General features: G+C 62.3%; 60 protein-coding genes, 2 tRNA genes and 1 pseudogene (1 of these 63 cut by a window edge). 43 read left to right on the top strand and 20 right to left on the bottom strand.

The annotated features are described in order from the left end of the window. Positions 1-289 precede the first annotated feature (289 nt). Together V4T21_RS16365 and V4T21_RS16360 are read left to right on the top strand one after the other, a co-directional pair. Complete coding sequence (locus tag V4T21_RS16365) at positions 290-1,825, top strand: methyl-accepting chemotaxis protein (protein WP_332718801.1); 1,536 nt, start codon at positions 290-292, stop codon at positions 1,823-1,825. Between the two features lie 90 nt (positions 1,826-1,915). Beyond that, entirely contained in the window at positions 1,916-2,584 is a 669-nt protein-coding gene (locus V4T21_RS16360) for a YiaD family glycine zipper/OmpA-like lipoprotein (RefSeq protein ID WP_332718951.1), read from the top strand. Positions 2,585-2,661: 77 nt separating this feature from the next. Here V4T21_RS16360 and V4T21_RS16355 read toward each other — a convergent pair whose 3' ends face one another. Next, a complete protein-coding gene (locus tag V4T21_RS16355) occupies positions 2,662-3,372 on the bottom strand; it encodes a L,D-transpeptidase (protein ID WP_332718799.1) in 711 nt (236 codons plus the stop codon). 73 nt (positions 3,373-3,445) lie between these two features. Next, positions 3,446-3,790 carry a hypothetical protein gene (locus V4T21_RS16350; RefSeq protein WP_332718797.1) on the bottom strand — a complete coding sequence of 115 codons (345 nt, stop codon included), beginning with the start codon at positions 3,788-3,790 and terminating at the stop codon, positions 3,446-3,448. 201 nt (positions 3,791-3,991) lie between these two features. On the opposite strand from V4T21_RS16350, the gene V4T21_RS16345 reads away from it, so the two are divergent. Continuing rightward, complete coding sequence (locus tag V4T21_RS16345) at positions 3,992-6,289, top strand: Tex family protein (RefSeq protein WP_332718795.1); 2,298 nt, start codon at positions 3,992-3,994, stop codon at positions 6,287-6,289. A gap of 71 nt (positions 6,290-6,360) precedes the next feature. Here the strand turns inward: V4T21_RS16345 and V4T21_RS16340 are convergent, their stop codons facing one another. The 5 genes from V4T21_RS16340 to V4T21_RS16320 all read right to left on the bottom strand — a co-directional run bounded on the left by V4T21_RS16340 (position 6,361) and on the right by V4T21_RS16320 (position 10,638). Then, positions 6,361-6,678 (bottom strand): hypothetical protein, encoded by a 318-nt coding sequence (locus tag V4T21_RS16340; protein WP_332718792.1) that lies wholly within the window; start codon positions 6,676-6,678, stop codon positions 6,361-6,363. Positions 6,679-6,738: 60 nt separating this feature from the next. Then, the gene (locus tag V4T21_RS16335; protein ID WP_332718790.1) at positions 6,739-7,062 is read right to left on the bottom strand and encodes a hypothetical protein; all 324 of its coding nucleotides are present in this window, start codon (positions 7,060-7,062) and stop codon (positions 6,739-6,741) included. Positions 7,063-7,173: 111 nt separating this feature from the next. Continuing rightward, positions 7,174-7,935 (bottom strand): sulfite exporter TauE/SafE family protein, encoded by a 762-nt coding sequence (locus V4T21_RS16330; protein WP_332718788.1) that lies wholly within the window; start codon positions 7,933-7,935, stop codon positions 7,174-7,176. A gap of 74 nt (positions 7,936-8,009) precedes the next feature. Continuing rightward, positions 8,010-9,899, bottom strand: a complete 1,890-nt coding sequence (locus V4T21_RS16325) for a bifunctional sugar phosphate isomerase/epimerase/4-hydroxyphenylpyruvate dioxygenase family protein (RefSeq protein WP_332718786.1) — start codon at positions 9,897-9,899, stop codon at positions 8,010-8,012. A gap of 70 nt (positions 9,900-9,969) precedes the next feature. Beyond that, complete coding sequence (locus V4T21_RS16320) at positions 9,970-10,638, bottom strand: TetR/AcrR family transcriptional regulator (protein WP_332718784.1); 669 nt, start codon at positions 10,636-10,638, stop codon at positions 9,970-9,972. Positions 10,639-10,796: 158 nt separating this feature from the next. Here V4T21_RS16320 and V4T21_RS16315 point away from each other — a divergent pair, with 158 nt between their 5' ends. Next, entirely contained in the window at positions 10,797-11,681 is an 885-nt protein-coding gene (locus tag V4T21_RS16315; protein WP_332718782.1) for a shikimate dehydrogenase, read from the top strand. A gap of 3 nt (positions 11,682-11,684) precedes the next feature. Here V4T21_RS16315 and V4T21_RS16310 read toward each other — a convergent pair whose 3' ends face one another. Further along, positions 11,685-12,371, bottom strand: a complete 687-nt coding sequence (locus V4T21_RS16310) for a GntR family transcriptional regulator (protein ID WP_332718780.1) — start codon at positions 12,369-12,371, stop codon at positions 11,685-11,687. A 283-nt stretch (positions 12,372-12,654) separates the two neighbouring features. Here V4T21_RS16310 and dctP point away from each other — a divergent pair, with 283 nt between their 5' ends. The 8 genes from dctP to V4T21_RS16270 all read left to right on the top strand — a co-directional run bounded on the left by dctP (position 12,655) and on the right by V4T21_RS16270 (position 20,231). Beyond that, a complete protein-coding gene (gene dctP / locus V4T21_RS16305; RefSeq protein WP_332718949.1) occupies positions 12,655-13,635 on the top strand; it encodes a TRAP transporter substrate-binding protein DctP in 981 nt (326 codons plus the stop codon). A gap of 71 nt (positions 13,636-13,706) precedes the next feature. Further along, positions 13,707-14,222, top strand: a complete 516-nt coding sequence (locus V4T21_RS16300) for a TRAP transporter small permease (protein WP_332718779.1) — start codon at positions 13,707-13,709, stop codon at positions 14,220-14,222. Then, positions 14,219-15,520, top strand: a complete 1,302-nt coding sequence (locus V4T21_RS16295) for a TRAP transporter large permease (RefSeq protein ID WP_332718778.1) — start codon at positions 14,219-14,221, stop codon at positions 15,518-15,520. Before V4T21_RS16300 ends, V4T21_RS16295 begins: the two co-directional genes overlap by 4 nt. A gap of 15 nt (positions 15,521-15,535) precedes the next feature. Next, positions 15,536-15,976, top strand: a complete 441-nt coding sequence (locus tag V4T21_RS16290; protein ID WP_332718777.1) for a type II 3-dehydroquinate dehydratase — start codon at positions 15,536-15,538, stop codon at positions 15,974-15,976. Next, positions 15,973-16,392, top strand: coding sequence for a GlcG/HbpS family heme-binding protein (locus tag V4T21_RS16285; protein WP_332718776.1), 420 nt, complete (start codon positions 15,973-15,975; stop codon positions 16,390-16,392). Before V4T21_RS16290 ends, V4T21_RS16285 begins: the two co-directional genes overlap by 4 nt. 297 nt (positions 16,393-16,689) lie before the next feature. Further along, on the top strand, positions 16,690-17,577 hold the full coding sequence (locus V4T21_RS16280) for a ThuA domain-containing protein (protein WP_332718775.1): 888 nt from the start codon (positions 16,690-16,692) through the stop codon (positions 17,575-17,577). Between the two features lie 106 nt (positions 17,578-17,683). After that, positions 17,684-19,387, top strand: coding sequence for a pyrroloquinoline quinone-dependent dehydrogenase (locus V4T21_RS16275; protein ID WP_332718774.1), 1,704 nt, complete (start codon positions 17,684-17,686; stop codon positions 19,385-19,387). Between the two features lie 55 nt (positions 19,388-19,442). Further along, the gene (locus V4T21_RS16270) at positions 19,443-20,231 is read left to right on the top strand and encodes a transporter substrate-binding domain-containing protein (protein ID WP_332718773.1); all 789 of its coding nucleotides are present in this window, start codon (positions 19,443-19,445) and stop codon (positions 20,229-20,231) included. A 5-nt stretch (positions 20,232-20,236) separates the two neighbouring features. Here the strand turns inward: V4T21_RS16270 and V4T21_RS16265 are convergent, their stop codons facing one another. The 3 genes from V4T21_RS16265 to V4T21_RS16255 all read right to left on the bottom strand — a co-directional run bounded on the left by V4T21_RS16265 (position 20,237) and on the right by V4T21_RS16255 (position 22,224). After that, the gene (locus V4T21_RS16265) at positions 20,237-20,815 is read right to left on the bottom strand and encodes a hypothetical protein (RefSeq protein WP_332718772.1); all 579 of its coding nucleotides are present in this window, start codon (positions 20,813-20,815) and stop codon (positions 20,237-20,239) included. 160 nt (positions 20,816-20,975) lie between these two features. Then, entirely contained in the window at positions 20,976-21,875 is a 900-nt protein-coding gene (locus tag V4T21_RS16260; protein ID WP_332718770.1) for a sugar phosphate isomerase/epimerase family protein, read from the bottom strand. Positions 21,876-21,978: 103 nt separating this feature from the next. Beyond that, positions 21,979-22,224, bottom strand: coding sequence for a hypothetical protein (locus tag V4T21_RS16255; protein WP_332718768.1), 246 nt, complete (start codon positions 22,222-22,224; stop codon positions 21,979-21,981). 93 nt (positions 22,225-22,317) lie between these two features. Between V4T21_RS16255 and V4T21_RS16250 the strand changes: the two genes are divergently transcribed. The 3 genes from V4T21_RS16250 to V4T21_RS16240 are packed head-to-tail and all read left to right on the top strand — an operon-like array spanning position 22,318 to position 24,052. After that, complete coding sequence (locus tag V4T21_RS16250) at positions 22,318-22,842, top strand: hypothetical protein (RefSeq protein ID WP_332718767.1); 525 nt, start codon at positions 22,318-22,320, stop codon at positions 22,840-22,842. Continuing rightward, on the top strand, positions 22,827-23,399 hold the full coding sequence (locus V4T21_RS16245) for a hypothetical protein (protein WP_332718765.1): 573 nt from the start codon (positions 22,827-22,829) through the stop codon (positions 23,397-23,399). Before V4T21_RS16250 ends, V4T21_RS16245 begins: the two co-directional genes overlap by 16 nt. A gap of 41 nt (positions 23,400-23,440) precedes the next feature. Continuing rightward, entirely contained in the window at positions 23,441-24,052 is a 612-nt protein-coding gene (locus tag V4T21_RS16240) for a hypothetical protein (RefSeq protein WP_332718764.1), read from the top strand. 59 nt (positions 24,053-24,111) lie between these two features. On the opposite strand, the gene V4T21_RS16235 is transcribed toward V4T21_RS16240, so the two are convergent. Then, a tRNA-Thr gene (locus V4T21_RS16235) sits at positions 24,112-24,186 on the bottom strand. A 415-nt stretch (positions 24,187-24,601) separates the two neighbouring features. On the opposite strand from V4T21_RS16235, the gene murA reads away from it, so the two are divergent. The 9 genes and pseudogenes from murA to V4T21_RS16190 all read left to right on the top strand — a co-directional run bounded on the left by murA (position 24,602) and on the right by V4T21_RS16190 (position 30,264). After that, positions 24,602-25,894 (top strand): UDP-N-acetylglucosamine 1-carboxyvinyltransferase, encoded by a 1,293-nt coding sequence (gene murA, locus V4T21_RS16230; RefSeq protein ID WP_332718762.1) that lies wholly within the window; start codon positions 24,602-24,604, stop codon positions 25,892-25,894. A gap of 102 nt (positions 25,895-25,996) precedes the next feature. Then, positions 25,997-26,458, top strand: a complete 462-nt coding sequence (locus V4T21_RS16225) for a DUF2948 family protein (RefSeq protein WP_332718759.1) — start codon at positions 25,997-25,999, stop codon at positions 26,456-26,458. A gap of 19 nt (positions 26,459-26,477) precedes the next feature. Continuing rightward, entirely contained in the window at positions 26,478-27,770 is a 1,293-nt protein-coding gene (gene hisD, locus V4T21_RS16220; protein ID WP_332718757.1) for a histidinol dehydrogenase, read from the top strand. Beyond that, a pseudogene (locus V4T21_RS16215) lies at positions 27,770-28,243 on the top strand (UPF0262 family protein); the annotation flags it as partial. The gene hisD and the pseudogene V4T21_RS16215, both read left to right, overlap by 1 nt. Next, entirely contained in the window at positions 28,229-28,729 is a 501-nt protein-coding gene (locus V4T21_RS16210) for an arsenate-mycothiol transferase ArsC (protein WP_332718947.1), read from the top strand. The pseudogene V4T21_RS16215 and the gene V4T21_RS16210, both read left to right, overlap by 15 nt. A 133-nt stretch (positions 28,730-28,862) precedes the next feature. Beyond that, on the top strand, positions 28,863-29,081 hold the full coding sequence (gene infA, locus V4T21_RS16205) for a translation initiation factor IF-1 (protein WP_332718754.1): 219 nt from the start codon (positions 28,863-28,865) through the stop codon (positions 29,079-29,081). A gap of 39 nt (positions 29,082-29,120) precedes the next feature. Next, positions 29,121-29,762, top strand: a complete 642-nt coding sequence (locus V4T21_RS16200; RefSeq protein WP_332718752.1) for a Maf family nucleotide pyrophosphatase — start codon at positions 29,121-29,123, stop codon at positions 29,760-29,762. Positions 29,763-29,818: 56 nt separating this feature from the next. Beyond that, on the top strand, positions 29,819-30,031 hold the full coding sequence (gene yacG, locus V4T21_RS16195; protein WP_332718750.1) for a DNA gyrase inhibitor YacG: 213 nt from the start codon (positions 29,819-29,821) through the stop codon (positions 30,029-30,031). Positions 30,032-30,188: 157 nt separating this feature from the next. Further along, positions 30,189-30,264, top strand: a tRNA-Phe gene (locus V4T21_RS16190). A 48-nt stretch (positions 30,265-30,312) separates the two neighbouring features. Here V4T21_RS16190 and sorT read toward each other — a convergent pair. Continuing rightward, positions 30,313-31,503 (bottom strand): SorT family sulfite dehydrogenase catalytic subunit, encoded by a 1,191-nt coding sequence (gene sorT, locus V4T21_RS16185; protein WP_332718748.1) that lies wholly within the window; start codon positions 31,501-31,503, stop codon positions 30,313-30,315. 71 nt (positions 31,504-31,574) lie between these two features. Then, positions 31,575-32,690, bottom strand: coding sequence for an FUSC family protein (locus V4T21_RS16180; RefSeq protein WP_332718746.1), 1,116 nt, complete (start codon positions 32,688-32,690; stop codon positions 31,575-31,577). A gap of 162 nt (positions 32,691-32,852) precedes the next feature. Here V4T21_RS16180 and V4T21_RS16175 point away from each other — a divergent pair, with 162 nt between their 5' ends. The 9 genes from V4T21_RS16175 to V4T21_RS16135 all read left to right on the top strand — a co-directional run bounded on the left by V4T21_RS16175 (position 32,853) and on the right by V4T21_RS16135 (position 40,721). Then, positions 32,853-33,857, top strand: coding sequence for a LysR family transcriptional regulator (locus tag V4T21_RS16175; protein ID WP_332718743.1), 1,005 nt, complete (start codon positions 32,853-32,855; stop codon positions 33,855-33,857). Positions 33,858-34,020: 163 nt separating this feature from the next. Further along, entirely contained in the window at positions 34,021-34,101 is an 81-nt protein-coding gene (gene pqqA / locus V4T21_RS19260) for a pyrroloquinoline quinone precursor peptide PqqA (RefSeq protein ID WP_041528725.1), read from the top strand. A 27-nt stretch (positions 34,102-34,128) separates the two neighbouring features. Continuing rightward, entirely contained in the window at positions 34,129-35,037 is a 909-nt protein-coding gene (pqqB, locus tag V4T21_RS16165) for a pyrroloquinoline quinone biosynthesis protein PqqB (protein ID WP_332718739.1), read from the top strand. Next, a complete protein-coding gene (pqqC, locus tag V4T21_RS16160; RefSeq protein WP_332718736.1) occupies positions 35,034-35,798 on the top strand; it encodes a pyrroloquinoline-quinone synthase PqqC in 765 nt (254 codons plus the stop codon). Before pqqB ends, pqqC begins: the two co-directional genes overlap by 4 nt. After that, positions 35,798-36,112, top strand: a complete 315-nt coding sequence (gene pqqD, locus V4T21_RS16155) for a pyrroloquinoline quinone biosynthesis peptide chaperone PqqD (protein WP_332718733.1) — start codon at positions 35,798-35,800, stop codon at positions 36,110-36,112. The genes pqqC and pqqD overlap by 1 nt, the downstream gene beginning before the upstream one ends. A gap of 3 nt (positions 36,113-36,115) precedes the next feature. After that, a complete protein-coding gene (gene pqqE / locus V4T21_RS16150) occupies positions 36,116-37,330 on the top strand; it encodes a pyrroloquinoline quinone biosynthesis protein PqqE (RefSeq protein WP_332718731.1) in 1,215 nt (404 codons plus the stop codon). Then, positions 37,320-38,279, top strand: a complete 960-nt coding sequence (gene pip, locus V4T21_RS16145; RefSeq protein WP_332718729.1) for a prolyl aminopeptidase — start codon at positions 37,320-37,322, stop codon at positions 38,277-38,279. The genes pqqE and pip overlap by 11 nt, the downstream gene beginning before the upstream one ends. A gap of 98 nt (positions 38,280-38,377) precedes the next feature. Next, on the top strand, positions 38,378-40,165 hold the full coding sequence (locus V4T21_RS16140) for a sodium:proton antiporter (protein WP_332718727.1): 1,788 nt from the start codon (positions 38,378-38,380) through the stop codon (positions 40,163-40,165). Positions 40,166-40,226: 61 nt separating this feature from the next. Further along, positions 40,227-40,721 (top strand): MgtC/SapB family protein, encoded by a 495-nt coding sequence (locus V4T21_RS16135; protein ID WP_332718725.1) that lies wholly within the window; start codon positions 40,227-40,229, stop codon positions 40,719-40,721. Here the strand turns inward: V4T21_RS16135 and V4T21_RS16130 are convergent, their stop codons facing one another. Continuing rightward, positions 40,722-41,099: a response regulator gene (locus V4T21_RS16130; RefSeq protein ID WP_332718723.1), complete on the bottom strand. Its 378-nt coding sequence runs from the start codon at positions 41,097-41,099 to the stop codon at positions 40,722-40,724. Positions 41,100-41,330: 231 nt separating this feature from the next. Between V4T21_RS16130 and V4T21_RS16125 the strand changes: the two genes are divergently transcribed. Then, entirely contained in the window at positions 41,331-41,552 is a 222-nt protein-coding gene (locus V4T21_RS16125) for a hypothetical protein (protein ID WP_332718721.1), read from the top strand. Positions 41,553-41,639: 87 nt separating this feature from the next. Beyond that, complete coding sequence (locus V4T21_RS16120) at positions 41,640-42,509, top strand: aminoglycoside phosphotransferase family protein (protein WP_332718945.1); 870 nt, start codon at positions 41,640-41,642, stop codon at positions 42,507-42,509. 2 nt (positions 42,510-42,511) lie between these two features. On the opposite strand, the gene glpK is transcribed toward V4T21_RS16120, so the two are convergent. Beyond that, positions 42,512-44,005: a glycerol kinase GlpK gene (gene glpK, locus V4T21_RS16115; RefSeq protein WP_332718719.1), complete on the bottom strand. Its 1,494-nt coding sequence runs from the start codon at positions 44,003-44,005 to the stop codon at positions 42,512-42,514. A gap of 122 nt (positions 44,006-44,127) precedes the next feature. Here glpK and V4T21_RS16110 point away from each other — a divergent pair, with 122 nt between their 5' ends. Further along, positions 44,128-45,063 (top strand): AEC family transporter, encoded by a 936-nt coding sequence (locus tag V4T21_RS16110; protein WP_332718718.1) that lies wholly within the window; start codon positions 44,128-44,130, stop codon positions 45,061-45,063. An 83-nt stretch (positions 45,064-45,146) separates the two neighbouring features. Further along, on the top strand, positions 45,147-45,329 hold the full coding sequence (locus V4T21_RS16105; RefSeq protein WP_332718716.1) for a YegP family protein: 183 nt from the start codon (positions 45,147-45,149) through the stop codon (positions 45,327-45,329). A 65-nt stretch (positions 45,330-45,394) separates the two neighbouring features. On the opposite strand, the gene V4T21_RS16100 is transcribed toward V4T21_RS16105, so the two are convergent. Further along, positions 45,395-45,748 carry a cupin domain-containing protein gene (locus V4T21_RS16100; protein ID WP_332718714.1) on the bottom strand — a complete coding sequence of 118 codons (354 nt, stop codon included), beginning with the start codon at positions 45,746-45,748 and terminating at the stop codon, positions 45,395-45,397. A gap of 67 nt (positions 45,749-45,815) precedes the next feature. Further along, positions 45,816-46,622: an undecaprenyl-diphosphate phosphatase gene (locus V4T21_RS16095; protein WP_332718712.1), complete on the bottom strand. Its 807-nt coding sequence runs from the start codon at positions 46,620-46,622 to the stop codon at positions 45,816-45,818. 153 nt (positions 46,623-46,775) lie between these two features. Between V4T21_RS16095 and V4T21_RS16090 the strand changes: the two genes are divergently transcribed. Further along, positions 46,776-48,428 carry an alpha-glucosidase gene (locus V4T21_RS16090; protein WP_332718710.1) on the top strand — a complete coding sequence of 551 codons (1,653 nt, stop codon included), beginning with the start codon at positions 46,776-46,778 and terminating at the stop codon, positions 48,426-48,428. A gap of 56 nt (positions 48,429-48,484) precedes the next feature. On the opposite strand, the gene V4T21_RS16085 is transcribed toward V4T21_RS16090, so the two are convergent. Then, positions 48,485-49,534: an AbrB family transcriptional regulator gene (locus V4T21_RS16085; protein WP_332718708.1), complete on the bottom strand. Its 1,050-nt coding sequence runs from the start codon at positions 49,532-49,534 to the stop codon at positions 48,485-48,487. 7 nt (positions 49,535-49,541) lie between these two features. Then, positions 49,542-50,708 carry a M20 aminoacylase family protein gene (locus tag V4T21_RS16080; RefSeq protein WP_332718706.1) on the bottom strand — a complete coding sequence of 389 codons (1,167 nt, stop codon included), beginning with the start codon at positions 50,706-50,708 and terminating at the stop codon, positions 49,542-49,544. A 121-nt stretch (positions 50,709-50,829) separates the two neighbouring features. On the opposite strand from V4T21_RS16080, the gene V4T21_RS16075 reads away from it, so the two are divergent. From V4T21_RS16075 to V4T21_RS16055, 5 genes are all read left to right on the top strand, one after another. Then, entirely contained in the window at positions 50,830-51,441 is a 612-nt protein-coding gene (locus V4T21_RS16075; RefSeq protein WP_332718704.1) for a class I SAM-dependent methyltransferase, read from the top strand. A 104-nt stretch (positions 51,442-51,545) separates the two neighbouring features. Next, positions 51,546-51,992 (top strand): DoxX family protein, encoded by a 447-nt coding sequence (locus V4T21_RS16070; RefSeq protein WP_332718943.1) that lies wholly within the window; start codon positions 51,546-51,548, stop codon positions 51,990-51,992. A gap of 261 nt (positions 51,993-52,253) precedes the next feature. Next, the gene (locus V4T21_RS16065; protein WP_332718702.1) at positions 52,254-53,438 is read left to right on the top strand and encodes an amino acid aminotransferase; all 1,185 of its coding nucleotides are present in this window, start codon (positions 52,254-52,256) and stop codon (positions 53,436-53,438) included. Positions 53,439-53,520: 82 nt separating this feature from the next. Beyond that, a complete protein-coding gene (gene fsa / locus V4T21_RS16060) occupies positions 53,521-54,177 on the top strand; it encodes a fructose-6-phosphate aldolase (RefSeq protein ID WP_332718699.1) in 657 nt (218 codons plus the stop codon). Then, a protein-coding gene (locus V4T21_RS16055; RefSeq protein ID WP_332718697.1) for an Mrp/NBP35 family ATP-binding protein crosses the window boundary here: on the top strand, positions 54,178-54,597 show its beginning. The gene runs 654 nt beyond the window's last position; 420 of the gene's 1,074 nt are visible here — the first part of the coding sequence; it begins with the start codon at positions 54,178-54,180; the stop codon falls past the right edge of the window.

Genomic DNA, 54,597 nt, shown 5'->3' with positions numbered 1-54,597 from the left:
GACGCGCTTCGCTTTTTTGGCGCGCCTTGTTCTAGACGCCCCTCTCCCTGGAGCGCGACATGATCTGTACCAACCGCTGGGCGCGCTGTCATTGCAAAATCGCACAATCGGACACCGCGCGGAGCACCTTGGTGGCTCGCGGCTAGATATAGCTCCAAAATCCAATCCCTGTCAGATGCCCCTTGCGCGACCCAATGCCGCGACGAACGGCGGCGCGGAAAAGCAAACGTTAACCATGGGTTGGATAGGGTCAGCCCTGTTTTTCCGTTTCTGCGATCGCAGGATATCCATGAGCGCACCCTCAACGCCCCAGCCCGACGGCCCGATGACCGAACGGCTCGATTTTATCGGTTTCGACGCCGCCGCCATGCAGAGACTGGCGCGCGTCAGCCCCTCGATCATGCGCCATATCGGGCCGGCGATGACGCGGTTTTACGACCGGGTGGAAGAGACGCCGCAGGTTTCGCGCTTCTTTGCCGGACGCAGTCAGATGGATGTGGCGCAGGACAAGCAGGTGCGCCACTGGTCGGCCATAGCGCAGGGCAAGCTCGACGCGGACTATTACGAATCGAGCCTGCGGATCGGCAACCGGCACGCCAGGATCGGGCTCGCGCCCCAATGGTATATCGGCGGCTACGCCCTGGTGCTCGATGGCCTGATCAAGGGCATGATGGCCGATTGGATGGCCGAGCAGGCGCCGCGTCTGCGCAAGAGCAAGCCAGCCCAGGCGATGGCCATCGCCGACGAGATGGCCCAGACGATGGCCGACATGATCAAGGCGGTGATGGTCGATGTCGACCTCGCCGTTTCGACCTATTTCGCGGCGCTGGAAGAAAAGATCGAAGACAGCCGCCGAACCGTCGAGGAGCGCGCAAGGGTTCAGCAGGACGTTCTGGGGCAAACCGGCGAAGCGCTCGGAGCGCTGGCGGCGGGCCATCTCGACACCCGGATCGAAGGCGATCTGCCCGAGGGCTTCGAGCAATTGGGCGTCGATTTCAACGCTGCCGCCGCGAGCCTTGAAGAAACCATCGTCGGGATTAGAGCTTCGGTGGACGCGATAGCCCATAACGCGGGCGCGGTGGCCGGCTCGGCCCAGGATCTGGCCGACCGCATGACGCGTCAGGCGGCCGCGATCGAACAATCCTCGGCGGCATTGGACGAAGTGACGGCCAACGTCACCGAGACGGCGGCGGGAACCAGCGCCGCCGCTCAACTGGCTGGAAGCGCAAATACGTCGGCCCAGGGCGGTGGTGCAGTGGTCGAAGACGCGATCAACGCCATGCACCGGATCGAGCAATCGTCCACCAAGATTTCAACGATCATCTCGGTGATCGACGAAATCGCCTTCCAGACGAACCTTCTGGCGCTCAACGCCGCCGTGGAAGCCGCACGCGCCGGAGAAGCGGGACGCGGGTTCGCGGTGGTGGCGACCGAAGTGCGGTCGCTGGCCCAACGCAGCGCTCAGGCGGCGCGTGACGTCGGTTCTCTCATTTCGACTTCGGGCAAGGAGGTCGAAAACGGCGTGGGCATGGTGCGGCGCACCGGCGAGGCGCTTTCGGGCATTGTCGAGCAGGTCGGCAGCATTTCCGAGCATATGCGGAATTTCTCCACCGCCTCGGGCCATCAGGCCGCTTCGCTCAACGAGATCAATGCCGCCATCGTGCAACTCGACGGGCTGACGCGTGAGAATGCGGGTTTCGTGGAGCGGGCCGGCGAGGCGGGCCGGGACCTCGAACAAGAGGTGGCCGAGCTTTACGAGCGTTTGTCAGCGTTCCGGACGAGAATGGTTCGGCAAGAGCCTGACGGAAAACGCAAAGCGGGTTAAAAGCGGAGGCAAGATGGCAGCCTCGTTCACTTTCCTGCCGCAATTGGCCATCTATGATCGCGGCACTTTCTTTCACGAATCGGTGAGCTCATCATGAAAAAACAGGCAATCGCCCTCACGGCCGTCGCGGCAATGCTGCTCGCCGGCTGCTCAACCAACCCGTACACTGGCGAGTCCCAGCTTTCCAACACGGCGGGCGGCGCGCTGCTCGGCGCCGGCGGCGGTGCTTTGGGCGGTGCATTGATCGGGTCGGCAATGGGCGATGCGCGTGTGGGCGCGCTGATCGGCGCTGGCGTCGGCGCTCTGGCCGGCGGCGCGGTCGGCAACTACATGGACCAGCAGGAAGCCCAGCTTCGCGCCCAGTTGCAGGGCACCGGCGTGTCGGTTACCCGCGTTGGCGACAACATCGTGCTCAACATGCCCTCCAACATCACCTTCGGGGTGAACCAGTCCGATATCCAGCCGGCTTTCCAGAACACGCTGCGCTCGGTCGCACTGGTGCTGCAGGAATTCGACCAGACGCTGGTGGATATCCTGGGCTACACCGACTCGACTGGCTCGGCGAGCTACAACCTCACCCTTTCCCAGCAGCGCGCGACCTCGGTTTCCCGCACTCTGGCCCAGTTCGGCGTCGATCCGCGCCGCTTCTTTGTCGAAGGCCGTGGCACGGCGAACCCCATCGCCGACAATTCGACCGAAGCGGGCCGGGCACAGAACCGCCGCGTGGAAATCCGGATCGTGCCGATCCGCTCCAACTAAGCGGTCTTCTAATGCAACGAAAAAGGGCGCTCCCTGCGGAGCGCCCTTTTTTCTTTTCGGTAAGTCGGCAGAACGACTTAAACCAATTGAGGCGTCTGGGGAAAAGCGGGAGCGCTTTCGAGCACGACGAGCGGGGAGCCGAACCTGATGTTGCTGGCCAGGTGGATCACGTCATGATGGAGAAGCCGCACGCAGCCCGATGAGACGGCCTGACCGATCGTCCAGGTCTCGCCGGTGCCGTGGATGCGATAGATCGTGTCGCGATTGCCTTCGTGGATATAGAGCGCACGGGCACCGAGCGGATTGTCCAGCCCCGGCGGCTGGCCGCGGCGCCATTTTTCCAGCTCGGGCTGGCGATCGATCATGTCCGAAGGCGGCGTCCAGACGGGCCATTCGCGCGCATAGGCAATGTGCCCACGCCCCGACCATTCGAAGCCGGCACGGCCAAGCCCGCAGCCATAGCGCATAGCCATGCCATTCTCCTCGACGTGGTAGAGGTAGAAATTGGGCGTATCGACCACGACAGTTCCCGGCTTTTCGGTGGTCGGGTAGGGAACGCGCTTGCGATAATATTGGGGATCGAGATAGCGCAGATCGACGGCGGGAACCGGGAACTGCTCATAGGGGATCGCGGCATACATCATCACCACGTCGGCCGGGATCGGGGGCGGCAGGTTTGCCGTCTGGCTGGTGGGTTGCGAGGTGGTGGTGCAGCCGGCGGCGGTCAAGGCCAGAAGGCTGGAGGCGCCGGCCAAAAAGCCGCGCCGGCTCATCAAAAGATCGGTCATGTCAACGTCTCGTCATTGGGGCGGCGCAGAGCGTGCCCGGGCATTGAAAAGGAATAGGGAAGACAGGGGGCGGCTAGGCCCTTGGAGGCCGCAGGTCGAGAGGCGGCGATGGCCCTTCATAGGAAACCGGGTCGGTCTGGAAAAGCCAGACCGGGGCGGGCCGCTCTCCGATGGAAACCGCCGTATCGGGCAGGGCAACATGCGTCTTGCAGCCGTTGACCAGAATGCCCAGGCCCAATTGTTTCCAGCACCGATGGATATTTTGGCCCTCGGCCTGGGGCGCAAAAGTCGTCGACGCGTCGAGGCAGACCTGTTCATGGTTCGCCTCGATCTTCGCGCCGGTCTGTGCGGCGGCGAAGGAGGTCGAGACCAGGAGCAGGCCCAAAGCCACCAACAATATGGGTAGGTAACGGTTCATGTCCTATCGGTACTGCAATAATCATGGCGCGATAAAGGCGGCACGCGGTCACGGAGCGGTGAGCGGGCGCTGCTTGATGCGCGGTGTTGCCGAGCGAGCACAGAAAATAGCGGTCAGCGCCTGTGGACGGAGCCGCCGAAGACTTTGCCAGTGCCACAATCGCCGCCTAATGTCCCGTTCTCTCATTTGTACCGGATACCCATGACCGACACAGCCCAAGCCATTGCCCGCCTCATTGCCAGCGAGATTTCCGCCCGTCCCGATCAGGTCGCCGCAGCCGTGGGCCTGCTCGACGGCGGCGCGACGGTTCCGTTCGTCGCGCGCTATCGCAAGGAGGCGACCGGCGGTCTGGACGATGCGCAATTGCGTACGCTCGAAACCCGGCTCGGCTATCTGCGCGAGCTCGAGGCGCGGCGCACGGCCATCGTGCAGTCTATCGAGTCGCAGGGGAAATTGACCGACGATCTGGCCGCCCAGATCGCGCGGGTCATGACCAAGGCCGAACTGGAAGACATCTATCTTCCCTATAAGCCCAAGCGCCGCACCAAGGCCGAGATCGCCCGCGAGCGCGGGCTGGAGCCGCTGGCCGATGCGCTGTTTGGCGACCGCAGCCTGGTTCCCTCGGTCGAAGCGGAAAAGTTCATCTCCGAGGAAGTGTCCGACGCCAAGGCGGCGCTCGACGGCGCGCGCGATATTCTCGCCGAACGGTTTGCCGAGGATGCCGACCTGATCGGCAAGCTCCGGGATTATATGGAACGCAACGCGGTATTGCGCGCCAGGGTCGTGGCGGGCAAGGAGGAGCAGGGCGCCAAGTTCTCGGATTATTTCGACCATGCCGAACCCTGGGCCAAGGCGCCCAGCCACAGGGCGCTTGCCATGCTGCGCGGGCGCAACGAAGAGGTGCTAACGGTCGATCTGGAACTCGATGCCGACGCGGAAGGGAAATACAAGCCCGCCGAAGCGATGGTTGCCGCCCATTTCGGCATCAGGGCAGATGGCGGACCGGCCGATCAATGGCTGATGGAGGTGGCGCGCTGGAGCTGGCGCGTCAAGCTTTGGCTGCACCTGTCGGTGGATTTGATGGGCCGGCTGCGCGAGCGCGCCGAGGATGAGGCGATCACCGTGTTCGCGCGCAACCTCAAGGACCTTCTGCTGGCCGCGCCGGCGGGCAACCGGGCGACCATGGGGCTCGACCCCGGCATCCGGACGGGCGTCAAGGTTGCCGTGGTCGACGCGACGGGCAAGGTGCTTGATACGGCGACCATCTATCCCTTTGCGCCGCGCAACGATGTGCGGGGCAGCCAGTCTGTGCTCTCGGCGTTGATCGCGCGGCACAAGGTGGATCTGATCGCCATCGGCAACGGAACGGCGAGCCGGGAAACCGAACGGCTGGTGACCGATCTGCTTTCGATGATCCCCGCGCCCAAGCCGCTCAAGGTGGTGGTGAGCGAGGCGGGAGCGTCGGTCTATTCCGCCTCGGAAACCGCCTCCAACGAATTGCCCGATCTCGACGTTTCGCTGCGCGGCGCGGTGTCGATCGCGCGGCGGTTGCAGGACCCGCTGGCCGAACTGGTCAAGATCGAGCCCAAATCGATCGGGGTGGGACAGTATCAGCACGATGTTGACCAATACCGGCTCGCCAAGGCGCTCGACGCGGTGGTCGAGGATGCCGTGAACGCGGTGGGGGTCGACCTCAACACTGCTTCGGCTCCCCTTCTGGCGCGGGTTTCGGGCCTGGGCACGTCATTGGCCGAAGCCATTGTCGCCCATCGCAATGCCAATGGCGCTTTCGCTTCGCGGAAAGACCTTCTCAAGGTGGCGCGGCTGGGCCCCAAGGCGTTCGAACAGGCAGCGGGATTCCTGCGCATCCGCGACGGCGCCGAACCGCTCGATGCCTCATCGGTCCATCCGGAAGCCTATGGCGTGGCGCGCAAGATCGTTTCCGCCTGCGGCCGCGATATCCGCGCGCTCATGGGCGACAGCGCCGCGCTTAAAAAGCTCGATCCGAGGATTTTCGTCGATGACAAATTCGGCCTGCCGACGGTGCGCGACATTCTCGCCGAACTCGAAAAGCCCGGCCGCGATCCCCGACCCGAGTTCAAGACGGCGACATTTGCCGAAGGGGTCGAGGAAATATCGGATCTAAAGCCCGGCATGATGCTGGAGGGGACGGTGACCAACGTCGCCGCATTCGGCGCCTTCGTCGATATCGGGGTGCATCAGGATGGGTTGGTGCACGTCTCCCAGCTCGCCGACCGGTTCGTCAAGGATGCCCATGAGGTGGTCAAGGCGGGGGACGTGGTGAAGGTCAAGGTGCTGGAGGTGGACGCCAGGCGCAAGCGCATTAGCCTGTCCATGCGCCGTGACGCTACGCCCGAGCGCGGCGGTGGGGAGACCCGTCCCACCCACGACCGCGCCCGGCCGAAATCAAAACCCGAAGCGCCGAGCCAGGGAGCGTTTGGCGCGGCGCTGTCCCAGGCCATGCGCAACAAGCGCTAAAGCGCTTCCAGCAAAAGTGGACACCACTTTTGCGGTTCGGGAGCGCGATGAGCAAAGGCTCGGCTCCGGGGTCAGTCCCGCTGGGCGAGGTGATACAGAAAGCCCAGGCCAAAACCGACGGCGGCGGCAACGACGAGCACAGTGCCCGTTGCGGCCGGCGCCTTTTGGGCGGCGTGGGCGATCACATCGGCATCGCGACGAACCTGGCGCACGGCGCGGCGCGCGTTCTTTCGCGCTCCGTGCATGAAATCCTCGGCCTCTCCCGCAAGGTCATCGAAATCGATGCCATTGTCGGCAAGGGTCTTGGAAATATGGGCGAGCTGGCTCCGCAAATCGCGCATCTGGCTGTGAAGCGATGAATTGAGTCCATTGGCAATGCCACCGGCCATGGCGTTTCTCCTATGTTTGACGACGGGAGAAACGGATTTGAACCCTTGCGGTTCCGGCGGCTATCGATCCGTAGCGTTTATATGCGCCTCATAGGCGCCCGTGCACATGAATTCGGCGATCTGGCGATGGGCATCGCCGAGCGAGGACGAAACGCGGATGCAGACGTCGCGGTGGTCCTGATGGATTTCGGAATCGATCAGTCCGAAATAGCAGACGACCTTGTAGGGATTTTTGAAATCGGCGCTGAATTCGGGGCGGATGGCGCCTTCGACGAAGCTCTCGCAACTGTTGATCGCATCGATTGGATCAAGGCCCTGCGCCATTGCCTGTCCGGCATGCAGGCAACCCATGAAACTCACAACCAAGGCAATCAGAACACGCATCGCCGAACCCAATACCGATCGCCTCGCACTCAACTGCAAAATCGGGCCGCTCTCAACACCCCCGATCCGCTTGACTGTCGGCAACGCGCGGGCTGTTGCCCAACTGCCGCATCACCGGGCCCATAAATCATGAAGCCCGGACCAGATCAGCCTTATCGCCAGTAGTCCGAGGACGATGTCGAGGGCGATGCGGAAGCGGTGGTCGGTCATCCTGTCGAGGACGAGACGTCCCAAAAGCGTACCGATGGCGCCGGCCACGATCATCGCGCCGATAAAGCCGATCCAGGGGCCGAAGGCGAAGCCGAGAAAGCCGAACATCAGCGTTTTGAGCAGATGCTGCACGGTCATGAACGCGGCATGGGTCGCCACATGCCGATGCCGGTCGAGCGCCAAGGATTTGGTGAAGGTCGCAACGAACGGGCCGGTGGCACCGAAAAGCATGGTGAGAAAGCTCGATATCGCGCCGGAAACCACGGGCAAGCCGCTCATCCAGCGCGGAGGCTTTCGAAAGATCGACCACAGCACGAAAAATCCAACGCCCGCCTGTACGAGTGCGGGGGAAAGATTGAACGAAATGGCCCCGCCCACCAGGACGCCGACAACCGAACCTGCCCCAAAGGCGAGCATGGGCTGCCAGTTGACGTAGCGGAACATCAGGGCGAGCCGCCCGAAATTGGAGCCCATCTGCACGACGCCATGCACCGGGATGAGGGCGGCGGGCGGGATCAGGCTCGCTATGACCGCCAGCAGAAGAACGCCCCCGCCGATGCCGAAGGCGATGGTGATGAACGAGGCGATGACGCTGGTCAAAAGCAGCGCGATCGTTATCCCGGCGTCGAGGCCGGGCGGGATGAGTAAATCGAAGAAAGGCATTCGGGCGGGGCTGGCGGAGAATCGGGACGGCGTCAGTCTTCCACGATTGCCCTGCCTCCCGCCAGTGCCACGATCTATCGCGCCGGGATGGATTTCCCCCTCAGCGCACGCTTTTGCGCGGCGATGCGGAACTGGGCGTTGGGGGCGCCATATCCATTATAGCCGCCGCGCCGCTCGACGATCTCGAAGAAGAAGCCGTCGCCATAAAGGGTGGAATAGAGCTGGAAATACTCCCCGCCCGTTTCGTCGCGGTCGTAGAGGATGTTGCCAGCCCTGAGTTGACCGAGGAAATCGTCATCAAGCCCGAAGCGGGCCTGAATGTCGGCGAAATAGTTCGGGGAGATGGAAAGCGGATCAAAGCCGGTGGTTTTGAGCGCGGCGGCGGTCTTGAAGATGTCGGATGAGGCGAAGGCCACGTGCTGGACCGAGGAGCCGAAGCTTTCCGAGATGAAATGGCCGGCCAGCGTCGAGGAACGATCAGCGCCGTTCAGGGTGAAACGAATGGTGCCCGCCGCGTTCTCGATCACCTGGCTGCGCACCAGCCCAGCCGGGTCCACGACGTCGAGCATCGGGGTTTTGGTGGTGTCGAACAGGGTCGTATAGAACAACAGCCAGGTGAGCAGTTCTTCATAGTTCATGGTCTGGCCGATATGGTCGAAATGGGTGATGCCCATATCGGTGGCCGGAGCATGAACCGGGCTGAACTCGGTTTCCCAAACGGTAGCCAGTTCGGTCTTGGTGTCGATGAAGTGCATGAGCCCGCCCCCCACGCCACGGATCGCGGGGATCTTGAGCTCGCCCGGTCCCACCGGCTGCTCGAAGGGCTCGGCGCCCAGGGCACGGGCGCGCTCGACGGTGGCGCGGGCATCGCCGACCTTGAGTCCGATGTCGCACACGCTGGTGCCGTGCATCAGATAGGCCGAATGGGCGAAGCCCTCGCGCTCGGTGTTGACCACGACGTTGACGCCACCATTGCGGTAGAGATTGACGTCTTTTGCGATGTGTCGGCCGGCATGGGCAAAGCCCATCGAGGCGAGCATGGCGGTGAGATCGGCCGCCTCGGCTTCATTGGCGGCGAACTCGATGAATTCTACACCTTCGACGGCGATCGGGGCGGGCATGGGATCGAGGTCGACGGCGATCTCGGGTTCCGTGCGGCGCACGGTATCCATGAGCGCCACAAGCGAGCGGTGACCGTCGGCAGCGATGGTGCCGGGCGAGCCGCCCCGGAACTGGTCGTTGAAGATTTCCAGCGACCAGACGCCTTTGTAGCCTGTCGCCGCGACGGCCCGGGCAAAGGCCGCGACGTCGAGATCGCCCTGGCCGGGCATTGTACGGAAATGCCGGCTCCAATAGAGCAAATCCATATCGATCAACGGCGCGTCGGCGAGCTGGACAAAGAAAATCTTGTCGCCGGGGATCGCGCGGATGGTTTCGGGGTCCACCTTGCGCGCGAAGGTGTGGAAGCTGTCGACGATCAGCCCGACATTGGCGTGGTCGGCGCGGCGCACGATTTCCCAGGCGTCGCGGTGATCGTTGACGTGCCGGCCCCAGGCCAGGGCCTCGTAGCCGATGCGCAGATTGCGCTTGGCCGCGCGCGCGCCCAACTCCCGCAGATCGTCCGCCGCCCTGTCGATGCCGCCGAGCGCGGCGGGGGAGACGTTGGAGCAGACCAGCACCAGATCGGTGCCCAGCTCTTCCATCACGTCGAATTTGCGTTCGGCGCGGTCGAAGGCGCGCGAGCGCTGAGGCTCGGGCAGGCCCTCGAAATCGCGGAAGGGCTGGAAAAGGGAAATCTCCAGCCCATGGTCGCGCACCATGCGGCCCACTTCGCGCGGGCCGCCATCGAAGGCCAGGAAATCGTTCTCGAAAATCTCGATGCCGTCGAACCCCGCCGCCGCGATGGCCGCCAGCTTCTCACGCAGATCGCCACTGATCGAAACGGTCGCAATCGAGGTCTTCATTAAAGGCTCCGGGCTAAACGAACTGGTTCATATAGTGGCGGCGATGGCCGGGCGACGACATATGCGGACGCTATGCCAGCCCGAAGAATTCAGGCTTGACCACATAGCGTACCACCATGTCGATCACGTTCTGGCGCAGTGACGCCTGGGATTCGGCCGATCCGATATCGCGCTGGAACAGATGGGAAAAGGTGGCGCGGTTCGAGACGTTGAAAAAGCACAGCGCGCTGATCTGCCAATGGATTTCCAGCGGGTCGAGATGGGGGCGGAATTGTCCCTCCGCCACGCCTTTTTCATAAAGCGCTTCGATGCGATGGATCGCCGATTCATTGACGGCGTGCAGTTCCGAGCGTTCGAGATAGCGGCCCGAATGGATGTTTTCGATCATCACCATGCGGATGAAATCCTCATGCTGGTGATGGTGGTCGAAAGTGAAGCCGACGAGACGCTTGAGGCCGTCGATGGGAGAAAGGCTCTCGATATCGAGCTTGGCTTCGCCTTCGCGGACCACGCGATAGGCGTTTTCCAGCGCGCTGACATAGAGCCCTTCCTTGTCTCCAAAATAATAATAGATCATGCGCTTGGACGCGCGGGTCTTTTCGGCGATCTCGTCGATCCGGGCGCCGGCCAGCCCATTGAGCGCGAATTCGGACGACGCCACCGCCATGATGTCACGGCGGGTCCCTTCGGGGTCCTGCTGCCGCTTGCCTTGCCGGGGAGGATTTTCGGAGTCGGTCACGATACGCCTTCTTTGCCGTATGGGCAGATTGACTAAACTAACTAGTTCGTACATTAATGTCACGAAGTGATGCTGCATTTAGGTCGAGCGGGCATCAAAAGACAAGTACAGCCGGCCAGCGGCGCACCTGGGCCTTTTCGGGAATGGATGGAGACGGCATGGAAAAGCTGACGCGCGGGTTGGCCGAACTGATCGATCTGGGCGCGCGCGGCGCGATCCATATCGGCCTGCTCGGACGCGGCATCGGCGCTTCGTTGTCTCCCATAATGCACAGGCGCGAAGGCGAGCGGCTGGGGCTCGATTATCACTACCATCTCATCGATTTCGACGCGCTGGGTTTGAGCAACGAGGATTTGCCCGATGTGATCGGCGTTCTCGAAAAAATCGGGTTTTCCGGCCTCAATGTGACCCACCCGTTCAAGCAGGCGGTCATTGCCCATCTCGCCGCGCTGTCCGACAATGCCGCCGCCATTGGTGCCGTCAATACCGTGCTGTTCGGACATGAGGGACGGGTAGGGCACAACACCGATTGCTGGGGGTTCGCCGAAAGTTTTCGGATCGGCATGCCCAATGCAGAGCGTAATCGCGTCCTCCAACTCGGGGCCGGCGGTGCGGGAGCGGCCGTTGCCCAGGCCTTGCTCGAACTGGGCGTCGGCGATCTGGCGATCTACGATCTCGATTCCGAAAAGGCGCAGGCCCTTGCGAGCCAACTCTCGCGTTCGGGGCGCCTTGTGCGTGCGGTGAGCGATATCGGCCCATTGCTCGGCGGTGTCGATGGCATGGTCAATACGACGCCGGTCGGCATGGACAAATATCCCGGCCTTCCGGTGGATGTCTCCCGGCTCGATGCCAACCAATGGGTGGCCGACATCATCTATTTCCCGCGTGTGACGGCGCTGATCGAGCAGGCCCGAAAAAAGGGATGCGCAACGCTTCCGGGTGCCGGGATGGCGATCTTTCAGGCGGTCAAGGCCTTCGAACTGTTCACCGGTCACCAGCCATCGCGTGATGGCATGACGCAAACCTTCGAGGCGGCGGCGTAAGCCTCAGAGCTTGCCGGTGCTCAATATATGATCGATGCCCAGATGAATGTGCGAGGCGAGCTTGGCCTGCGCACCCTGGACGTCGCGCGCCAGCGCCAGCTCGAAAAGCTCGCGGTGATCCTGGGATACCCCGCCGCCACGGAAACTCTGCGCCAGCATGTGGTAGCGCATGAACCGATCGAAGATCGATTGGTGGATGGCCAGGAGCGATTTCGAACCGCAGGCCGAGATCATCGCGTGGTGGAAGGCGAAATCATATTTGATCCATTGCGCGGTGCGATCCTCATCGCCCCCAAGCAGGGCCTTTTCGATCGAGGACAGCTTGTGATGGGCGGCAACGACCTCCGCTTCCCAATCGAGGTCCCCGGCGGCAAATGAGAGGGCCAGCGCGTGGTTTTCCAGAACCAGGCGCAAATCGCCGACCTCGCGCAGATTGTCGACCGAAGCGGGGGAAACCTCGAAGCCCCGCTGTCCCTCCGCCAGCACCAGATCCTCGGTGGTGAGCCGGTTGAGGATTTCGCGCAGCGTGCTCACGCTCACCCCATACTGGCTCTTGAGCCGTTCGAGCTTGAGCTTCTGGCCGGGCTTGAGCTCGCCTGAAATAATGTCCCCGCGAATGCGGCGAAACGCCTGTTCGCCTACGGTATCGGTGATCTCGTCCATGGAGTCGCCCAAAGCTCTCCCTGCCATTGTCGGCTCCCTTTTAGGTTTGTCTTGCATGAATCGAAACCGATGTCACCATCGGCGATACCACAGAAGAAAATGCTTTCATATGAGATTTTTGAGTTTGACATATGTTTGAGCCAAAGCTAGATGTCCGGGAAGTGCCCGGAGTAAAACGGCTTGACTTAAACGAACTAGTTCGTACATTTTGATGGTCGGCGAAGATGGGGGAGTTTGTCGCGCAAACGGGCTGCGGCGCGCCAATCCAAGCCGATGCAAAACAAGGAGGAAGATCGTGACCATTTTCAAAATGACGCGGCGTGCCGCCATGCTCGGCGCCGTCGCGCTGACCATGCTGTCGTCGCTGCCGGCCATGGCGCAGGATGCCGAAAAGCAGACGCTGCGTTTTTCGGCGGTGTTTTCGAACCAGGACATCCGCGCCTCGATGACCGAGCAGTTCGGCGACGCCATTTCCGAGCGCTTTACGCTCGAACCCTTCTACGGCGGCACGCTGTTCCGTCAGGGCACCGAACTGGTTGCCATTCAGCGCGGCAATCTCGAGATGGGCAACGTGGCTCCCCAGGACATCGCCAACCAGATTCCCGCCTGGTCGATGATCAGCTCGGCCTATCTGTTCCGCGATATCGATCACGTCCATGCCTTTTTCGCCAGCGAGATCGGCCAGGAATTTTCCCAGATGGCCGAGGAGCAGCTCGGTATCCACATTATCGGCCCCACCTATTTTGGAACGCGGCACGCGGGGCTGGCCATCGATCGTGAAATCCAGACCCCCGAGGATATGTCTGGCGTGACCCTGCGCATGCCCGGAGGCGAGGCCTGGCAGTTCCTGGGCAGCGCGTTGGGCGCCAATCCCACGCCGATGGACTACGCCGAGGTTTATACGGGCCTGCAGACCGGCGCCATCGATGGGCAGGACAACCCGCTTCCCAATATTCAGAACATGCGCTTTTATGAGGTTCTCGATCAGATCGTCCTGACCTCGCACCTCGTGGCCTTCGATCTCTATGTGATTTCCAGCGAGCTCTGGAATTCGCTTTCGCCCGAGGATCAACAGCTCATTCAAGACTCCGCCGATGCGGCGCTGGCCTGGAGCGAGGAGCAGCATCAGGCCCAGGAAGCCCAGTTGATCGCTGAGTTCGAGGAAGCCGGTCTCAATATCTACGAACCCGATATCGATGCCTTCCGCGCTTACGCCCAGCAGCTTTATCTCGACAACGCGATTTCAGAGAGCTGGCCTGAAGGCGCTATCGACGCCGTCAACGCGCTCTGAATGATTATCGGTGGCGCCCTGGGCGCCACCGGCTTATTCCGGGATCTCAATCTCATCAACTGGAGGGCCCAATGACCGACCGTCTGAAGCGCGTCGGCAAATGGCTGCATGCGCGTGCCGACAATGCGCTGTCGTTCATGCTGCTGGCCATGTTCGCCGTCTTTATTCTGCAGATTTTCTTCCGCTACGTCGTCAACATGCCCATCGGCTGGACGAATGAAATCAGCGTTCTGCTCTGGATATGGATCGTGCTGTTCGGCGTCGGGTTCGTGGTGCGGGATGAAGAGGAAATCCGGTTCGATCTGATCTACAGCGCCGTCTCCGCCAGGACCCGACGGGTGATGGTCATCGTCGGTTCGGTCGCGATCGTCGTCCTGCTCGCAATGGCCCTGCCGGCAATCGTCGACTATGTGATGTTCATGCGGGTCCAGCGCACCGCCTATCTGCGCATTCCCTTCGACATCGTCTATTCGATCTTCGTCTTTTTCATCCTGTCCATGATCGTCCGTCATGCCCTTGCCGCCTTCAACGCGCTCAGGGGTAAGACCGAGGAGATCGACCCGACCAAGAAGGGATCGGGAATATGAATTTTGCAGATCCCTTTGTCCTCTGCCTCATCGCCATCCTTTCGCTCGCCATGCTCGGCGTGCCCATGGGCCTCTCGATGATCGGCGGCTCGATCCTCTATCTCGCCGTTTCGGGCATCGACATGGGCATTGCCGCGGAGCAGTTCCTCAACGGCATGTATTCTAACTACATCATCCTGGCCGTCCCGCTGTTCGTACTCGCCGCCGAGATCATGAATTCGGGGACGCTCTCGACCCGGCTGCTCGAATGGTGCAACGCGCTTGTCGGCCGTTTCCGGGGCGGGCTGGCCCAGGTCAACGTCCTGCAATCGATCGTCTTTGCCGGCATGTCGGGCTCGGCCATCGCCGATGCCGCCGGCTCGGGCAAGATGATGCAGTACATGATGACCAAGGACGGCAAATATACGCCCAGCTACGCGGCCGCGCTGACAGCGGTGACTGCCGTCATCGGTCCCATCATCCCGCCCTCGATCCCCATGGTGCTTTATGCCATCGTTGCGGACGCCTCGATCGGCTATCTTTTTCTTGCCGGTATCGTGCCGGGGTTGATCATGGCTGGCATCATGATGGTGCAGATCGCGTTTACGGCGCGGATCAGGAATTTTCCCGTCGAGGCGCCGGTGCCCTACCGCAAGCTTCCCATGATGACCTGGAAGGCCCTGCCGGTGCTCATGATGCCGGTGGTGTTGATGTACGGCATCTATGGCGGGGTCACGACCCCGACCGAGGCCGCCGCCGTGGCCGCGTTCTATGCGCTGATCGTTTCGGTGGTGATCTACCGCAGCGTCAACATCAAGGAATTTTACGCTTCGCTTTCTCTCAGCGCGCGGACGACGGCATCCATCGGCATGCTGATCGCCGGAGCGCTGGTCTTCAACTATGTGGTGACCGTCGAGAACATCCCCGCGACCATCAGCGCCCTGATCAACGACTGGAACATGGATCGGGTGACCTTCCTGATCATGGTCAACATCGTGTTCCTGCTTCTCGGGCTGTTTCTCGAGGGCACCACGGTCCTGTTGGTGATCGTGCCGGTCTTCGTTCCCGCCGCCCAGGCGTTGGGTATCGACATGGTCCATTTCGGCGTCATGTCGGTGGTCAACATCATGCTCGGCCTGATCACGCCACCTTTCGGGCTGCTGCTCTTCATCATGACCAAGATTTCCGGATCGCCCATGCGGGATCTGATCCGGGATGTGTTTCCCTTCCTTATCACCCTGATCCTGGGCCTTGTGGTCTTCACCTTCGTGCCCGAAACGGTGCTCTGGTTGCCGCGCCTGTTTGGGTATCAGGGCTAGTTTTCGGATAGCGTAATGACCAAACCGATCTACGTCCTCAATGGACCCAATCTCAACCGTCTGGGGCTGCGTGAGCCCCAGATCTACGGCTCGACCACGCTTGCCCAGGTCGAGGACATCTGCCGCGCCGCGGCGGGTGAGCGGCCAGTGGAATTCCGGCAGACCAACAGCGAAGAGCGGCTGATCGAGTGGGTGCACGAGGCGATCGACGCGGCGGCGGGGATCATCATCAATCCCGCCGCCTTTACCTTCACCTCGCTGGCGCTCTTCGATGCGCTCAAGATGTTTCCGGGGCCGATTTTCGAGTTCCACATCACCAATGTGCACAAGCGCGAGGAAGTCTATCACCACTCCTACGTTTCCCGTGTCGCGACTGCCGTGATGGCGGGGCTGGGGGCTGATGGATATGGCGTCGCCATGCGCGCCATGTGCGCCCGCACCGATCTCTTGCAATGACGGCGGTGCTCGCAACGCTCACCCTCGCGCAGGCAGAAGCCATTGCGGCCGCCGTGGTTGCGGCGGCCGGAGAAAAGGATTTCCGGCTCGCCGCCGCCGTCGTCGATACCGGCGGCTGGTCGCATTTCCAGGTCCGGATGGACGGCGCGTTTCCCGCCGCCATCGATGCCGCTCTCGCCAAGGCGCGTACGGCGGCGCTATTTCGCCGCCCGAGTTCGGAATTCTCTCGGCGCGTCAAGGACGGCATGCCGCTGGCGCATCTCCCGCATGTGGTTCCGCTGGGCGGAGGCGTGCTTCTGGAACGCGACGGCGTGCTATTTGGCGCGCTGGGTGTCAGCGGTGCGCGCGAGGATACGGAAACCGAATTGGCCGAAATCATCGCGGCCGATTTCGCAGGGTCGCGTATCGCGCCCTGAAATACCATAGAAAATAATTTTTGGCTGATGAGTTTGCGTTCCAGAGGCGCTGTGATCGCCTGCTTTCCAGCGGGACGGGCGAGATTTTGCGTGCGAAAATTCGCAGAAAAGCCAAAATGAACTTTATATAAAATCTATATCAGCACATGAAATCAAAAATCTCAGATTAAATCTTGCATGACTGATTTTATCGTGCAATCACTTTTGCGGGCTCGAGGAGCGCCCGTGCCGGAATGTCGCCGACGCCGGGCCGCGGACATGCCGGAGCCCGATCTGACGATCTTGGAGGAGATAACGATGACCAAGCTGATGGCGCGCTTTATCGGCGCCGCTGCCCTTTGCGCCGCTTTGTCGGGGCTTCCGGCACAGGCCCAGGAGCCCGAGCAGTACACGACCTTCGAACGCTACGGCGTATGTGGTTCCATCGACGAGAGCTGTTACAATCCCTGGAACAACCGGACCGAGGGCGATGAAGAGCCCTGGAAGGTGCTGATCTATTATCATGTAGCGCCGGGCGTTAACCCGCACGACAATCTCGAAGCCGGGGTCGCGGCGCTGACGGCGTTGTTCGAAGGTGAGGGATACGAGGTCACGGCGTCCAACGACCCGGCGACGTTCGAAAGCGCCGGCAACATCCGGTCGATGGATACCATCGTCTTCTTTTCGACGGGCCGCGAGGCGCTGACCGATCTGGGCAAGCACCAGCTCATGCTCTACATGCGCGGCGGCGGCGGGTTCGTCGGCGTCCACAACGCCTTCGGCACGAGTTATAGCTGGAATTGGTACGAAGGCCTGCTCGGCGGTCAGCTGTTCAACCACGGCCCGCGCCAGCAGGGCGCGGTGCTCGTGCAGTCGCAGAACGATCCCTCGGTCGCCCATATCGAGGAGGGGACATTCTTTGTCGAGGAAGAGTGGTACAACATCTACCCCGATCCCCGGAAACTCTCCGACATCAACATTCTTCTGACCGTCGATGAAGCGACGATGACCCAGGGTCAGTCCGACACCCATCCGGGCATGGGCGAAGGGCATCCGGTCTCATGGTGCCATTACTATGATGGCGGCCGCGCCTGGATGACGGTGCTCGGCCACAGCCACGATATCCTCGAGGATCAGAACTTCCTCCAGCACGTCCTGGCCGGCGTCGACGGCACGATGGGCAAGGGCGATTTCTGCCTTCAATAGCCCATATGCCGGGGCCGCTGAGTCCGGCCCCGGTTTCCGATCTTGAATTTCCCCTATCTCCCGCAATTCCGGTTTGGAATTGCACCGCTTAACGAGGAGGATGAGCATGAAGATCAATCTTTTGGGTGCGAGCCTGATCGTGCTCGGCGCGCTGGCTCTGTCTGGTCCGGCGACGGCACAAATGGCCGATTTCCAGCCGGTTACCGATGACGATATTCTCAATCCGGCTCCAGAGGACTGGATTCACTGGCGCAATACGCTCGATGGCTGGGGCTATTCCCAGCTCGACCAGATCACCGCCGAAAATGTCGGAAATCTCGATTATGCCTGGGGCTGGGCCATGGAGCCGGGCAGCCAGGAAACCACCCCTATCGTTCATGACGGCATCATGTATCTGGCCAGCCCCGGCGCCATCGTGCAGGCGCTCGATGCCACGTCCGGCCAAATGCTGTGGGAATACCGTCGGGAAATGCCCGAGGGCGCGCGTCCGGGCGGGCTCAACCGCGGCCTTGCCATCTATGGCGACAAGATCTACGTGCCCACCCCCGATGCGGCGCTGGTCGCGCTCAATGCCGAAACCGGACAGGTTGAATGGGAGTCCCAGGTCGCCGATTACGAGAATCGCAAGACCCTTACGGCCGCTCCCCTGGTCGCCGATGGAAAGGTGTTCGTCGGCTTCCAGGGTTGCAACGTGTTCAGCGAAGAAAAATGCGCGATGGTCGCTTACGATGCCCAGAGCGGTGAAGAACTCTGGCGCACCATCACCATCGAACGCCCCGGCGAAAGCGATCAAGACACCTGGGAAGACATTCCCCTGGCGCTGCGCGGCGGCGGGGACATCTGGACCACGGCGAGCTACGACCCGGAAGCAGAGCTGATCTATATCGGGGTTTCGCAGGCCAAGCCGTGGTCCCGCCTTTCGCGCGCCAATGAGGGCGATGGGCTCTACACCACCTCGACCCTGGCGCTCGATCCCGACAGCGGCGAGATCGTCTGGTATCGCCAGTACATTCCCGGCGAAACCAACGACATGGATGAATCCTTTGAGCACATCCTGATCGATATCGATGGCGAACCGGCCTATATCAATATGGGCAAGCTGGGCATTTTGTGGCGCGGCAATCGCGAGACGGGAGAACCGCTTCCGGCCTTCGATATCGGCCTTCAGGATCAGATCGATCTCAATGACGATGGAACCTTTGCAGGCTACCGGGAGGGCGCGATCGGCGAACTCAACGTGCCCTTGTCGAGCTGCCCGAGCGCCACGGGGTTCAGAAGCTGGCGCGCCATGGCCTTCAGCCCCGAAACGCGCGCCGTTTATGTCCCCATGGCCATCAATTGCGATGACGGCATCGTCTATACGGAGGTCGAAATGGTGGAAGGCGGCGGCGGCAATGGCCGTGGCGGCACCAACCGCGTCAACCATCCCGACGATCCGGACAATTCGGGCCGTATCCTGGCCATGAACGTCGATACCGGCGAAACCATGTGGGAATTCCCCATGCGCACCACCGCCAATTCGGCCACGTTGGCCACGGCAGGCGGTGTGGTGTTCGGTGGTGACTGGGCGCGCAATTTCTACGCCTTCGATGCCCAAAGCGGCGATGTGCTCTGGGAGGTCACGCTTCCGCAGGCAGCTCAGGGCTACCCCGTCACCTATGCCGTTGACGATCGCCAGTATGTGGCGATCCCCATTGGGGTCGGCGGTGCCACCTGGTCGACCAGCGTGCCTGAGGCGCTGGCGCCTGAAGTTCGTCGGCCCGCCGGCGGTAACATGATGATGGTCTTCGCACTGCCCGAAGACGTTTGACCGATAAGGGGCCGGATCATCCATCCGGCCCCTGCCAATGAAACGAGGCTGCGCCGTGCCAGGTTTTCAATCGATGTTTCGCAGCCTTTTGGGCATCGGGTTTGGCTTTCTCCTCGCCGGTCATGCTCTCGCGCAGGCGCCGTTCGTGCCGCCGGAATTTTACAACTCCATCCGCCCCGACTTCGGAAATCGGCTGCCGCTCTGTATCCTGCCCGAAAGCGCGACGGCGGCGCGGGACCGCGAAACGGCGCGCGACATCGCTCGAATTCTGCTGCTCGAACCTGAAATCGTCGAGATCGAGGCCGATATGGGCATGCTCGACGAGGCGGGCATCTGGCCCGTCATTTTCGAGGAACTCGCCCAGTCCTGCGTGGGCGTCATGGGCGTTCAGATCATCCCCGGCGAGGTGACCCCGGACTGGATGACACTCTCGCGCCCGTATTTCGAAGCGCCCTATGTGCTCATATCCAAGGAACCCGGCGTCCGGAGCCTGACCGATCTTACTCAAGGCGCCCGGCTCGGCGTGCCGCTTTTCACCCCCATCGATACCGAGGCGATGATCGCCATCGAATCCGGCGCGCTCGATGGCGTGCGCAGGCTCCCCTATGACCGGCCCGAACTCATGGCGTCGCTGATGGAGCAGGGGGAGCTCGATGCGGCGATTGTCTGGGCGCCGCATCTCGAGAGTCCCCAACTACAGCATGATTTCTTCGCCGGGCAAGGGAGTGTTGCGCCGCTGAGGCAGAATACGCGTGCCATAGCGGTGCTCCTGCGAGAGCAGGACCACATGTTGCGCACGATGATCGACGAGGCCATAGCCGCGCTCGACTCCGAGGCGCGCTAGAAAACTTAGCCGGTTGGGCACTGGGTGGGGAGGGCGGTTTCCAGCGCACCCTCCGAGGGTTCGAGCTGCCCCTCGGTGATGGCGAGCGGCTTGAACGGAGGCGTCGCCTGTATCGCGGGCTGGGCCAGCTTGAGTGTGTAGCAGCCGGCAAAGGTCTGGCTGGCGCCGTCGAGATCGGTCGCTTCGATGGCCACGGGAATTGTATAATAAACCGTCCCGGCTGCGCCTTCGGTGACTTCCGGGCCCACGAGCAATTGCACGTTCTCGGTGTTCCCGTACCCCGCGGCGAACTCTTCGAAATCGGCGGTCAGGGCCTCCTGGTCCAGGGCGTCGTCGTGTTCGAAATAGGACCAGGCGCGAAGATATTCGGTGCGGTTGATGGCGTTATAGAGAGATTCGACCACCGAAGCGGCGGTCGAGCGGTCGTCGTAGTAGGGATTTTCGGGAAGCGGTTCGCCCTCCTCGAGCGTGCTTTCGGGAACGAGCGGGTCCTGGGTCACGATCTCGGGTAACTGGACGTCCTGCGCCACTAGCGGCGTGGCGACCAGAAAAGCAGCAAGAAGGGTGGGGGGAAAAGCGTGCATGAAAATCTCCTTTCCCTTTAAACGGCTCTGCCGCCTCCTTGTTTCACTGAACCGGAAAAAGGGGGAGGACGCCTGCCGTTCCAGACTTTGTTGCCTCTTCGGCAAATAAAGATAGCCGCCTCCTGGGAAGCGGCTATCTCGAAATTGTCTGGTGAGCTGATTACTCGGTGAACGTTGCGGTGAGATATTCCAGGCTGTCGCAGGTGGCGGTAACGCCATCGGGCTGGGGGCTGCCCAGTTCGATGAAATACCATTCGACGCCAGCCACTTCGCTCTGGGCGAAAATGGCTTCGAAATCGATTTCGCCCTGACCGACCGTGGTGTCATCGGCATCGGGTTCGTCGGCGTCCGCCAACATCACGCCGTCCCTGACGTGAAGCATGGGGAAGCGGCCCGGATTTTCTTCCATGAGAGCGGCGGGATCAGCGCCCCCAACGGTTGCCCAGAGGGTGTCGAGTTCGAACACCGCATTTTCGGGTTCGACTTCAGCAAGCAAAAGGTCATAGCCCGACATTCCATTGCCGACATCGGCCAGGAATTCGCCTTCGTGGTTGTGATAGGCAAGGGTGATGCCCTCCGCGGCCATGGCAGCGCCGGACTCGTTGAGCACCCCGGCGAGCCGGGTATAATAATCCAGATCGGCCTCGCCCTCTACCTCGTCGACCCCGCTGATGCGCACATAGGTGGCGCCCAGTGCCTTGGCCGCCGCGATCACCTCGTCGGTTCGGCCGCTGACTTCGTCGCCGCCGACGCCGATCGAGGGCACGGCAAAGCCCAGCTCGCCGGAAAACGCGGCGACCTGCTCCACCGACACGCCGCGAAGATCATCAATCGAGCCCGAAAATTCGATATTTTCGATACCGCAAGCGGTAAGGGCCTCAAGCGTGCCCTGGGGATCGTCTCTAAGCTGGCTGCCGAACGAAAACGACACAACGCCGATCCGGTCCGCAGGGATGGTCACGGATGCGTCCTGGGCCATGGCCGGAACGGCAGCCAGGCCAAGCGACAGGGCCGTAGTGGTCAGAACGAGCGCATCGAATGGGCGGCGCAAAAACGTCATGATAAATCTCCTCCTCAGGAAAGTACTCTAGGATACTAGAATTCTCCATATAGATTGACAAGCTATTTCATGCGTTTGGCTCGGGTCGGTTGTCCGATTTACGTCAGGCGATGCGCCGGTCGGAATTTCCCTGTTGCCGGCATGTTTCGAGGAAACTTTCGGCCGATGCCGGGTCGGTGCGGAAACCCTCGAACTCGGCGGTGTCGATCCGATAATAGGCTTCAAACTCCACGGCGCGGCTGGAGCCGCTGATCGGGGTGGAGAGAAAATATTGCCCGCTCTGATTATCCACGCCCAGGCTGAACCGATAACGGCGGTTGACCACCAGATCGGTAAAACGGTCGGCCATGATTTTTTCTCCCCTTGGGCTGGCGCTGACCAAGCTTATGGACTGAAGCGACGTCCTACATCTAAATTCTCTACTGTTGTTCGAGGGTTTCCGATGAACGCCTTTCTCGCTTCCGTCCTGCTTTCCATTGTCATGGCTCCGGGATGCACGGATGCGGCCTGCGCTGAAATGCTTCTCCAGCCCGGCGAGATCGTACCGCCGTTGCCGGGCGGAATGATCTCCATGGGCGGCAGGTGTCTCGGCAATTCTGGCTGCGAGCGCAGCATAGGCGTTGTCGGCGACGATCGAGGCAATGGTATCGGCCTTTATTCGGGCGATGCCGCAGGGCAAAGCGGGGATGAGCCGCTCTGGGAGGTCATCGACACCATCAGGCTCCCCTCGCTCGGTCCATCGGAAGGGCTGACCCTCAGTTTCTGTCTCGCACCCGATTATGGCGACGGCGTTGTCGCGGTGGTCGATTTGGCCGACCCGGATGCGCAGTATCCCGAAGTCGTCTGGGCCGCCGGTGTCGGGCCTGTCTCGGGGTGGTGGAAAGAACTCGATGTTTCCCGCGTCAAATGTACCAACCCGCTCTGGCCGGGCGCAGAACAAGGGGGAGAGGCATGGCCGTCGTCGTGACCAACCATCATGATCGAGTCGAAATCGTCCAGAAACCGCAAATCGCGCCGGGAACCATAGGCCGGACGGGGCTATTGCTGGGGGGAGGGCTGCTTGCCACGTGCATTTTTTGCGCCATCATCGGGATATTGCTTTTCGGTCAGTTTCAAGCCGGCGCGCTTCCTGCCGCCGAGTTCTGGATTGGCCTTGCGGTCATGATCCCCGGATTTCTTGCCCTCATGTTTTTCGGCCTTTGGGAGCTTTCCAACGGCCTGCCTCGACGGATCGGTATCAATCCGACTCATGTCGAGGTGAAATACGCAATGCCAATTCCCCGGGCCTTCGACATCCCAAGAACGAACGCTGGCCCCGCAGCCTCAGTCTATTATCGAATGCACCGCAATTATGCGGAAAAGCCGTTTGGGTACATCACGATAAAAAGCCGCAAGCCCTATGTCCGCTGCGGTGGGCGGCTGATCGGCCCGATGGACGATTGGGACGCCAAGGCGCTGGCCGATGCGATGAACGCGGCTCTGGACAGCGGAGTACTCCACAATACGCCGCAAAAGGCGGAATGAGGAGGAGGGACATGAAACGGTTTGCGGCGATTTCGGCCACGATGTTGGCGCTTCTGTCGACGGGTTTGCTTGGCGTCTGTGCGAGCGTGGCTCAAGAGGCTGAAAAGGGCTCGGTGGAACTCTACGACGGTACGGTAGAGGTCGAGATATTTCCCCCCGGCAGCGATCACCGAACGCGTTTCGATTGGGGGGAAGCAACGGCCAGCTTGGCGCTACAAGACGATGGGCAGATGGCGGTCGTGGTCAATGCGAGTATCGAAGACGAAAACGATGCCGGTTTTCATCTGCTTTTGGAACCCTCGGGCGATGGTGGCTGGCAAGGCGTGACCGAGGAATGGACTTTCGCGATCTCTCCGGAAGGGAAAATTTCCGGAAATACGCAAAGCATCGGGCAACAGATCAACATCGCCGGAAATCGGACGCCCGATGAAATCGAACTCGACCTTATCCTGACCATCACCGACGACGCGGTCGAAGCGGGACTGCCGCCGAGATCGCGATTTGCTTTCGAATACACCTTGCGCCGGCAGGGGGCATCGGACGATTCAATGACCGAATGCGCCCGCATCGGATGGCGGATGCAGGCGACGCCAAATTTGTGGGGCGGCGCAATGGACATGATATCGGTGCCCTACTGCATTGGGGAAGAATAGGGTTGCGGTGGCCAGAACTCATGCACCGACGCCGGAAGCCAACAATGTTGAGGAAAGAATGGTGCTGCTGGACAGGATTGAACTGTCGGCCTCTCCCTTACCAAGGGAGTGCTCTACCACTGAGCTACAGCAGCGTTCGAGGTGCCAGTTTGAACCGGGCGGTCGAATGCGGGCCGTTACTGCCACAGGCCTTGTGTGGACGCAAGGGCAAAAAACTGCCAGTACAACACTCAAATCGAGACGTTCCAGGTCGAACCCATGTCCAGTCAGGATCGCGACCAAAGATTGGCCGCAAAGCTAAGGGAAAATCTTCGCCGCCGCAAAGCCCAGGCCAAGGCACGCAATGCGTCCGGCCAGGATTCTCGATTGCAGGGGGAAGAAGGCGCCAAGGGCAAAGCGCCGAGCGGCGAATCCCGCGACTGAAACGATCTGATCGCGCCACAAGGTGCTTTTCTTGCAGCCCGTCGTCGGCTGCGTTACCACAAGTCAACGATGACGCGTCGCTTTTGGGGAGGCGATTCGCGACCCAACCGTCCAAGGAGTAGCCGTATGGACCGCATCCGCCTCGTGGGTGGCAACCAGCTCAATGGCGAGATTCCGATTTCGGGCGCCAAGAACGCCGCGCTGCCGCTGATGATCGCCTCTCTTCTGACCGAGGAGCCCCTGGTCCTCGTCAACGTGCCGCGTCTGGCCGACGTCAAGCAGCTCGAGCGCATTCTCGAAAATCACGGCGTCGATATCGCCGTTCACGGTCGCCGCCGTGGCGACACCGACATGGGCGGGCAGCGGATCACCTTTACGGCGTCAGACATCGTCGACACCACGGCGCCCTATGAGCTGGTTTCCACCATGCGCGCGAGCTTCTGGGTCATCGGTCCTCTGCTGGCGCGGGAAGGCGAGGCCCGGGTTTCCCTGCCCGGCGGTTGCGCCATTGGCACGCGCCCGGTGGACTTTTACCTCGACGGGCTGCGGGCGTTGGGCGCCGAGATCGATATCGACGGCGGTTATGTCGTTGCGCGAGCGCCCGGCGGACGGCTCAAAGGAGCCTCCGTGCGCTTCCCCAAGGTTTCGGTCGGCGCCACCCATGTGGTGATGATGGCCGCGACCCTGGCCGAGGGCACGACGATCATCGAGAACGCGGCGCGCGAGCCCGAGGTGGGCAATCTCGCCGAATGCCTCGTTGCCATGGGCGCAAGGATTTCCGGCATCGGCACCGAACGACTGGTGATCGAAGGCGTGGAAAAGCTGGGTGGGGCAATTCACGAAGTGCTGCCCGACCGCATCGAAACCGGCACCTATGCGATGGCGACGGCCATGGCGGGTGGCGAGGTCTTCCTGCGCAACGCGCGCCCCGAACTGCTCCAGGCCGCGCTCGATACCCTCGCCCAGGCCGGGGTCAAGGTGACGCCCGAGGCGGGCGGCGTCCGGATTTATCGCAATGGCAACGGCATCCTGCCCGTGGATATCGAAACCGAGCCTTTCCCCGGCTTCCCGACCGACCTGCAGGCGCAGTTCATGGCCCTGATGACGAGGTCGGAGGGCACTTCCGCCATCAAGGAAACCATTTTCGAAAACCGCTTCATGCATGTTGCCGAACTGGCGCGTTTCGGCGCCAATATCGCCGTGGACGGCCAGGTGGCCAAGGTCACCGGCGTGCCCGAACTCAAGGGTGCTCAGGTGATGGCGACCGATCTGCGCGCCTCGGTTTCGCTGGTGATCGCCGGGTTGGCGGCGCGCGGGGAAACCGTGGTCAACCGTATCTATCATCTCGATCGCGGGTTCGAGCGTCTCGAAGACAAGCTTTCCCGCTGCGGGGCGCAGATCGAAAGAATCGCCGGCTAGGCCCGTTCATCGCGTCGCTCCCGGGTTGCATCCCCGGGGGTGGCGGGTGTCCACGGCGAAAATAGGCTTGCACTTCGGGCCGGAAATGCCCAGATATCGGGCATGACCGATATAACCGCACCCAAGGCCCCCATGACAGATCTCAAGCTTCTGGCGCTCGACAGCGAAGACCTCGAGATCGTCTCCGCTCACACCCAGGATGCCGTGGTCCGGGTCGGCGACATGGGCTATGCCAAGGGCGACAAGCGGTTCGTCCTGCTCATGAACCGCTATGCCTGGGAAGCCGGCGATGCGCGGGGCAGGGGACAGCGCAAGCGCGCCGGGCTGCATTTCGATCACGTGAACGCCGCCCATGCCGACGGGTTCGATATGCGCGCCAAGGATGGCGTGCTCGAACTGCTCGCGGTGACTTTCGAGCCGGCCGAAACACCCGCCGGTCAGGTCTTGCTTACCTTTGCCGGCGGTGGCAGGGTGCGGCTCGATGTCGAGTGTCTCGAAGCCCGTCTTCGCGATCTCGGCGGGGTTTGGGCCGCCAAGGCCGAACCCAAGCACGACGTCGACTGACCGGGACGCGACTGCTCCAATGCCAGCCATTCTTTCGAGCGCTGAACCGGGCTTCGCCCAGGCTTTTGAAACCCTGCTCGCCTCCAAGCGTGAGGCGTCGGTGGAAGTGGGCGATACCGTCGCCGCCATCATCGCCGATGTGCGCGAGCGTGGCGATGCCGCGCTGATCGAGCTGACGAAGAAATTCGACGGGCTCGAGCTGACGCCGCAAACCATGCGGTTCTCCCAGGCTGAAATCGATGCCGCTTTCGACGCGATCACCCCCGAGGTGCGCGACGCGCTGATCCTGGCCCATAGCCGCATCACCGCCCATCACGAAAAGCAGAAACCGGCTGACCACGTCTATACCGACGAGATCGGCGTGACGCTGGGCAGTCGCTGGACGCCCGTCGAGGCAGCGGGGCTCTACGTTCCGGGCGGGCTAGCCTCTTATCCGTCCTCGGTTCTCATGAACGCCGTTCCCGCCAAGGTCGCCGGGGTCGAGCGGTTGGCGATCGTCGTCCCCACCCCAAGGGGCGTGGTCAATCCCGCCATTCTGGCAGCCGCCAGGATTGCCGGGGTCACCGAAATCTATCGCGTCGGCGGCGCGCAGGCCATTGCCGCGCTCGCCTTCGGAACCGAGACCATCGCCCCGGTCGCCAAGATCACCGGGCCGGGCAATGCCTATGTCGCCGCGGCCAAGCGGCAGGTGTTCGGCACCGTGGGCATCGACATGATCGCCGGGCCCTCCGAGGTGCTGATCATCGCCGACGCTTCGGCCAACCCCGCCTGGGTTGCCGCCGATCTTCTGGCCCAGGCCGAGCACGGGGCGGGGGCCCAGTCGATCCTCATGACCACCGATCCGGCTTTGGGTAGGGCTGTGGAAGCCGAGGTCGAACGCCAGCTCGCCATTCTGCGCGCGCCCGACAATGCGCGCGCCGGCTGGGAGGAGTTCGGGTCGATCATCACGGTTTCGAGCCTTGAGGAAGCCATCCCACTGGCCAACCGGATCGCCTCCGAGCATGTGGAACTGGCGCTCGACGATCCCGAGCCGTTGGTGGGCAAGATTCGCAATGCCGGCGCGATTTTCGTCGGCCACCACACGCCCGAGGCCATCGGCGATTATGTCGGCGGCTCCAACCACGTGCTACCCACGGCCCGTTCGGCGCGTTTCGCCTCCGGGCTCGGCGTGCTCGATTTCATGAAACGCACGTCCATTCTCGGCTGTACGCCCGGCGCGCTCGCCCAACTCGCCGATGCGACCGTAACGCTGGCCGAAACCGAGGGCCTGGAGGCCCATGGCCGGTCGGTCTCCATAAGGCTCAATACCTGATGGAAAAGCGGCCCTTCGATCCAAAAAAGGACAGGATCGTCACGGTTACGCTCGACCCAAACACAATCACTTCGGTCGATCCCGACGAGGTCCATGAATGGCGCGTGGCCAGCTACGATCTTATCGATTCCAATCGCTTCTATCCCGCCCGCGTCAAGGCTGAGGGGCCCTTCGCGCTGCACCTTTCGATCGTGGGCAATCATATAGTGCTCGATGTGCGGCATCCGGAAACCTTCAGCCCCATCGCGGCCCATTATCTCTCGTTGACCCCGTTCCGGAGTCTCATCCGCGACTATTTTCGCATCCGCGAGAGCTATTACGAAGCCATCCGGTCGGCCTCGACCTTCCAGATCGAGGCTGTGGATATGGGCAGGCGCGGGCTGCACAACCAGGCGGCCGAATTGCTGATCGAGCGGCTCGACAACAAGCTGGTGATGGATCTGGAAACCGCGCGCCGGCTGTTCACGCTCATCTGCGCCGTCCAGCCCTACGCGGCGCGCGTTCCCGAGCAGGACAGCCAGCTCCCGACCATCCTTTTCGTCTGTTCGATGAATTCGGTTCGCTCCCCCATCGCCGCCGCGCTGGCCCGCAAGCTCTTTCCCGGACGGCTGATCGCGCGCTCGGCGGGGGTGCGTTCGGGCAAGGCCGATCATTTCGTCCATCAGGTGATGGAGGAAATCGGGGTGGACATGTCCGTCCACACCCCCCATACGATGGAAGAGTTGATGGCTTCCAATTTCGACATCATCGTCACGCTCGCGCCCGAGGCCCAAAAGGCGGTGGCCGATCGGGGGCTGGAGGCGGCGGTGATGGAACATTGGACGGTTCCCGATCCGTCCGAAATCGAAGGCACGCGCGAGGCGTCCCTGGCCGCCTATCGCGACCTGCGCGAAGAGATGGACAGGCGGTTGCGCGCATCGCTCGGAATCATGCTCGAAAAAGCCGGTAAGCCCGGCTGACGCGAGGACTTTCAATTATTGGCGTTTGCGTTTAGTTTGCGCGCCAAATCTCGCCCCCAAGAGCTGGCGCCGGTCCTACGCAAGGTGGAACGGACGGTGCCGCAGGCAAGCCGGGGCATCATCAGGAGAAAGAATGGCAAAGGAAGAAGTGCTCGAATTCCCGGGTGTCGTAACCGAATTGCTTCCCAACGCGACGTTTCGCGTCAAGCTCGAGAATGATCATGAGATCGTCGCGCACACCGCCGGCCGCATGCGCAAGAACCGCATCCGCGTTCTGGCCGGTGACAAGGTGCTCGTCGAAATGACGCCTTATGATTTGACCAAGGGCCGCATCACCTATCGCTTCAAATAAGTTGCGCCGGGCCACCTCGGCCCGCAAGGGAACCGCTTCGTGTCCAGCAGACGCCCCGAACTCATCCTCGCTTCGGCTTCGCCGCGTCGGCTCGCGCTTTTGAACCAGATCGGCATCGAGCCCGACCATCTGATTCCCGCCCATGTGGACGAAACGCCCGAAAAGGGCGAGCTGCCGCGCCGGCTGGCCCAGCGGCTCGCGCACGCCAAGGCCGTCGAGGTCCGCAGGAAGGCGCGTCAGGCCGGGTTGGCGTCCGACGCCTTGATCCTTGCCGCCGATACCGTGGTTGCCGTGGGCCGGCGTGTCCTGCCCAAGGCCGAAACGATGGATGAGGCGGCAAGCTGCCTGCGCCTTCTTTCAGGGCGCGCGCACCGCGTCTTTACGGGGCTGTGCGTCATCTCGGCATCGGGTCAGGCGCGCGAGCGGCTGGTCGACAGCCGCATTCGCTTCAAGCGCCTTTCCAATAAGGAAATCGAAGCCTATCTCGCCAGCGGCGAATGGAACGGAAAGGCCGGCGGTTATGCCATCCAGGGCATCGCCGGTGCCTTCGCGGTCAAGATGAGCGGCTCGTATTCCGCCGTCGTGGGGCTGCCCCTGTTCGAAACCGCTTCGCTTCTGACGGGAGAGGGTTACCCGGTCCAGTTCAACTGGCTCAACCCTGCGGCGCTGCCGGGGGTATAAAGCCTTCGAAAGCGCGAACAATCGGAACGTTCGCCCAAAAGCGGAATTTCTTTGACATGGCCAATTCCAACGTCACCCATTTGCGCACGCCCAAGCCATGCCCCATCTGCGGCAAGCCGTCCGTGCAGCAGTTCCACCCCTTCTGTTCGGCCCGCTGCGCCGATGTCGATCTCAACCGCTGGCTCAAGGGCAGCTACGTCATCCCGGGTGGCCGCAGCGACGAGGAGACCGGCAAAGACGACGGAAACGACCGCGAGGATGGCGAGTAAGCGCCTGTAAGCGCGGCTATTTTCCGCCTCGCGCAAGATGTTGACGACAAAATCGTCGCGAGCGTGGAAAATTCACGGTCAGGTGCTGGACAGCCCCCGCCGGACTGCCTATAAACCGGCCACCAACACGAGGGGTCGCGAGACCCCGATCGAGGATGCCCAGGTAGCTCAGTTGGTAGAGCAGCGGATTGAAAATCCGCGTGTCGGCGGTTCAATTCCGTCCCTGGGCACCATTTTCAGCCTTTGCACATAATTCCCGTTTCCAGCTTTCGTCTGAGAACCTAACCGACGATGATTTCAACGGCGGGTGCGCGCCATCCATTGTGACTATAGCCGGAATTGTTGGGTTCGGTCTCTTCGGGCTGCACATTACCCTCGGCATCGGTGGCCCGGCTGACGATGGTATAGGTCCCGGGCTCCAGTTCGGTGGCAAAGGCGAAATTCCGCCATGCAAAGCGGCCGAGATCGGGGCCTACGAAGCTGGCCTCGTGCCAGGTTTCGCCTGCATCGAGTGAAACTTCGACCTTTTCGGCCGCGTGCATGCCGCCGAACGCGACGCCGCTGATGACGACAGGCCCCGCGGATCGATCGCCGAGTGGCGCGTTGACCCAGGATTTGACGCCCATTTCCCAGACCGACGGCCATTGCGGGCCGCTCTCGCCGCCGACGGGATAAAGCCGGTATCGCGATTGCTGAATGAGCGCTTCGGTCTCGTTCTCGGTCAAGGCGATGCGCTTGACGTATTTGATATTGTTGACGCCACTGAACCCGGGGACGATCATGCGCAATGGACCACCATGGGCCAGCGATATGGCCTCGCCATTGAGATCCCAGGCCAGGAGAATATTGTCGAGAACCTCGATGGGCACCGAGCGTTCGACGATTACATCGTTGACCGGCGCGCCTTCGGGAAATTCCTCTCCTCCGGTGCCGGTTACGAATTTGGCGTCCTCGCTCGCTCCGCCAAGTGCTTCGATCACCGTGCGCAACGGCACACCTGTCCACATGACGTTGCCCGCGGCGCCGGTTTGCCACTGCGTGCCCGTGGTTTCATGGTCGAAAAAGGCGCGTCCATTGCCTGAACACTGCAGCACCATGGTCACCGTTTCCAGCCCCATCGCCTTGAGATCGCCTACGGTCAGGGTTTGCGGCGAGCCGACCCCTTCGATCAAAACCTCCCACGCGTCCCGATCATCGAGAACGGACGGGGAGGGCGGATTGACGTTGTTGCGAACATAGAGCCTGTCCTGAGGCGTAATCGGCGCCGTGCCGAAAGCCTCCCGTTTGGTCTCGATCGTATTGTTCGAGTGGACGATCATCGCATCGGGCTGCTTGAAGGACACGTATTCAGGCAGTTCCGAAGGTTGGACGGCAGCATCCTGTCCAATCGCCTTCCCGCCGGCTGCAATTGCTCCAACCGCGAAAGCCGACCCAGCCAGCAACTGCCGACGTTTGATCATCAGGGTACCCATGGTGCTCTCCTCCTTTTCCACCCCAGGGAGGCTAGCAGACGTCAGCGACTGGGTCGAGTTGACTCAACCTCTCACCGTCGCCCGGGCGGATGCAGAAGGTCATGCCTGTCCTCGATCGAAGACAAAAGGACGGAAATGGCGATGCCGATGGATGCGCCCAGCAGCGTATCGAACACGCGCTCGAACGCCAGTTGAGAGCCCATCGCGTCCGGCGTTCCCAGATGGGTCATCATCAGGGCCATCGGCGTCACGAGAACCTGGCCGAGGCTGTAATTCATGCCGATGATCAATTCGGTGGCGAACTGGAAAACGATGAGGACGGCGATGATGGTCCACACCGAAGGGTCCTGATTGAGGATCACCCAGGCCATCAGCGCTCCGATCACCGTGCCCGCCATGCGCTGCAGCGCGCGGTTCATGTTGATATGGAGATGGGCGCCCTGCATCACGGCAAGCGCCCCCATGGCGGCCCAGGCGGGATGATTGGCGCCCAGGGCATAGCTCGAAAATACCGCCACCGCCGCCCCGACCGTGATGCGCAGCACGGCGATGAGGCGCTGGTCGAGTGGCCGCACCGGTTCGGCGGGGAAAGGCCCCTCTGGCGTTGCATATTCGCGAAAACCGTCTGTTGCCGCGCAGACCACCCAGGCCAACGCCGCAACGATAGCGGTGGCCGCCGTCCGCTCCAGAACGGCTTCGAAGCTTGCGACATCGCCCATCGAGGCGCCCACAGCGAAGACGAAAATCAGCGCGCCGGGCGCCCCGAATCCCGCGCTGACCGTTATGAAAAAGAAGATGCCGCACGAGAGCGCCAGCAGGACAAGCAGGATCGCGACCGGCACGCCGGCCCACACGGCACTCGACATGATGAGGACGGCCAGCGTCTGGCACAGCCCGCAAAAGAACACGATGCGCTTCCGGCTCTGGGCCGATGCGAACCGGCCGAACAGCGCAACCAGCGCACCCAATGACGCAAAGCCGATAAGATGCGCCCAAGGGGAAATATGGATGAGCGGCAGCGCGATGGCGACCGTGATGGCCGCCTGCAACCCCGCCAGCGCCGAATTGCGCAGCGAGGGCTGGCTGCCGAGCGTGAAGATGTCCCTGACATAATGCGGACGAAGCAGGTGGCGTACCGCGTCGATCCGCCGTGTCCGCTGTTTTCCGGAGTGTTCGGGCTCGGTCATCGTTCTGATTCCTTGGCCGTTTTCCGGCCTTTCTACCATTCGTTCTTATCTGATCGCACGCCTGTTGCATCAAGCAAGCAAATCTCATGTGAACGCGTTTGGGCTTGAACGCTCAGGCTCGATCGGCAACACATGAGGATTGCCCGTCGACCGCGTTGCGAAATGAACAAGCTCTCCTCATCGATCCATACCGATATCTCGCTGCACCAGCTCCGCATTTTCACGGCGGTTGCCCACGCGGCCACGCTGACTGAAGCGGCAAAGCAGCTCGGCATTGCCCAGCCCTCGCTGTCCCAGCAGCTTTCGCGTCTGGAAACCGTGGTCGGCACGCGTCTGTTCAACCGCCGGCCGGGACAGATGGAGCTGACCGAAGCCGGGCTTTACCTCCTGCCCAAGGCCGAACACGTACTGCGCGGCATGCGCGACCTCGAAGACGGGCTGATGCAATATACGACGGGCCGGCGCATGACGATCCGGCTCGCCGGCATCACCTCGGTGTTGCGCGTGCTGCTGCCCGGCGCCCTCACGCGGGTGCGCGAGGCGTTTCCGGAAATCGATTTCGATATCCAGGACAAGGCCCCGCCCGATATCCTCGAATTGCTCTACGAACGCCGCATCGCCTTGGGCCTTCTGGCCGACAATTCGGTCGTTGCCTCGGGTGGCGGATTTTCACAGATTCCGCTCCTCACCGACGCCCATGTTCTCGCCGTGCCCGAGCACCTCGATCTGGGCAATGTCACCGACCCCCGGCGAGAACTTTCCGCCGACCAATATGCCACGCTCAACCAGTCGATCCAGTTCTCCTTCGGCACCCAGCACACCAAGCGCGTCCAGAACTGGTACGAGCGGCTTTTCCCCGATCATGCCGTCGTCGCCCAGTGCCGAAGCTTCGAGGTGGCGACCGAACTGGTGCGGGCAGGGGCGGGCATCTGCCTCGTTCCGGTGCTGTCGCTTCTCCACGGGGCGGAAACGCTCAAGGGCGTGCGCCTCTACCGCGTCAATGCCACGGCGCGGCGGATCGTTGCGTTGATTCCATCGCAATATCAGAGGGTTGATCCTTACCGGACGCTTCTCGAAGCGCTTGAAGAAACGGCTCGCTCTATCACCTTACCCCAAACCTTCCCCGTGCCACCTTTTCTCGACAATGGACCCGAGGCCCGCTTCTAGAGTGCGATCAGGAAAAGGTGCAGACTTTTCCGGTTCGACCGCACGACGGTGATCGCAGGTTCCATAGGTTTGCACCTATGGGTTCGATAGATTGCGGACAGGCGCTTCTCTTCGCAGCATGACGGATGCGGCAATCCTGCCGCACTCAATGAGGAGAAACGCTATGGCCTGGAACAAGCCCAAGCTCACCGAAATCCCGGTTTCCATGGAAATCAACATGTACGCTTGCGCCAAGCGCAAGTAATTTCCTTGCCTGCCGCGGTACCTTGCCATGATCAAGATCATCATACTCGGGGCTGCGGCAGGCGGCGGAGTTCCACAATGGAATTGCGGCTGCGCCAATTGCCGTGACGCGCGCAACGCCCGCCCCGAATTGAGCGCCAACCAGGCCTCCGCGGCGATCAGCACCGATGGCGAAAACTGGTTCCTCATCAACGCCTCTCCCGATATCCGCCAGCAGATTGCCAATACCCCGGCGCTGCATCCCAAAGCTGGAGAATTGCGGCATTCGCCCATCGCCGGCGTCATTCTCACCAATGGCGAGATCGACGCGATCACCGGGCTTCTGACGCTGCGCGAGGGCTCGCCCTTTACGCTCTATGCCCATGATCGCGTGCTTTCGATCCTTGGCGCCAATTCCATCTTCAACGCGCTCAAAGCCGGCATCGTGACGCGAACGCCTCTGGCGCTCGATACGGCCTTCACCCCCGCGCTTCCCGATGGAAGCCCGTCGGGAATGGAGATTTTGCCCTTCGCTGCGCCGGGCAAGACCGCGCTTTTCCTCGAAGATATGGACGAGAGCGATCCCGGCGATACGATAGGGCTGAAAATCACCGACAGCGCCACCGGACGCAGCGTCGTTTTCCTGCCAGCCTGCGCTCGATTGACCGAAGAGGTGCTGGTCCTGATCGATGGCGCCGACGCCGTGTTCTTCGATGGCACCCTCTGGCGCGACGACGAGTTACTGACACAGGGCTTGGGGCAAAAGACTGGCCAGCGCATGGGCCACATGTCCATGCGGGACGTCATCCCGGCGCTTTCCGAAGCGCGCATCGGGCGGAAATTCTTCTTTCACATCAACAATTCAAATCCCGCCCTCCGGTCCGATTCGGACGAGCGGCGGACGATCGAGGCGGCGGGATGGACCATTCCCGCCGAAGGGATGGAGATTACTCTATGAATGCGATGTCGGCCCTCACCATTGCTCCCGACACTCCCCTTGATACCGCAGACGAGCTCGAAGCCCAGCTCCGCCACATCGGCGCCACGCGCTATCACAGCCTTCACCCTTTTCACCGCCTGCTGCATGGCGGCAAGCTCGACAAGGGGCAGGTCCAGGCCTGGGCGCTCAACCGGTACTATTATCAGAGCACCATCCCCATAAAGGACGCAGTGGTCATCTCGCGCTTCCGCGATCGCGCCACGCGCATCGAATGGCGGCACCGCATTTCCGATCATGACGGTGATGTCGGCAGCGAGGGCGGCATCGAGCGCTGGCTTCAGCTCACCACCGGCCTGGGGCTCGATCCCGATTACGTGGAATCGACCGAGGGTATCCTCCCCGCCACCCGCTTCGCGGTGGAAGCCTATGTCCATTTCGTACGCGACCGCACCCCGCTCGAAGCTATTGCGTCTTCGCTCACCGAGCTCTTCGCGCCGAACCTGCATCAGGAACGGATCGCAGGCATGCTCGAACATTACGATTTCATCGATCCAACGGTCATGACCTATTTCACGCGCCGGCTCGAACAGGCTCCGCGCGATGCCGGCTTCGCGCTCGAATACGTCAAGGAGCACGCGCGCACCCCTGAAGAACGCCGCCTTGTCTGCAATGCGCTGATCTTCAAGACCAATGTGCTCTGGGTGCAGCTCGACGCGCTCTACCACGCCTATGTGGATGGGCACGTTCCCCCCGGCGCTTTCGTTCCGGAAAAGCTCTGATGGAGAACGCACCGGCAGCACGCCGCCGCATGGCGGTCTCGCTCGAAAGTGTCCCCAAGCTGGCGCGAGGCGTCTATCTGCGGCTCGACGAAACCCGCGGGCGCTGGGTGCTTTTGGTGCCCGAACGCGTGCTGGCCCCCGACGAGATCGCCGTCGAAGTGCTCCAGCTCTGCGATGGCGAGGGCAGCGTTACCGGAATGGTCGAACTGCTCGCCGCCAAATACGCCGCGCCCGCCGAAGAGATCGGCACCGACGTAATCGATATGCTTCAGGACCTGGCCGACTCCGGGTTCCTGATCGAAGCAAGGAGATAAGACATGAGCCCGACAATGGACCGCAACAGCCCCGTGCTCGAAGCCGAGCATCTCGACGGCGTGGCCCTCCTCGAAGGCGACGGAAAATCTGTGGCCCAGCGCTACGGCATTCCGCTGGCCGTCCTGCTCGAACTCACCCACCGATGTCCGCTCCAGTGCCCCTATTGCTCCAATCCCGTGGAAATGGAGCGGGCGCGCAACGAATTGACCACCGAGGAATGGAAGCGGGTTCTCGACGAGCTCGCCGAAATCGGCGTGCTGCAGGTCCATTTCTCGGGCGGCGAGCCGACGGCGCGCAAGGACATCGTCGAACTGGTCCAGCACGCGACCGATCTCAACCTCTATACCAACCTCATCACCTCGGCGGTGCTGCTTTCAAAAGAGAAGCTGACCGAGATCGCCGATGCCGGCCTCTCCCACATCCAGATCAGCTTTCAGGGCAGCGACGCGGCCAAGGCCGATAGGGTAGGGGGCTTCAAGAACGGTCACGTCAAAAAGCGCGAAGTGGCCGCCTGGGCCCGCGAGCTCGATCTGCCGCTGACCGTCAACGCGGTCATGCACCGGCAGAACCTCGATCAGCTCGAGGATATCATCGCCATGGCCGTCGAAATGGATGCCGACCGGATCGAGGTCGCCAACGTCCAGTACTACGGTTGGGCGCTCAAGAATCGCGCCGCGCTGATGCCCACCATCGAGCAGCTCGACCGGGCCACCGCCATCGTCGAGGACGCCCGCATCCGGCTCAAGGGCATTCTCGATATCGATTTCGTCATCCCCGATTACTACGCCGAGCGGCCCAAGAAGTGCATGGGTGGCTGGGGGCGGCAGTTCTTCAACATCACCCCGGCGGGCAAGGTGCTGCCCTGCCACGCGGCGGAAACCATCACCGATCTCGATTTCCTCTCGGTGCGCTCCAACCACTCCATCGCCTGGATCTGGCACAATTCCGATGCCTTCAACCGCTATCGCGGCACTGGCTGGATGCCCGAGCCCTGCCAGAGCTGCGCCTTCAAGGAGATCGATTTCGGCGGCTGCCGCTGCCAGGCCTTCGCGCTCACCGGCAGCGCGGACAACACCGATCCGGCTTGTGCCTTTTCCCCACTGCACGAAAAAATCTTCAAGACGGCCGAGATCGAGTCCGAAACCGGGTCCACGCGGTTCATATACCGCAACTTTTCGGGCGGTACGCTGGAGGCGGAGCCGGGCGATGCCTCCTGACGGCGCGGCAGCCGCCGACCGCTTCACCCCGCTGACCACCCGGATGCTGCCGGTGGGTGAGGGCCATACCCTCTATGTCGAAACCGTGGGCAGGGCCGATGGCGTGCCGGCGGTCTATCTCCACGGCGGCCCCGGCAGCGGCTGCCAGCCCGGTCATCGCCGCCTGTTCGACCCCGGCCGGTTCCACGCCGTCCTCTTCGACCAGCGCGGCGCGGGCCGCTCCACGCCGCATCGCTCGCGGGAAAACAATTCGACCGGGCATCTGATCGCCGACATGGAGACGATCAGGGAAACGCTCGGCATCGACAAATGGCTCGTCGTGGGCGGCTCCTGGGGTGCGACGCTGGCTTTGGCCTATGCGCAGGCCCACCCGGAGCGCGTCAGTGGTATCGTGCTGCGCGCCACGTTTCTGGGCACGCGCCGCGAACTCGATTGGGCGTTCGGCACTGCGTTATCGACTTTCTACCCGCGCCTCCATGCCGATTTCCTCGATCTGCTCGACCCCACCGAGCGAGCCGTCCCGCTCGAAGCCTATTGGCGCCGTATCCTCGATCCGGACCCCGCCATTCATCTACCCGCCGTCTGGGCCTGGTACGATACCGAAAGAATTCTCTCCCAAATCGACCCGCAGGCCGATCGGCTCGACATCGCCCGGCGCCTCGAGGGGAACGACCGGCTGCCTGCCTCGCCGTTTATGGAAGCCTATTATTTCTCCAACGCGTGCTTCTTTGCGCCCGATCAGCTCATGAGCAATGCTCACCGGCTGGCCGGCATTCCCGGCCGCATCATCCAGGGGCGCTACGATCTGCTCTGCCCGCCGGCCACCGCTTATGCGTTGGCAGAACGCTGGCCTGACGCGCAAATCATCCACGTGGGTTCCGCCGGTCATGGCCAGTCCGAGCCGGGCGTCGAAAAAGCTATGCGCGACGCGATTGCCGCGTTCACCTGAAACCGCCTTCCAATAAAAAACGCCATTCGCAACGTGTGTGCCATTTTCATTGCCGCACCGGATCAATATTATGATGGTGATTTGTGCGGAGGGCGCTTTTGATCGCAACCTTGATCGAGCCTTATGGCGCGTTGATCGTCAGCGCCGTCATCATGGCCCTCTTCATCGCGTTCGCCCGGGAGTGGCGTTCGCCCGAAGTCAGCGCGGCGATTGCCGTTTCCGTGCTTCTTTTGCTCAAAATCATTTCGGTGGACGACCTTTTGGGGGTCCTGTCCAATTCCGCGCCGGCAACCATCGCGGGCATGTTCGTGATTTCGGCGGCGTTGGTGCGAACCGGCGCGCTGGAGGCCTTCGCGCTGCTCTTTAAAAACGGCGCCAGACGGCATCCTTTAGGGACGATGGCGATGTTTCTCGTCGCCATCGCGGCCATGTCGGCGTTCATGAACAACACTCCCTTGGTCATGATGATGATCCCGGTGGCCTTTACCCTGTCGCGGGAAATGCAGACTTCACCCTCCCGGCTTCTCATCCCCGTTTCGTTTTCCGCGATCCTTGGCGGCACCTGTTCGCTGATCGGCACCTCGACCAACATCCTGGTCGATAGCGTCGCCCAGCAGAACGGCATGGAGCCGTTCCATATTTTCGAGATCGCGCCATTGGGCGTCGCCCTCGCCGTCGCCGGCATCGTGACAATGCTGCTGTTGCGCAATCTCCTGCCCGACCGCACGACGGTGTCGTCGCTGTCCCATTCGGAATCGAGCAAGAAATTCGTCCTCGAAGCCGTTGTCGAGGACAACTCTCCCCATGTCGGCAAGCAGGCGCGCGAAGTTCCCGCCTTCAACCGCCCCGACAGCCAGCTCATCGACGTGCTGCGCGCCAGTTTTTCCCTGCGCCGGCACATGAACGATGTGGTGCTCCGGCCCGGCGACGTCGTCGTGCTGCGCACGTCCATGGCCGAACTGCTTTCGATGAAGGAAGAGGGCAATCTGACCCTTCCGGAAGCCGAGCGCATGCAATCGATCGGCACGCGCACCTCCTCCATGGTCGAAGTGCTCGTCGGGCCTACCGCCGGCATCCTGGGCAAAACCCTGCGCCACCTCCGCCTGCGCCGGCGTTACGGCATCTACCCGCTTGCCCTCCACCGGCGCGGCGCCAACCTCGCCGAACGGTTCGAAACCGCACCGCTCGAGGTCGGCGACACCCTTCTGGTCGAGGGTGCGCCCGAGGATTTGCGCCGGTTGGTAGAGGATTACGATCTCGTCAACGTCGCCGAACCGAGCGAGCGCGGCTTCCGGCGCACCAAGGCGCCGATCGCCATCGCCGTGCTCATCGCCGTCGTCGTGGGCGCTGCCCTGGGCCTTATGCCCATTGCCGGCCTTGCGGTCATCGGGGCGGCGACGGTTCTCGCCGCAAGATGCGTCGAGGCCGAGGAAGCCGTGCAGGCTGTCGATTGGCGAACACTGGGGTTGATCGTCGCCATGCTGGGCGTCGGCGTGGCGATGGAAAACGTCGATCTGGTTGGCGAGATCGTGCGCGCCATTTCGCCCTATCTTATGGTCTTTTCGCCGCTCTTCGCCCTGGGCGTGGTCTATCTGCTGTCTTCCGCGCTGACCGAGGTCGTCACCAACAACGCCGTCGCGGTGATCGTGACGCCGGTGGCGATCGGGCTCGCCAACGGGCTTGGGGTCGATCCGCGACCCTTCGTGGTCGCCGTCATGTTCGCGGCCAGCGCGAGCTTTCTCACCCCCATCGGCTACCAGACCAACACGCTGGTCTATGGCGCGGGCGGCTACAAATTCTTCGATTTCGTCCGCATCGGCGGCGTGCTCAACCTTGTGTGCTTCGCCATCACCATGCTGCTCATCCCGGTCATCTGGCCGCTATAGCGAAAGGGAACCGCTTCCCGGCAATTGCGTTCTAGCTGCAATCTTTACAGGGCACCGAAAGATGCAGGATTTTCTGGCGCTTGGCGGCAATCCAACTCACGAATCATTCGGCATCATCGCCGCACGGCTTCTGGTCGCCGCCATTCTGGGCGCAATCATCGGCTTCGAACGCGAGATCAAAAACCATCCGGCGGGGCTTCGCACCCACATGCTGATCTCGACGGCGGCCGCCACCTTCACGGTCATGACCTTCGAAATCTACCACGAGATGGTCGATCTGAGTGCCGATACCATTGCCCGGCTCGATCCCATCCGCGTCATCGAGGCGGTGACGGCCGGTGTCGCCTTCCTCGCCGCCGGCGCGATCATCAGGTCGGGCAGGGACATCAAGGGGCTGACCACGGGCGCCACCATGTGGATGTCAGGCGCCATCGGGGTCGCTTCGGGTGCGGGCTTTTTCTCGGTTGCCGTGCTCGCCACCCTGCTCGTCCTGATCATCACGGTCCTGCTCGGCCAGTTCGAGAAACGCTTTCTCGACAACCGCAAGAAGAACTGATCAGACGGCGATCGCCGTCACCCGGGCCAGGGTATCGATAAGCCGCCGAGGACTCACCGGCTTGACGCACACGGGTATGTCGGCAAATTCGGTGCGCAACGCATCCCGCTCGGGCTGGCCGGTATAGAAGATGAACGGAATGCCCCGCGAGCGCAGCAGTTTTGCGGCGGGAAACACCTCTTCGCCATTGAGGTCGATATCGAGCATCGCCAGGTCCAAAGCCCCGGATCGGGCCGCATCGAGCGCTTGCCCGAGCGAAGTGCACGGCCCGGTCACCTGCGCGCCCGCACCTTGCAGCGTATCGGAAATGTCCAGGGCAATGAGAATCTCGTCTTCGACGAGAAGTATCCTCTTGCCCTCGAGCGGGCGGTCGGTCACGGTTCGGCTCCCCCAAGCCGTCTCAAAAACGAGACCGATTATGACGCCCAGGGGTTGCGCGAGGGTTAAAGCGCGTTTGGGGCCCGGGTTTTATTCAAATACAATCGATTTGCTTTGCACGGGCTTCACTATGGTCCTGTAGTCTTGTGCGCAATGAGTGAAGGGTGCTGGTTCGACTCGGCTTGGCTTTCTAACTCAGGGGGGCACGCCGAAACTAAACGGAGAAGCCCTATGCCATCCGCATACATACTGGCCAAGGATCACATCGAGCAGGCGCGCGCCATGTTGGCCAACGAAGTGTGGTTCGACGCCGAAATGGACCAATTGCTGGAAATTGCGCTAGCCCGACTTACCACGCTCGATGCAAAGGTTTATGACGATCCCGCATCGTCGGAAAAAGTCCGCCCTCTGCTGCGCCGGCGCGCGCGCATGATGCCCTGGCTCGATCCCTAAAAAGTAAGGGAACCAGACGGGCCGCCCGAAATTTGCTAGAAAGCAAGAGTATCGACAAGAAACTGATTCTCACTTCGGCGCGCGCCGATACGCTTTCGACAGGGGGTTCCGATCGGTACCGCACCGCACGATACTGTCCTCAACAAGGCTTCCATTCGGTGGAGCCTTTCCAAACTCACTCCCGTCGGGGAGTCCGCCGAGGCTTGGACCTATAAGGTCCTGCGCGATGACAATTCTCCCGCCGCCCTGCGCATCTATAAGGAAAAGGCCGGCGACCCGGCCCGCGCCGGCGGCCTGCTCGAATGGTATCGCGGCGACGGGGCCATAAGGCATCTGGGCACCGCTGAAAATGCCATTCTCACCGAATGGGCCGAAGGCCGTATGCTCTCCGAGCCGGCGCTGGACGGCAAGGACGCCCAGGCCACCGGGGCCATCGCCAATCTCGTGGGCATGCTGCACGTCAACCGGCCCGACATGCCCGACAATCTGGTGCCGCTTCGCGAATATCTTTCGGACTTTTTCGCCGCCGATGTCCGCGTCTGGCCCGATACGGCGCGCGACCTTTATGCCCGCTCGGTCGGCATCGCCTATGCGACGCTCGATAGGCCCGCTGCCGAAATTCCCCTGCACGGCGAAGTGCATCACGATAGGGTCGTGCTGGCCGAGCGGGGGTGGATCGCCCGTACGCCGGTCGGCATTCTGGGCGACCCTGCCTACGATCTGGCCGCGAGCTTCCTGCACCCCTGGGGCAAGGTTCAACTGGCCGCCGATCCGGTTCGCATCAACGCCATGGCCGATCTTTTCTCCGCCAAGCTCGGCTACAAGCGCAAGCGTATCCTCGCCTTCGCGGCAATCTACGCGGCCAATTCCGCTTGCAAGGCGCTGGCGGTGGGGGGCTCGATCAACTGGCACCTGGCCGTTCTGCCCAATTTGCTGGCGGTTTACGACCTGGCCTGACTCTATCTGGCCGTCAGTGTCCGGCTGACCGCATCGCGCCAGCCCGCCAGCTTGGCGGCGCGGGTGCCCTTGTCCATCTCGGGCGTGAATTGACGCTCCAGCGCCCAGCGCCGGGCAAATTCCTCCTGGCCCGGCCAAAGCCCGATCGTCTGGCCGGCCAGCCATGCCGCCCCCAATATCGTGGTTTCCAGCATCTGCGGCCTGTCGACGGGCGCGTCGAGAATGTCGGAGAGGAACTGCATCGTATAATCGGATGCCACCATGCCGCCATCCACCCGCAGCACCGTCTGCGTAGCCCGCCCGTCCCAATCCTTGTACATGGCGTCGAGCAGGTCGGCGGTCTGGTAGCAGACAGCTTCGAGCGCGGCGCGCGCGAATTCCTCCGGCCCTGTATTGCGCGTCAAACCGAACATTGCCCCACGCGCCTCCGCATCCCAATAGGGCGCCCCCAGGCCCACGAAGGCAGGCACCAGATAGACGTTCTGGTTGGGATCGGCATCGATGGCCAGCCGTCCGGAATCGGAAGCCTTGCCGATGATCTTGAGCCCGTCGCGCAGCCATTGCACCGCCGCCCCGGCAACGAAGATCGACCCTTCCAGCGCATAGACCGTCTTGCCCCCGATCCGGTAGGCAATTGTCGAAAGCAGCCGATTTTGCGAGCGCACCAACGTCTCGCCGGTGTTGAGCACCGCAAAGCAGCCCGTGCCATAGGTGGATTTGACCATGCCCGGCGCAAACGAGGCCTGCCCGATCACCGCCGCGTGCTGGTCGCCGGCAACGCCCCGAATGGGGATGGCGGCGCCGAAAACGGTCTTGTCGGTCTCCCCGAAATCGCCATCGCTGTCCATCACCTCGGGCAGCATGGCCTCGGGCACGCCAAGAAGGTCGAGCAATTCGGCATCCCATGCGCCTTTTTCGATGTCGAACAGCAATGTCCGGCTGGCATTGGTAGCGTCGGTCGCATGTACCTTGCCCCCGGTCAGCCGCCAGACGAGATAGGTATCGACCGTCCCGAAGGCCAGATCGCCCGCCTCGGCCCGGCCGCGCGCGCCTTCGATGGTATCGAGCAGCCATTTGACCTTGGTCCCGGCGAAATAGGGGTCGAGCAGCAGCCCGGTCTTGCGCGCCACCATCGGCTCGGCGCCCTCGTCCTTGAGGCGGGTGCAGATATCGGCGGTCCGCCTGTCCTGCCAGACGATGGCCCTGTGGATCGGCTTGCCGGTCGCCCGGTCCCAGACGATCGTCGTCTCGCGCTGGTTGGTGATGCCGATGGCCGCGATATCGCCCGCCGAAAGCCCGGCGCGTTTGAGCGCGGTGCGCACCGACCACAGAACCGTGTCCCAGATATCCTGCGGGTCGTGCTCCACCCACCCGCTTTTGGGAAAATGCTGCCTGAATTCCTTCTGGCCCTGGCCGACCACCTTCATGTCCTTGTCGAACACCATCGCCCTGCTCGATGTGGTGCCCTGATCGATCGCGAGAATGTGGCTGCGCATCGGTGTCCTCTCCCCGTGGTCGTTGCGCTGGAGCCTGCCGCAAACGCACCGGCTCGTAAAGATTGACGGGGAGTGGACAACAGTGTCTTTTAGCGGACCTCCCCGCATAAAAGCCCGTCCGCATGCTCTCCGTCCTCAACGTCATCGCGCCCGTGTTCATCCTCATCGGGCTTGGCTTTGCTGCCGTGAGATTCCGGCTCTACCCGCAATCGGGCGTGGCCGGGCTCATCGCCTACGTCAACAATTTCGCCACCCCATGCCTTTTGTTCCGCGCCATGATCGACGTGGATTTCGGCACCGCGTTCAACCTTGCGATCATCGGTCCCTATTACGCGGGTGCCATATCGGTCCTGGCGTTGGGCGCGATCTTTGCGGCGCGGTTCTTCAAGCGCACGCCTGGCGAATCGGTGGCCGTCGGTTTTACGGCGATGTTCACCAACACCGTTCTGGTCGGCATCCCGGTCATGCAGCGCGCCTATGGCGAAGAGGCGATGCCCATCGTCTATTCGATCATCGGCCTGCACGCCCCGTTCCTGATGACGCTGGGCATGTTCGTCATGGAACTGGCCCGGCGCGATGGCGGCAAGGTCACCACCGCGCTCTGGCAGGGTTTGCGCAGATCCCTCGCCAACCCCATCCTCATCGGCATCGCCCTGGGCCTCCTCGCCAACGTCGCGGGCCTTGAACTGAGCGGTCTCGCCGATGAGGTGACGCTGCTTCTGGCCGGCACGGTGATGCCGGTGGCGCTTTTCGGCCTGGGTGGCGCGCTCAACGAGTACAAGCTGGGGGACACCTGGGCGCAGGCGCTGATGACCAGCGGCATGCAACTGATCGTCCATCCCGCCATCGCCTGGGTGCTGATGGTCCCCATCCTGGGCGTCGATCCCCACGTCGCGCGTTATGGCGTGCTGCTCGCGGCCATGCCGGCGGGCATCAACGTCTATATCTTCGCCACCTATTACAATCGCGCCATGGACGTCGCGGCAAACACCATTCTGCTTTCGACCATATTGTCGCTTTTCACCATCACAGGGTGGCTGCTGTTGCTGGGTGCGTGAGCGAGCATCTTCGCACCCGGTTGCCGCGCGCCGCGATTTGCGCAATTCTCGCTCTCGTTCAGACCACAACGAGGGCTTTCCCGATGTACAAATTCGAAGTCTATAAAGACAAAGCCGGCGAATTCCGCTTCCGTTTCCGGGCTTCCAACGGCGAAGCGATGTTTGCCTCCGAAGGCTACAAGGCCAAGGCTTCGGCAATCAGCGCCATCGAATCGATCCGCAAGAACGTGCCCGAGGCCGAGCTGGACGACCAGACCAAGGCCTGATTTGAGCGTTTCCAGGAAAAGTGGAAACCACTTTTCCGCTTCGGAAGCGCGACAGGCAAGGACTCTCAGGCATCATCCGGATCGAGGAAGGTCTGGATGATGCGTTCGGAATCGTGCAGGCACATCATCTTGAGCACGTCCGTGCCGACATTTTCGAACCCGTGCGGCGTCTCGGGTTCGACCACCATGATATCGCCCGGTCCGGCCTCCACCACGTTATCGCCGGCAAAAAACCGCACCCGCCCCTCCTGCACGATCCAGGTTTCGGTATAGGGATGGACGTGCAATCCAACACGCCTGCCCGGATCGCTGACCACGGCGAAAAATGAAATGCCCGCACCATAAGGCGCCCCTTCGAACTTGATCGTCCTTGGCGCGTCTTTGGGGCGGTCGGCTACGCGCAGCATGTGGTGAGGCATGGGCACTCCTGAATCTGGCTGTGAGCCGGTCAAGATTGCACCGGAAAATCCGAAAAATCGAGAGGGATCAGCCCATCAGCAAGAGCGCGACGAGGCCCGCCCCGCCCACAACGATCCGCCACCACGCGAACGGCGCGAAGCCGTGGCGCGAGACGATATCGAGCAGATAGCGCACGACGAGCGCGCCGATCACGAACGATGCCGCAAAGCCGATGGCGATGTTGAGCCCGAGGTCGAGATCGATCGACTCGCGGCTTTTATAGAGATCATAGCCGAACGCCCCCGCCATGATGGGCAGGGCGATAAAGAAGGTGAATTCCGCCGCCGCGCGCTTGGACGCCCCGAACAGCATCGCCCCCACAACCGTCGATCCCGACCGGGAAACGCCGGGGACCAGGCTCAGCATCTGGAACAGCCCGATGATCAGCGCCAGCGACCAGGGAAACGTATAGATGTCGTCATGACGCACGGTCTTGGGCATGGCGTCGACGATCAGCAGAATGATCCCACCCACCAGCAGCGATATGCAGATCACCATCGGCGTCTCATAGAGCACCTGCTGGATGAAATCTCGCGCCAGCACCCCTGCGATCACCGCCGGCAGGCAGGCGAGGATCACCGCCACGGCGAAATGCCAGGCATAAGCCTTGCCCGCCAGCGCATCGCGGATCAACACCGCCAGCTTGGCGAAATAGACGGTTATGACAGCAAGAATGGCGCCGAGCTGGATCAGGACGATGAAGCTGGCCGGCTGCGTCAGCCCGAAGAAATGCCCGGCCAGCAGCAGGTGGCCGGTCGAACTTACCGGCAGGAACTCGGTGAGCCCCTCGATGATCCCGAGAATGAGCGCAACGAAAAGGCCCTGCTCGTCCATATGCCGTCCCTTGTCTCGCCGTCAGCTCCGCGCCCCTAAACCTGTTCGCCAGATGCGTCAAGCATAGGAGCCATGCAACCGAGCCCACGCTCTCGCATTTGGCTGGGTGCCTGCTAAGGTACTTCCCGATACGGCAATCGAAAGGAACGATCGATGTCTCAATGGTGGCGCGGCGGCGTGATCTACCAGGTTTATCCGCGCTCCTTTCAGGACAGCAATGGCGATGGCGTGGGCGATCTGCGCGGCATCCTGGGCCGCCTCGAACACATCGCCAACCTTGGCGCCGATGCCATCTGGCTGTCCCCGATTTTTCCTTCCCCCATGGACGACATGGGCTACGACGTCTCCAACTACACCGATATCGATCCGCTGTTCGGCTCGCTCGAGGATTTCGACGCGCTGATCGAAAAGGCCCACGCCCTGGGCCTCAAGATGGTCATCGATCAGGTGCTCAGCCACACCTCGGACCGGCATCCGTGGTTCATCGAATCCAAATCCTCGCGCGATAATCCCCGCGCCGATTGGTACGTCTGGGCCGATCCCAATGAGGTTGGCACCCCGCCCAACAACTGGCCTTCGGTGTTCGGCGGCCCGGCCTGGGAGTGGAACGGCACCCGCCGGCAGTACTATCTGCACAATTTCCTCATCTCCCAGCCCGATCTCAATTTCCACAACCACGAGGTCCAGGACGCCATCCTGGCGGCCATGCGGTTTTGGCTCGACCGGGGCGTCGACGGCTTCCGCTTCGATACGGTCAATTACTATTTCCACGACCGGAAACTGCGCGACAATCCCGCCGCCCCGCGCGAAAAGGAAACCCCGCTCGAGGTCGATCCCTACGGGATGCAATTCCACAAATTCTCAAAGAACCGCCCGGAAAATATCGCCTTCCTCAAGCGCGTCCGCGCCCTGCTCGACCAATATCCCGGCACCACCACGGTGGGCGAAGTCGGCGAGGCGCACCGGGCCATCGAGATCATGGCCGAATACACCGCCGGCGATGACCTGCTGCACATGTGCTATTCCTTCGAGATGCTCGGCCCCAAATTTTCCGCCGAGCACTTCCGCTCCCGCATCAAGAAGTTCTTCAAGGGCGCGCCCGACGGCTGGCCGTGCTGGAGCTTTTCCAACCACGATGTCGAGCGCCACATGTCGCGCTGGGAGTCCCACGCGGTCAATCCCGATACGCTGGGTCGCCTCGCCGTCGCGCTGCTAAGCTCGCTCAAGGGCTCGATCTGCATCTATCAGGGCGAAGAATTGGGACTGCCCCAGGCCGAGCTCGAATATTCCGAGCTCACCGACCCGCCCGGCCTGCGCTTCTGGCCCGAAAACAAGGGCCGCGACGGCTGCCGCACACCGATCCCGTGGAGCGATGCCCAAAACGGCGGGTTTTCGGACGTCAAACCCTGGCTCCCGGTCAAGGGCCCCCATATGAAGCGCAATGTCGAAGCCCTCGAAGCCGATCCGGATTCGCTGCTGCACTATTACCGTAAAATCCTCCGCTACCGGCGCGACCACCAGACCCTCGTCGATGGCGATATCCATTTCTACAAGATCGATGAGCCGATCCTGGCCCATGCCCGAACCGGCAAGGATGGCACCATCCTCTGCGTCTTCAACCTCTCGGCCAACCCGCGCACGCTTGTGCTCAAGGGGCTGCCCGATGGTGTCGAACCCGCCTCGGTCTCCCACGGTGCGGCGCACGAGGAAAATGCGCTGGCGCTGGAAGGCAATGGATTTGCCTTCATCGAATGCGGCCCCGGTTTCGACCCGGTTGCCGTCTCGCTTACCTTCGCAAAGGGCTGAAGCCAGCGCGTGCATATGAGCGAGTGGGGCAATAAATTTGCCTCAAATCCAACCTGTCACGACCGTGCCACCGCCGCACCCTTGGCCTCGTTCGCTTTGATCAGCATCACGACGAGCGGAATGGCAAAGGTGAGCATCAACAACCGCGCCACGTGATGGGCGGCGATGAACGCGGTATCGTAGCCGAGTGCGATGCCCAGCGAGCCCATCGATTCCAGCCCGCCCGGCGAAAGGCCCAGCCAGAGCTGGCCGATGGGCATCGAAACGAAAAAGCTCACGGCCACGGCAAAAATGGTGGTCACGGCAACGGTGATCGTGGTGGCGACCGTGCCGCCCCAGACCGCCTGCATGAATTCGCTTCGCGTGATCCCGGCAAAACGCGAACCGATCAAAGCCCCCATCCCGATGAAAGTCAGGTCGATCAGCAGCGGCGGCAGCGCTCCGGGAAAATTGCCGGTCAGCTTCATCACGGTGGCAAACAGCATCGAGCCCAGCACATAGGCCGCCGGCATCTTGAGGCGGCTGAACACCCACCCGGTCACCACGCACCCCGCCGCAACCATCGCCAGCGTGGTCAGCGCCATGGGCTCGCTGGCCGCTCCCGAATATTGCCCCACCGGCAGGAACAGCGCTCCGATCGGGGCAAAAAGCGTCAGCACCGCCACCCGCTGCACCTGGATTATGGTGATCTGGCGCGGATTGCCAATACCAGTGCTCGCCAGCGCAACGATAAAGGAAAGATGGCCGGGAAACGAACTCAGATACGCCGTCCCACTGTCGAATTTGAATATCAGGCGCAACACCATCCCGCACAGGAGGACGATCACCACCAGCTCGGCGGCCAGCGCCACCAGCGTAATCGGCCACTCCCCGATCAGGTTCAGCGTGTCGGGCGCAACGCTCGCCCCCATCGAAAGCCCGACGCAGACGAACAGCACGTCGCGCAGCCGCGTGGGCAGCGTCGCCGGCATGCCCAAAAGCGAGGCGACCATCACCGCCAGCGCCCCGCCCATCAGCATCCCGCCGGGCATGTCCAGCATATCGAGGGCAAGCGCGCCGATGGCGGCAATGCCCAGGGTGCAGATCGTGATGAGCGTCGTCTTCATCAAAAGCCTATTCCGCCGGCAATGCCCTTTCGGCCAACCGCACCCAATAGCTCACGCCATGGGGAATGGCCTCGTCGTTGAAATCATAGGTGTCGGTGTGCAAATCCGAGCTCTCGCCATTGCCGAGAAAGACATAGGCGCCCGGCCGGGCATTGAGCATATAGGCGAAATCCTCTCCGCCCATCGTCGGGTTCACGTCGGCATCCACCCGATCGGCCCCCGCCACCTCGCGCGCCACCTCGGCGGCAAATCCCGTCTGCTCGGCGGCGTTGGCCGTCACCGGATACCCCGGCAGCCAGTTGACCGTCGCCTTCGCGCCAAAGGCCAGCGCCAGTTGCGGAGCCAGCCGCTTGATGCCCGCTTCCATCTGGGCGCGGACGTCTTCGTCCAGCGTCCGCACAGTTCCGGTCAACCGCGCCGTGCGCGGAATGACGTTATAGGCCGTGCCCGCATTGACCGTCGTCACCGAGAGAACCGCCGAACGGATCGGGTCCACATTGCGCGACACCAGCGTTTGCAGGCCGGTGATGATGTGAGCGGCAACGATCACCGGATCGGTCGCAAGATGCGGCATCGCAGCGTGCCCGCCATGGCCTTCGATATCGATGGCGAACTGGTCGGTCCCCGCCATGATCCCGCCCACGCGCATGGCGAACTGGCCCAGCGCAATGCCCGGCATGTTGTGCATCCCGAACACTTCGGAAATCGAAAAGCGCTCCATCAGCCCGTCCTCGACCATGGCGCGCCCACCCCCGCCGCCTTCCTCCGCCGGCTGGAAGATGACGACCACGGTGCCGTCGAAATTGCGCGTCTCGGCCAGATGGCGTGCCGCGCCCAAGAGCATGGCGGTGTGCCCGTCATGCCCGCAGGCATGCATCTTGCCCTCATTGCCCGACGCATAGGGCACCCCGGTGCGCTCGGTGATCGGCAGCGCATCCATGTCGGCCCGCAGCCCGATCGCCTTGTCCGAGGCGCCCTTGCCCTTGATGACACCCACGACGCCCGTACGCCCCAGTCCGGTCACCACCTCGTCGACGCCGAACGCCCTGAGCTTGTCGGCCACGAAGGCCGCCGTCTGGTGCACGTCGTAAAGGATTTCCGGATTGGCATGCAGTTGCCGGCGCCACGCGGTGATCTCGGCGTGGAATTCGGCAACTCGGTTGAGAACGGGCATGAAAAAACCTGAAGGAGATGAGGATAGGCGCCAGTGTCCGACGCCAGGGAGGGGCCGTCAACGCCCCTTGTGCGTCGGGATGGTGGGGGCTATGGCTCGCAATACCTTTTCGGACCGCCCAATGCCAGAGCCCGAACGCCAAAACGAAAAACTCGAAATCGACTTCATCGGCGGCGCCGTCGGCTTCCGCCTGCGTTCGGGCGAGGGCAGGGGACAGCCGCTCGCCCGCGCCGTGGGCATGAAGGGCGGCGCGACTCCGACCATCGTCGATGCCACCGCCGGCATGGGCCGCGATGCCTTCTTTCTGGCGTCCCTGGGCGCCGAAGTGACGCTGGTCGAGCGCAGCGCAGAAGTTCACGCGGCTCTCGCCGATGCCATGGCTCGCGCCGGCGGCCACAGCGACGACCTCGCCGCCATCATCGCCCGCATGACGCTGATCCACGGCGAATCCCGCGCCCTGCTGCCCTCGCTGGCCCCCGAGGTCGTCCTCGTCGATCCCATGCATCCCGAGCGCACCAAATCGGCGTTGGTCAAAAAACAGATGCGCGATCTCCGCGACATCGTGGGCGCCGATCCGGACGCTCGCGAGCTGATGGATACCGCCCTCGCCAGCGCCACGCGCCGCGTCGTCCTCAAATGGCCCCTCCGCGCCGCCCCGATCGAGGGTCTGCGCAAACCCAGTCACCAGATCCTGGGCAAAACCACGCGCTATGACGTGTTCGTGACCGGCTAGGACCCGCCCTTTCCGTTTTATTACAGGAAATTCACTTGTATCTCCCGTGGTTTATGGCCTTCTCGAAACCATTCAACCACAGCGAGACACCGCTTATGACGACTTTGGAAAAAACAGCCGCCCAGCCTCGCCTGATCGTTCCCGGCCTCGACAGGATCTATGCGTTCGGCCAGCCCCTGTCCGAAACGCTGCTGCGCGTCCTTGCGGGCGTGGCGCTGGTCGTCTACGGCTTTCCCAAAATCACCGATCCCATGGGCATGGCGGGCATGCTCGATGGAATGGGCTTTGCGCCCGGCGTGTTCTGGTCGCCCCTCCTGGCCGCCACTGAATTCTTCGGCGGCATCCTGCTCATTCTGGGCCTGCTCACCCGCCCGGCCGCCTTCGCGACGATGATCGTTCTGGTCACCACCATCTATGCCCACTGGGTCCTGATGGATCAGGGCTGGCCGGGTGCCGAGCTCTCGATTCTCTGGTCGGCGATTCTGTTGTTCTTCGTCATGCGCGGCGGCAACCGCTTCTCCCTCGACGCGATGATCGGCCGCCAGTTCTAGAGCGTTTCCAGTAAAAGTGGATACCACTTTTGCTGTTCGGAAGCGCGACGAAACAAAGACGTAGAGCAATTGAGCGATTCGAAGAAAAGCGAAAATGCTCTAGAAAATTTTTCCCCCATTGGACGCGACGCCGCCGAGGGCTCCCTTCGGCGGCGTCGTCGCGTCGCAATATTGCTTTGGGGCGCCGCCCGCCCATTGCAAACCCGACTGTGCCCACTATAAAGGCGTCGCGCCTATTTCTTCCCAGTTTCGAGAGTGAGAATGTTCGAGACCCTTTCCAAGGCCCCGCAGGACAAGATCTTTGCACTGATGGCCGAGATTGCCGCCGACGACCGGCCCGGCAAGATCGACCTCGGCATCGGCGTCTATAAGGACGACGAGGGCAATACGCCCATCATGTCGGCGGTCAAAAAAGCCGAGGAACGCATTCTCTCGACCGCCAAAACCAAGACCTATATCGGGGTGGCCGGCAACAAGGGCTTCGCCAGCGCCATGGTCAAGCTCGCGCTCGGCGACACGGTTCCGACCGACCGCGTGCGCGCCGCGCAGGCCCCCGGCGGCACGGGTGCGCTCTGGGTGCTGCTCATGCTTTTGAAGCGCGCCAATCCAGACGCCACGATCTGGATTTCCGATCCCTCCTGGCCCAACCACAAGCCGATGGCCGAGCAGGCCGGCTTCAAGGTTGCGTCCTACCCCTATTTCGATCCCGAAACACGCGGCGTCCGCTTCGACGATATGCTCGCGGCCCTCGATGGCATGGGCAAGAACGATATCGTCCTGCTCCACGGCTGCTGCCACAATCCCACGGGCGCCAACCTCACCAACGAGCAGTGGGACAAGGTCGTCGCCTCCCTCAAGCGCACCGGCGCCTTCCCGCTGGTCGATATGGCCTATCAGGGCTTCGGCGACGGGCTCGAGGAAGACGCCTACGGCCTGCGCGCCGTGGCCCGCGAGATCGACGAGTTCGTCTGCGCCACGTCCTGCTCGAAAAATTTCGGCATCTACCGCGAGCGCGTCGGCTGCTCCATCGTCGTCGCCAGGGACCCGGCCGCCGCCGATGTCGCCAATTCGCAGATGCTCAACGTCGTGCGCGGCGCCTATTCCCAGCCGCCCGATCACGGCGCTGAAATCGTGCGAATCATCCTCGAGGATGACGAGTTGCGCGGCGAGTGGCAGGCCGAGCTCGAAGCCATGCGCAACCGCATGATTTCCAACCGTCAGGCCTTGGCCGACGCCATCCGTTCGCGCTCCAACAGTTCCGATTTCGACTTCGTTGCAGAGCATCGCGGAATGTTTTCGCTTCTTGGCCTGCCGGTCGAGACCGTCAACCATTTAAAAGCCGAAAACGCTGTCTATATGTTGGATGACAGCCGCATAAACATCGCCGGCTTGGCCGATGAGCGCATCCAGCGCCTGGCCGATGCCATCGTCGGTGCGACACGCTGACAAGATTGAGCGCGTTGCGGCAAACGCATTCCGTGATACACCGTGGGTCTTAGACCAAAGTATTATCCCGAAGGGGGAAACAATGAAGTTCTTCGTCGATACCGCAGACATCAATGAAATCCGCGAACTCCACGATGCGGGCCTGCTCGACGGCGTCACCACCAACCCTTCGCTGGTCGCCAAATCGGGCCGCGATTTCAAGGAAGTGGTCAAGGAAATCTGCGACCTGCTGCCGGGCCTGCCGGTTTCGGCCGAAGTGGCGGCGACCGATTATGAAGGCATGATGGCCGAAGCCGACGTGCTTGCCGCTATCGCCGACAACGTGGTCATCAAGGTGCCGCTGACGCTCGCCGGCCTCAAGGCCTGCAAGTCGCTCTCGGACCGTGGCGTCAAGACCAATGTCACCCTGTGCTTTTCGGCCAATCAGGCGCTGCTCGCCGCCAAGGTCGGCGCGACCTATATCTCGCCGTTCCTGGGCCGTCTGGACGACATCAACCTCGATGGCATGCAGCTCATCCAGGATATCCGGGTGATCTACGACAATTACGATTTCAACACCCAGATCCTGGCCGCTTCGATCCGCTCGCCCAACCACGTCTCCGATGCCGCTCTGGCCGGTTCCGACGTCGCGACGATCCCGCCGGCGGTCCTCAAGAAGCTTGCCGACCATCCCCTGACCGACAAGGGCCTCGCCGCTTTCGTCAAGGATTGGGAAGCGACCGGCCAGTCGATCATCTAAGTGAGCGAAGACGTCGCGAAAAAAATCCGTGACGCGCTGGGCACCATCGAGGTGCCCGGCGGCTCTTCTCTGGCTGAATTCCCCGGCCTTTCCGACATCATCGTCACCAAAAGCGCCGTCGCCTTCGCCATCTCGGTGACCCCGGGCATGGAAAAGGCCTTCGCGCCCGCGCGCACGGCCGCCGAAGAGGCGGCGATTGCCGTCGCCGAAGGTCGCAAGGTTATGGTTTCGGTCACCGGTGACAGGGCTCCCACCCAGGCCGCCCCGCAAACTCCGGGCAAGCGCCCCGGCCCGCCGCCCAAGACACCGGTCCCCGGCATCCGTCACATTGTCGCCGTGGGCTCGGGCAAGGGCGGCGTGGGCAAATCCACCTGCGCCGTCAACATCGCACTTGGGCTGGCCGGGCAGGGCCTCAAGGTG

Source organism: Pelagibacterium mangrovi (genome assembly GCF_036662815.1).
GTDB lineage: Bacteria > Pseudomonadota > Alphaproteobacteria > Rhizobiales > Devosiaceae > Pelagibacterium > Pelagibacterium mangrovi.
The sequence above is the reverse complement of the archived record's forward strand: the minus strand, read 5'-3'. Positions and strand labels throughout refer to the sequence as shown.

What these genes read in the sequence shown, in the direction of transcription:
- V4T21_RS16315 (WP_332718782.1), top strand. Translation starts at nt 10,797, where the DNA reads ATGGAAAAGCTGACGCGCGGGTTGGCCGAACTGATCGATCTGGGCGCG.
- pip (WP_332718729.1), top strand. Translation starts at nt 37,320, where the DNA reads ATGCCTCCTGACGGCGCGGCAGCCGCCGACCGCTTCACCCCGCTGACC.
- V4T21_RS16180 (WP_332718746.1), bottom strand. Translation starts at nt 32,690, where the DNA reads ATGACCGAGCCCGAACACTCCGGAAAACAGCGGACACGGCGGATCGAC.
- V4T21_RS16285 (WP_332718776.1), top strand. Translation starts at nt 15,973, where the DNA reads ATGACGGCGGTGCTCGCAACGCTCACCCTCGCGCAGGCAGAAGCCATT.
- V4T21_RS16325 (WP_332718786.1), bottom strand. Translation starts at nt 9,899, where the DNA reads ATGAAGACCTCGATTGCGACCGTTTCGATCAGTGGCGATCTGCGTGAG.
- V4T21_RS16365 (WP_332718801.1), top strand. Translation starts at nt 290, where the DNA reads ATGAGCGCACCCTCAACGCCCCAGCCCGACGGCCCGATGACCGAACGG.
- V4T21_RS16255 (WP_332718768.1), bottom strand. Translation starts at nt 22,224, where the DNA reads ATGGCCGACCGTTTTACCGATCTGGTGGTCAACCGCCGTTATCGGTTC.
- pqqC (WP_332718736.1), top strand. Translation starts at nt 35,034, where the DNA reads ATGAATGCGATGTCGGCCCTCACCATTGCTCCCGACACTCCCCTTGAT.
- V4T21_RS16335 (WP_332718790.1), bottom strand. Translation starts at nt 7,062, where the DNA reads ATGCGTGTTCTGATTGCCTTGGTTGTGAGTTTCATGGGTTGCCTGCAT.
- V4T21_RS16295 (WP_332718778.1), top strand. Translation starts at nt 14,219, where the DNA reads ATGAATTTTGCAGATCCCTTTGTCCTCTGCCTCATCGCCATCCTTTCG.
- V4T21_RS16290 (WP_332718777.1), top strand. Translation starts at nt 15,536, where the DNA reads ATGACCAAACCGATCTACGTCCTCAATGGACCCAATCTCAACCGTCTG.
- V4T21_RS16175 (WP_332718743.1), top strand. Translation starts at nt 32,853, where the DNA reads ATGAACAAGCTCTCCTCATCGATCCATACCGATATCTCGCTGCACCAG.
- infA (WP_332718754.1), top strand. Translation starts at nt 28,863, where the DNA reads ATGGCAAAGGAAGAAGTGCTCGAATTCCCGGGTGTCGTAACCGAATTG.
- V4T21_RS16265 (WP_332718772.1), bottom strand. Translation starts at nt 20,815, where the DNA reads ATGCACGCTTTTCCCCCCACCCTTCTTGCTGCTTTTCTGGTCGCCACG.
- V4T21_RS16105 (WP_332718716.1), top strand. Translation starts at nt 45,147, where the DNA reads ATGTACAAATTCGAAGTCTATAAAGACAAAGCCGGCGAATTCCGCTTC.
- V4T21_RS16125 (WP_332718721.1), top strand. Translation starts at nt 41,331, where the DNA reads ATGCCATCCGCATACATACTGGCCAAGGATCACATCGAGCAGGCGCGC.
- fsa (WP_332718699.1), top strand. Translation starts at nt 53,521, where the DNA reads ATGAAGTTCTTCGTCGATACCGCAGACATCAATGAAATCCGCGAACTC.
- V4T21_RS16080 (WP_332718706.1), bottom strand. Translation starts at nt 50,708, where the DNA reads ATGCCCGTTCTCAACCGAGTTGCCGAATTCCACGCCGAGATCACCGCG.
- V4T21_RS16280 (WP_332718775.1), top strand. Translation starts at nt 16,690, where the DNA reads ATGACCAAGCTGATGGCGCGCTTTATCGGCGCCGCTGCCCTTTGCGCC.
- V4T21_RS16260 (WP_332718770.1), bottom strand. Translation starts at nt 21,875, where the DNA reads ATGACGTTTTTGCGCCGCCCATTCGATGCGCTCGTTCTGACCACTACG.
- V4T21_RS16095 (WP_332718712.1), bottom strand. Translation starts at nt 46,622, where the DNA reads ATGGACGAGCAGGGCCTTTTCGTTGCGCTCATTCTCGGGATCATCGAG.
- V4T21_RS16090 (WP_332718710.1), top strand. Translation starts at nt 46,776, where the DNA reads ATGTCTCAATGGTGGCGCGGCGGCGTGATCTACCAGGTTTATCCGCGC.
- V4T21_RS16085 (WP_332718708.1), bottom strand. Translation starts at nt 49,534, where the DNA reads ATGAAGACGACGCTCATCACGATCTGCACCCTGGGCATTGCCGCCATC.
- V4T21_RS16250 (WP_332718767.1), top strand. Translation starts at nt 22,318, where the DNA reads ATGAACGCCTTTCTCGCTTCCGTCCTGCTTTCCATTGTCATGGCTCCG.
- V4T21_RS16245 (WP_332718765.1), top strand. Translation starts at nt 22,827, where the DNA reads ATGGCCGTCGTCGTGACCAACCATCATGATCGAGTCGAAATCGTCCAG.
- pqqA (WP_041528725.1), top strand. Translation starts at nt 34,021, where the DNA reads ATGGCCTGGAACAAGCCCAAGCTCACCGAAATCCCGGTTTCCATGGAA.
- hisD (WP_332718757.1), top strand. Translation starts at nt 26,478, where the DNA reads ATGCCAGCCATTCTTTCGAGCGCTGAACCGGGCTTCGCCCAGGCTTTT.
- glpK (WP_332718719.1), bottom strand. Translation starts at nt 44,005, where the DNA reads ATGCGCAGCCACATTCTCGCGATCGATCAGGGCACCACATCGAGCAGG.
- murA (WP_332718762.1), top strand. Translation starts at nt 24,602, where the DNA reads ATGGACCGCATCCGCCTCGTGGGTGGCAACCAGCTCAATGGCGAGATT.
- dctP (WP_332718949.1), top strand. Translation starts at nt 12,655, where the DNA reads ATGACGCGGCGTGCCGCCATGCTCGGCGCCGTCGCGCTGACCATGCTG.
- V4T21_RS16330 (WP_332718788.1), bottom strand. Translation starts at nt 7,935, where the DNA reads ATGCCTTTCTTCGATTTACTCATCCCGCCCGGCCTCGACGCCGGGATA.
- V4T21_RS16225 (WP_332718759.1), top strand. Translation starts at nt 25,997, where the DNA reads ATGACCGATATAACCGCACCCAAGGCCCCCATGACAGATCTCAAGCTT.
- V4T21_RS16350 (WP_332718797.1), bottom strand. Translation starts at nt 3,790, where the DNA reads ATGAACCGTTACCTACCCATATTGTTGGTGGCTTTGGGCCTGCTCCTG.
- V4T21_RS16345 (WP_332718795.1), top strand. Translation starts at nt 3,992, where the DNA reads ATGACCGACACAGCCCAAGCCATTGCCCGCCTCATTGCCAGCGAGATT.
- pqqD (WP_332718733.1), top strand. Translation starts at nt 35,798, where the DNA reads ATGGAGAACGCACCGGCAGCACGCCGCCGCATGGCGGTCTCGCTCGAA.
- V4T21_RS16355 (WP_332718799.1), bottom strand. Translation starts at nt 3,372, where the DNA reads ATGACCGATCTTTTGATGAGCCGGCGCGGCTTTTTGGCCGGCGCCTCC.
- V4T21_RS16240 (WP_332718764.1), top strand. Translation starts at nt 23,441, where the DNA reads ATGTTGGCGCTTCTGTCGACGGGTTTGCTTGGCGTCTGTGCGAGCGTG.
- V4T21_RS16100 (WP_332718714.1), bottom strand. Translation starts at nt 45,748, where the DNA reads ATGCCTCACCACATGCTGCGCGTAGCCGACCGCCCCAAAGACGCGCCA.
- V4T21_RS16340 (WP_332718792.1), bottom strand. Translation starts at nt 6,678, where the DNA reads ATGGCCGGTGGCATTGCCAATGGACTCAATTCATCGCTTCACAGCCAG.
- pqqE (WP_332718731.1), top strand. Translation starts at nt 36,116, where the DNA reads ATGAGCCCGACAATGGACCGCAACAGCCCCGTGCTCGAAGCCGAGCAT.
- V4T21_RS16065 (WP_332718702.1), top strand. Translation starts at nt 52,254, where the DNA reads ATGTTCGAGACCCTTTCCAAGGCCCCGCAGGACAAGATCTTTGCACTG.
- V4T21_RS16275 (WP_332718774.1), top strand. Translation starts at nt 17,684, where the DNA reads ATGAAGATCAATCTTTTGGGTGCGAGCCTGATCGTGCTCGGCGCGCTG.
- V4T21_RS16075 (WP_332718704.1), top strand. Translation starts at nt 50,830, where the DNA reads ATGCCAGAGCCCGAACGCCAAAACGAAAAACTCGAAATCGACTTCATC.
- V4T21_RS16135 (WP_332718725.1), top strand. Translation starts at nt 40,227, where the DNA reads ATGCAGGATTTTCTGGCGCTTGGCGGCAATCCAACTCACGAATCATTC.
- V4T21_RS16310 (WP_332718780.1), bottom strand. Translation starts at nt 12,371, where the DNA reads ATGGCAGGGAGAGCTTTGGGCGACTCCATGGACGAGATCACCGATACC.
- V4T21_RS16110 (WP_332718718.1), top strand. Translation starts at nt 44,128, where the DNA reads ATGCTCTCCGTCCTCAACGTCATCGCGCCCGTGTTCATCCTCATCGGG.
- V4T21_RS16300 (WP_332718779.1), top strand. Translation starts at nt 13,707, where the DNA reads ATGACCGACCGTCTGAAGCGCGTCGGCAAATGGCTGCATGCGCGTGCC.
- sorT (WP_332718748.1), bottom strand. Translation starts at nt 31,503, where the DNA reads ATGGGTACCCTGATGATCAAACGTCGGCAGTTGCTGGCTGGGTCGGCT.
- pqqB (WP_332718739.1), top strand. Translation starts at nt 34,129, where the DNA reads ATGATCAAGATCATCATACTCGGGGCTGCGGCAGGCGGCGGAGTTCCA.
- yacG (WP_332718750.1), top strand. Translation starts at nt 29,819, where the DNA reads ATGGCCAATTCCAACGTCACCCATTTGCGCACGCCCAAGCCATGCCCC.